Origin of the sequence: Terrabacter aeriphilus, from assembly GCF_039542985.1 — a bacterium.
GTDB lineage: Bacteria > Actinomycetota > Actinomycetes > Actinomycetales > Dermatophilaceae > Terrabacter > Terrabacter aeriphilus.
In genome coordinates, this window is record NZ_BAABIW010000020.1 from 56,322 (window position 1) to 112,922 (window position 56,601).

Sequence of the window (56,601 nt, forward strand, 5' to 3'; positions counted from 1 at the left end):
AGCGACTCCGAGACGAGCGACACCTCCGACCTCGGCGAGTCCGGGCAGGACAACGGCCTCAACGACTGACCGCGCCCCGACACCCGACCTCGCCGACGGCATACGGCCGCGGCGGGGTCGCGCGTGTCGTCAGGCCCCCGCGCGCACACGGACGGTTGCGCGGCACCGGCTCAGGTTTGTGCGCTCACGGCGAACACGGCGCGATTCGGGAAATCCGGCCGAGGGGTCGGGCGTTAGGGTCAGTGACGAGCCAGCCGGCGCCACATCCCGTGGCGGGAGGCTGGACCACTTCGACGATGGAGACATGGTGATTTCGGAGACCTCCGCCAACGGCAACGGCATGCCGGGTGGTCTGGACGACCACATCTACAACCGCCTGCTCAAGGAGCGGATCATCTTCCTCGGGTCGGACGTGCGCGACGACAACGCGAACGCCATCGCCGCGCAGCTGCTGCTGCTCTCGGCCGAGGACCCCGAGAAGGACATCTGGCTCTACATCAACAGCCCCGGCGGGTCGATCTCGGCCGGCATGGCCATCTTCGACACGATGAACTGGATCCCCAACGACGTCGCCACCGTCGCGATGGGCATGGCCGCCTCGATGGGGCAGTTCCTCCTCTCGGCCGGCACGAAGGGCAAGCGCTACGCGACGCCCCACGCCCGCGTCATGATGCACCAGCCCTCGGGCGGCATCGGCGGCACCGCGACCGACATCAAGATCCAGGCCGAGCAGATGCTCTACGTCAAGAAGCAGATGGCGCGGCTCATCGCCGAGCACACCGGCCAGACCGTCGAGCAGATCGAGAAGGACTCCGACCGCGACCGCTGGTTCAGCGCGGAGGAGGCCAAGGAGTACGGCTTCGTCGACCACGTCTTCAGCCGGGCCGACCAGGCGGTCGAGGGCAAGGGCGTCGGCCAGGCCGACGCCAAGGACGAGAACTGACCGCGGCGGCCTGAACCAGGACTTGGAGACACACATGAACATCGAACCCACCAACCGCCTCGCGGTGCCCGGCCCCTCGAGCCGCTACATCCTGCCGCAGTTCGAGGAGCGCACCTCCTACGGCATGAAGCGGTCCGACCCCTACAACAAGCTCTTCGAGGACCGCATCATCTTCCTCGGCGTGCAGGTCGACGACGCGTCGGCCGACGACATCATCGCCCAGCTGCTCGTGCTGGAGTCGCTCGACCCCGACCGCGACATCCTCATGTACATCAACAGCCCGGGTGGCTCGTTCACCGCCATGACGGCGATCTACGACACGATGCAGTTCGTCCGGCCCGACATCCAGACGTTCGTCATCGGCCAGGCCGCCTCGGCCGCCGCGGTGCTGCTCGGCGCCGGTGCGCCGGGCAAGCGCTTCGCCCTGCCGAACGCGCGCATCCTCATCCACCAGCCGGCGCTCTCGGGCGGCGACTACGGGCAGGCCTCGGACATCGAGATCCAGGCCAACGAGGTCCTGCGCATGCGCACCTGGCTCGAGGACACCCTCGCGCACCACACGGGTCGCACCTCGGAGCAGGTCCGCAGCGACATCGAGCGCGACAAGATCCTCTCGTCCGAGGACGCCAAGGCCTACGGCCTCATCGACGAGGTGCTCGCCTCGCGCAAGGCCTCGCTCGAGAACTGAGCCGCCGCTCGTCGTCACGAGCAGGTATGCCGCAGGGCCGGGTTCCGCTGGGACCCGGCCCTGCGGCATACCTGCTCGCCCGCCGCCCCACCTGCTTGGATGGGGTGACGGCAGCAGTCGATCGGTGGAGGTGCGGCATGGCGAGCGCGGAGTTCGAGCAGGCGGTCGAGGCGGTCAAGGGGCTGACCCGCGACCCGGGCAACGACGTGAAGCTGAGGCTCTACGGCCTCTTCAAGCAGGCGACCTCCGGCGACGTGACGGGCTCGCGGCCCGGCTTCACCAACCCGGTCGGTCGGGCCAAGCACGACGCCTGGGCGAAGCTGGCCGGCACCTCGCCCGAGGCCGCGCAGGAGCAGTACGTCGCCGTGGTGCGCGACCTCACCGCCGGCTGACGCGGCCGGCCGCACGTCCAGCCGTGGCCGGAATGTGGTGGCGTCCGGGCCGCGCCGACCACAACGATCCAGCCACGGCCGGCCGGGGGAGGCGGGTGCCGCGAGGCGCGGCCCGTACTCTCGGCCCATGAGGGCGTATGCCGTTCGCGTCGTCGCCGTCGCCGGGCTGGTGGCGGTCGGCCTCGGGGTCACGGCCCCGGGCGCCTCCGCGTCGTGCGCCGGGCGCAGCGCCGCCGAGGTGGTGGCCGACTCCGACGTCGTGCTCGCGGGCCGGCTCGCCGACGTCGACGACCCCGGGGGCGCCCAGAGCCCCCACGACGTCGTGTGGAGCGTCGAGGTCGCGGCGGTCCACCGGGGCACGGCGCCGCGCACCGCCCACGTCCTCGCCACGCAGTACTCGCACGAGGACGTGACCGCGGGCAGGTCGTACGTCTTCGCGCTCGACGTCGTCGACGGCGGGCTCCGCGCCGGCGGCTGCCAGGACGTGGCTCCGGCCGGCACGGCCGACGCCGCGGCCATGACGTCCTCCGCCGGGCCCGGTGCGGCGCCCGTCGACGACCGGTCGGCGCCTGGCGCCGCGGTGCCGGGCGCCGCGGTGCCGGAGGTGGCGCAGCGGTGGTCGTGGTGGGCGAGCCCGCTCGGCATGCTCACCATCGCCCTCCTCGGGCTCGTCGGGGTCACCGTGGGCGGTCTCGCCCTCGCCGTCGTGCTCGGCCTCGTCGTGGGACGCCGCCACGCCGCGGAGCCCCGCCCGCCCCGCGCGCGCCGCCCCGGGGACGGTGCGGGAGAGGACAATTCGACTGGAATGTCGTTCAAGTGACACGGTCGTCGTTTGTCCGCCATCAGCGGACAAACGGCGTTGCGCGAGCGGTGGCGGCCTGCGCCGTCGTCTAATGGAGTCGGCCCCACGTCCGGGGCCGGCCGAGTGCACCTCGCGTTCGGCGCGAACGGACCAGGAGCGAATCGGTGGCACGCATCGGAGAAGGCGGGGACCTGCTCAAGTGCTCTTTCTGCGGGAAGAGCCAGAAGCAGGTCAAGAAGCTCATCGCCGGGCCGGGTGTCTACATCTGCGACGAGTGCATCGACCTCTGCAACGAGATCATCGAGGAGGAGCTCGCCGAGAGCAGCGAGCTGGGCCTTGACCACCTGCCGAAGCCGCGTGAGATCTTCGACTTCCTCGAGAACTACGTCATCGGCCAGGACGTCGCCAAGAAGTCGCTGGCCGTGGCCGTCTACAACCACTACAAGCGCATCCAGGCCGGAGAGGCCGCCAAGCGCGACGACGACCACGTCGACATCGCCAAGTCGAACATCCTGCTCATCGGCCCCACCGGCTCGGGCAAGACCTACCTCGCGCAGACCCTCGCGAAGATGCTCAACGTCCCCTTCGCCATCGCCGACGCGACGGCCCTGACCGAGGCCGGCTACGTCGGCGAGGACGTCGAGAACATCCTCCTCAAACTCATCCAGGCCGCCGACTACGACGTCAAGAAGGCCGAGACGGGCATCATCTACATCGACGAGGTCGACAAGATCGCCCGCAAGAGCGAGAACCCGTCGATCACCCGCGACGTCTCCGGCGAGGGCGTGCAGCAGGCACTGCTCAAGATCCTCGAGGGCACGACCGCCTCGGTGCCCCCGCAGGGCGGGCGCAAGCACCCGCACCAGGAGTTCATCCAGATCGACACGACGAACGTGCTCTTCATCGTCGGCGGCGCGTTCGCCGGCCTCGAGAAGATCATCGAGTCGCGTTCGGGCCGCAAGGGCCTCGGCTTCGGCCAGCCCCTGCACAACCCGAAGGACCTGGGGGACAGCTTCCAGGACGTCATGCCGGAGGACCTGCTGAAGTTCGGACTCATCCCCGAGTTCATCGGCCGCCTCCCCGTGCTGACGACCCTCGCGCCACTCGACCAGCAGGCGCTCGTCAACATCCTCACCGTGCCGCGCAACGCGCTCGTCAAGCAGTACCAGCGGATGTTCGAGATCGACGGCGTCGACCTCGAGTTCACCGACGAGGCCATCGAGGCCGTGGCCGACCAGGCCCTGCTGCGCGGCACCGGTGCCCGCGGCCTGCGCGCCATCATGGAGGAGGTCCTCCTCCCCGTGATGTTCGACGTGCCGAGTGACGACGGCATCGCCCGGGTCGTCGTGACCCGCGAGGTCGTGCTCGACAACGTCAACCCGACGATCGTGCGCCGCGAGTCCGAGCCCCGCGCCAAGCGGCCGCGCAAGGAATCCGCCTGAGCCGCAGGCGCACTCGCCGCTCGGGGTGAGGGGAATCTGACCCGTGGCCGCAGCCTTCCACCTCGCCGCCGGCGACAGCGCGCCCGTGCAGCAGACGAGCACGACGTGCGGCTCCGCGTCGCTCGCGGTCGCCCGGATGCTGCGCGACCCCGCGCTCGCGCGCTGGGTGCGTGACGGCATCCGTCCGCTCGGCGTCGTCGCCGACGCCCGTGACCCCGGGACGCCGACCGGGCGCTTCGCGGCGTACGAGCAGGTCGTTGCGGGGCGCACGAACGCCGCCCTCGGCCCCGGCGCCCGGCCCCAGCTGCCGTGGCCCCGCGCGCTCGGCACGCCGCCGTGGGGCGCCCGCCGCGAGCTCGAGCACGGCGCCGCCGACCCCGGCACGCCCTACGGCGTGGGCTGGCTGCGCACCCGCGGCCCGGCGGGGCTGGCGCAGGCGCATGCCGCCCTGCGCACCCGGGTGCGCCCCGGCGCGCCCGCGCTGCTCTACGTCGGCAACGCCTGGGCGCCGCGCCACGTCGTGCTCGTGCTGCCGTCGGCCGGGGGCGGGGGCCCGGAGCTCGCGGTCTACGAGCCCTCGATCGGGCGCGTCGTCGACCTCGACGAGGCGGCGTTCGCCAGCCGGACGCTGCGTCTCGGTGGCTGGGACGTCCCCTGGCTCACCGTCCAGCCCGACCCCCACTGACCGTCGAGAGGCCAGTTTCTGCGGGTCCGCCCCCGTCGAGAGGCCACCATTGGTGGGTGCGGGCCGGTCGAGAGGCCAGAGCCATCGACGAGAAGTGGCCACTCGACGCGACCGAAGTCGCAAAGAGTGGCCACTCGACGGTTGAAGCGGGGGGTCAGCCCATGTGGGCGGGGGCTGCCCCGTCGGACGCCAGCTCGCCGTGGCGCACCGTGAGGAAGAGCAGCGTCACGACGCCGCCGACGGCGATCATGATCGCCGCGACGAGGTAGGCCCGGCTCGCGCCGTAGGTGAAGGCCTCGTGGGCGATCGCCTGCTGCGCGGCCGCCACGGCCTCCTTGCTCGGCGCGGGACCGCCCTGCGGCAGGCGGGCCGTGAGCTCGGCGACCTTGTCGCCCATGTTGTTGACGAAGATCGTGCTCAGCGTCGCGAGGCCGAGCGTGCCGCCGACCTGCTGCATCGTGTTGAGCACGGCCGAGGCCACCGAGGAGTCCTCGTGCTCGACGGCGTGCACGGCCGTCAGCGTGAGCGGCACGAAGATGAGGCCCAGCCCGAAGGCGAGGACGACGATCCACGGCAGGAGGTTGGCGGCATACGTGCTCTGCGGCGTCAGGTGCGTGAAGCCCCACATGCCGACCGCGGCGAAGCCGGCGCCCGCGCCGGAGATCCAGCGCGGGTCGACGCGCGAGATGAGGAAGGAGGCGACCTGCGCGGCCACGACGATGCCGACCGAGAACGGCAGGAACGCGAGGCCGGTCTTGAGGGCGGAGTAGCCGAGGATCGTCTGGATGTAGATGCCGAGGAAGTAGAACATCGCGAACATGCCGGCGCCCACGATGAGCATGACGAAGTACGACGTGCCGCGTGTGCGGTCGCCGGGGATGCGCATCGGCAGCAGCGGGTGCGCGACGCGCGTCTCGATGACGACGAAGGCGACGAGCAGGACGACGCCGACGGCGAGGTAGGCGACGGTGGTCGCGTCGCCCCACGAGGTGCTGGCCGCGTGGGTCAGGCCGTAGACGAGCGCCGAGAGGCCGACGATCGAGGTGATCGCACCGGGCACGTCGAGAGAGCCGCGGCCGTCCTCGGACTCGGTGAGGATGCGCTGGGCGAAGAACGCGACGACGATGCCGATCGGCAGGTTGATGAAGAAGTTCCAGCGCCAGTCGATCTCGGTCAGCGCGCCACCGAGGATGAGGCCGATCGCGGCGCCGGCGCCGGACATGGCGGCGAACACGCCCATGGCCTTGTTGCGCTCCTTGCCGGCCGGGAAGGTGGTCGTGATGAGCGCGAGCGCGTTCGGCGCGGCGAGCGCACCGCCGAGGCCCTGCACGGCACGGGCGCCGAGCATCATCGCCTCGTTCTGGGCGACGCCCGCGACGAGCGAGGAGAGCGTGAACAGCGCGACGCCCCAGACGAACATGCGCCGGCGGCCGTAGAGGTCGCCGAGACGGCCACCCAGCAGCAGCACGCCGCCGAAGGCGAGCGTGTAGATGGTGATGACCCACTGCAGGTTCGCCTGGCTGAAGCCGAGGTCGCGCTCGATGTGGGGCAGGGCGATGTTCACGATCGTGCCGTCGAGCACGATCATCAGCTGCGCGGCGCAGATGACGAAGAGTGCGAGGCCGAGCCGCTTCGGAGGGGTGTCGTGGGAGGTGAAGGAGCCGGACGGCTCCTCGACCTCGTCGACGGTGGTCGAAGACATGGGTGTTCCTCTTTCAGGGCGAGGTGGTGACGTGGAGGTGGGGTGGGGCGGCCGGCGCCGGGGCGCAGGCCGCGCGTGGTGCCGGCCGGCTCAGCGGCGCTCAGGTCGCGGCACGAGGCTGGCCGCGCAGGCCGGGAGGACGACGGTGTCCACGAACTCGGCGATGCGCTCCGGCCCGGGTCGACGCCCCGAGAGCAGCGCCTCGTGGATCGACAGGGCCGGCAGGACCATCAGGAGGGTGTCGACGTCGGCGTCGGCACCCAGCTCGCCCCGCTGGCGGGCGTGGTCGAAGATGACGCGGGCGGCCTCGATCTTCGGGGCCACGAACCGCTCGTGGATGCCGCGGGCCAGCTCGGGCTCGCGGTGGATGACGGGGAGCAGCGCGCTCCACGTGTCGACGACGTCGTCGTCGTCGAGTCCGCCCCGGGCGCAGGCCTGGGCGAGCAGGTCGCCGCGCAGGGTGCCCGTGTCGGGGTCCTGCTCGGCGGGGCAGTCCATGAAGAGGCCGACCGCGTCGATGACGAGGTCGCGCTTGTGCGGCCAGCGCCGGTAGAGCGTCGCCTTGGACGCGTGGGCCGCAGCGGCCACGGCGTCGAAGGTGAGCCGGTCGTAGCCGACCTCGCGGAGCACCTCGATCGCGCTCTCGAGCAGCTCGACCTCGCGGTCACCGGCCACCCGGGGGCGGCTGGTGGGGAGGGGCTCGGGTGCGGCGGTGCCGTCGGTGCCGGTGCGCTCACCCATGCTGGCCTCCTCTCGATGAAACGAAACTGTTTCGTTTCATCGAAGGGTAGGTCGTCGCGCCGTCCGGGGCAAGCGGCGTGCCAGCGGTGGAGTCAGCCGGGGGTGGTGGGCGGGCTCGTGCGCAGCAGCCACAGGCCGACGGCGACGCCGCCGAGCCCGAGGACGTATGCCGCGGGCACGAGTCCCAGCGGCCGCGCCGACAGCGCTCCGGCGAGCAGGGCGACGGGGACGGCGGCTGCGGCAGCGACGGCCGCGTGGCGCACCCACCGCCGCACGGTGCGCCGTGTGAAGGAGCCGGCCGGCGGGGAGGACGCCGCCAGCGCGGCCGCGGCGTGCGCGCCGACCGCGCCGAGCGCGGCCGGCAGCGACCACCACGAGAAGCTGCCCGCGGGGGTCAGCACGAACCACCCGAGCAGGAGCAGCGCCCACAGGGCGAGCGGCGCGGCGGAGCCGGCCCACGACAGGGTGAGCAGCGGCACGAGCACGAGGGCCCACCAGATCGCGTCGAAACCGCCCGCCGCGACCGACAGGCCGGCGAGGTAGAGCGCCACCCCGCCCATGCCCGCGGCGGCCGCGCCGAGCTGGCTGAGCGACCACTCCGGTCCGGCGCCGAACCGGAGCGTGCGCCGCACGGGATGGGTGGTCGGCAGGGTGGGGTCGACGGGGGCGCCGGCGTCGGAGGGGCCGCGGGGTTCGCGGGGGTCAGGGGCGGCGGGCACGGTCACCGGGTCACCGCCTCGCCATCCGGGGGGCGGCCGCGCGCCGGGCGACGTCACGCAGCACCTGGTCGAGCGAACCGGGGCCGCGCCACGGCACGACGGGCACGCCCCGCAGGCGCAGCCCGTGCACCTCGGCGTCGCGCGAGAGCAGGCGCATCCGCCAGGCCAGGGCCTCGTAGGGGTTGTCCGGGTTGCGGGCGAGGTGTTCCGGGAACGTGTCGATGACCACGACCGTGCGCCCACGTGCGGCGAGCGTGTGCGCGAGCGTCACCATGGTGGGCTCGACGAGCGGCGAGAGCACGAGGCAGAGGGCGTTCGCGTCGACGGCCCGGACGGCGCGCTCGCCGGTGTCGCGGCGCTCGGTGGCGGGGGAGATCGCGGCCAGGGTGTCGAGCACCCGGCGCAGGTGGTTGGTGCCCGAGCCGGTGCCGAGCGTCGGCACCTCGGCCGAGCCGACCGTCCGCAGGGTCAACCGGTCGTTGCTGCGCAGGAAGTGCTCGCTGAGGGCCCCGGCCGCCCGCACCGTGACGTCGAGGCTCGTCGGACGGCCGTCGATGCCCTCGCGGGGCCCGAGGTCGCTGAAGCAGTCGACGAGCAGGAAGACGTGGGCGTCCTCGTCGGTGAAGGTCGACGTGACGTGCAGCCGCCCGGTGCGCATCGAGACCGGCCAGTGGATGCGGCGCAGCCGGTCGCCCGGGTGGAACTCCCGGATCGTGCTGAACTCCGAGCCCGAGCCGGGCCGGTTCGAGCGGTTGAGCCCGACGATGCCGCGGGGGTGCGGCGTCGGGGCGCTCGCGTCGAAGGCGGCCGGCACGGGCAGCGTCGCCGCGTCGAGGTCGGGCAGGTCGACCGGCCCCACGCGGAAGGCGCCCCACGTGCTGACGAGGGCGACGCTCACCGTGCCGATGCGCCGGCGCCCCCACCGGGTCGAGCGCAGGCCGAGCACGGCGACGCCGTCCTCGAGCTCCGCGATGCCGCTCGAGGGCTTGCGCTCCATCCAGGCCGACCGGGCGAGCGTCACGACACCGTGCACGTCGGCGTCGGCCGGCTCGGTGCGCACGACGAGACCGGTCACGGCGCCCTCGCGCAGGGTGGTCTCGCCGAGCCGCGCCGTGGCGGTCACGTCGCTGCGCGGCCGGGCGAGGTGCCCCCAGGCCGCCGCGACGGCGAGCGGGGCCACGATGACGAGCAGGTCGGCGCGGCGGCCGAGGACGGCCGCGATGGCACCCACGGCGGCGAGCACGATGGCGCGCTGGTGCGCCGCCGTCGACTCCCAGGCGCCGAGACGTCGCTCGGCCGTCCGGCGCGGGTGCCAGGTCTGCACGGGTCAGCCCGCTGCCGGGTCGGAGCCGAGGTGCTCGCGGGCCGAGGGCGCCGTCACCGTGCGCAGCAGGCTCTCGACGACGCCCGACCCGGACGCGTTGCCCATCCACAGCTCCGGCTTGACGGTGATCCGGTGGGCGAGCACGGGCACGGCGACGGCCTTGACGTCCTCGGGGGTCACGTAGTCGCGACCGTCGATGACGGCATACGCCCGCGAGCACAGCAGCAGGCCGAGCGCGCCACGCGGTGAGGCGCCCATGAGCACGTCGCCGTGGGTGCGCGTCGCCGCGGCGAGCGCCACGCAGTAGCGGCCGACGGACTCGTCGACGACGGTCGCCTCGACGGCGGCCTGCATCGCGAGCAGCTGCTCGGCGTCGACGACCGGGTCGAGCTCCTGCTCCTCGCGCTGGCGCGTCATGCGGTTGGCGAGGATCTGCCACTCCTGGTCGAGCGTGGGGTAGCCGAAGGAGATGCGCATGAGGAAGCGGTCGAGCTGCGCCTCCGGCAGCGGGTAGGTGCCCTCGTACTCCACGGGGTTCGCGGTCGCGAGCACGTGGAAGGGGCGGGGGAGCGGGAAGGTGCGGCCCTCCACGGTGACCTGCTTCTCCTGCATGGCCTCGAGCAGGGCCGACTGCGTCTTGGGCGGCGTGCGGTTGATCTCGTCGGCGAGCAGCAGCCCGGCGAAGAGCGGCCCGGGCCGGAACTCGAAGTCCGCGGAGCGCTGGTCGTAGATGAACGACCCCGTGATGTCGCCGGGCAGCAGGTCGGGGGTGAACTGGGCGCGCTTGAAGTCGAGGCCGAGCGCCTGCGCGAAGCTGCGGGCCGCGAGCGTCTTGCCGAGCCCGGGGAAGTCCTCCAAGAGCACGTGCCCGCCCGCGAGGATGCCGGACAGGACGAGGCGCAGCGCCTCCCGCTTGCCGACGACGGCGCGGTCGACCTCGTCGAGGACGGCGCCGGCGAGCTCGCCCACGCGGGTCAGGTTCATCTCGGTCATGCGCTACCACTGCTCGATTCGTCGGAGGATGGGGTCGAGGCGCCGGGGCGTGTAGAGGTCGGGTGGGGGCAGCCCGACGAGGAGGTCCCACAGCTCGGGCGGGGTGACGCCCTGCGCCCACCGGGGCTCCTCCTCCGCCACGATGCCGTGCCGCGCGTAGAGGCGCTCGCGGACGAGCACCTGCAGCTGCACGTGCAGGTCGTGCACGAGGGCCTCGCGGCCCTCGCCGCGGGTGTTCGCGGCCTCGAGGCGGCCGGCGAGGTTGGTCACGCGGAAGTCGCTGCCACGGGCGCGCCCGGCCGGGTCGCCGTCGACGAGGGGCCACGTCGTCAGGTGCTGCGGCGCCGTGTGGTCGACGAGGTGCCAGACGAGGCCGGCGACCGAGACGAGGATCGCGAGGAGCACCGGCACGTCGGGGCGCAGGCCCAGCGCGGCGGTGAGGAGCGAGAGCGCCACCCACGTGAGCACCAGCCAGACGAGCCGGCGGCGCCAGGGCCGCAGCAGGGCGACGGTCGCCGCGACGCGGCTCGGCGGGCGCTGGCGGGCACCGCGGGGCAGGGGGCGCACGCGCGGGGGGAGGTCGTCAGGCACGCCGGTCACGACCGCGTCCCCCCGTCGCTCGGCCCGCTCGGCCCGCTCGGCCCGCTCGAGCCGGTCGGCTCCTGCTCCGCCCGCCGAGCGGCCTGCTGCGCGGCCACGCGCTCGAGGTCGTCGATGAGGACCCGCAGGTCGCCGACGGCCCGGCGCCGCTCGGGCTCGCCGAGGGGGTGCACCGAGAAGCGGGCCTCGCGGAAGAGCGCGCCGAGGTCGGCGAGCCGCTCGGCGTCGACGGGCCAGACGCCGAGCACCCGCGCGGTGTACTCGCTCGAGGTCTCGGCGGGCAGCCGTGGCAGGCCGGTGGCGGACGCCGACGACTCGAGGCCGAGCCACGCGGCGACGATGGCGTTGCGCGGCTCGCCGGTCTCGAGGTCGAGCAGCCGTGACCGGGCGGTCTCGAGCAGCTCGGTCGGCACGATCGGGATCGTGAAGTCGGGCTCCTCGTGCACCGTGACGTGCGGCTTGCGCAGCAGGGAGCGGAGCAGCTGCACGACCACGACGAGCAGGACGATGACCGTGAAGGCGAGCACGAGCTGCACGAGCACGATGAGGAAGGGCGACGGCTCCAGCGGTGTCGCGGCCGCCGACGTCGGTGGCCGCGACGGTGTCGCGTCCACCGTGCTCGTCGTGATGGTCGGCAGCCGGGTCACGGTCTCGCTCTGCACCGGCCGGGAGAGCAGCGGCAGGGGCTTGCCGAGCGCGGCCACGACGAGGGCGGCCATGACGACGACACCCCCGAGGACCGCGGCCAGCACCCCCCGTCTCGACATGCGGGAACCCTATGCCAGCGGCGCTGCCCGCGGACCGTTCAGGCCGGTGGAGGTGTCTTCTCGGCGGGGACGAGCTCGGCGTCACGCACCTCGACGGCCTCGCCCTCGGCATACGCCAGCTCGCTGATGCGACCCGTGGCGCGCAGGTCGGCCTCGGCGGAGCGCACGTGCGCCACCGACGCGGCCGGCGCGACGAGCGTCATGGTGCGCACCTCGGCGCGCATGCCGACCTTCGCCTCGGACTTGACCTTGCGCACGCCGGCGAGCGCGGCGCCCACCGAGGCGAGCAGCGCGGCGTCACCGCCGGTCGGCAGCTCGCCCCGGGTCGGCCACGGCTGGCGGTGCACCGAGCCCTCGCCGAACCACGACCACACCTCGGCGGTCGCGTAGGGCAGGAACGGCGCGAGGAGGCGCAGCAGCGTCTCGAGCGCGAGGCGCAGCGCGGCACGGGCGCTCGCGGCCGCCTCGTCGCCCTGGCCGCCGTAGGCGCGGTCCTTGACGAGCTCGAGGTAGTCGTCGCAGAAGGTCCAGAAGAAGGTCTCGGTCACCTCGAGCGAGCGCGTGTAGTCCCAGCCCTCGAAGCCCTGCGTGGCCTTGTCGACGACGTCGGCGAGCGCCGAGAGCATCGACAGGTCAAGGGGATTCGTGACGGAGGCCCGCAGGTCGCCGGAGACGTCACCGAAGCCGAGCGCGAACTTGCTCGCGTTGAGCACCTTGATCGCGAGGCGCCGGCCGACCTTCATCTGGCCGGTGTCGTAGGCGGCGTCGGTGCCGAGGCGACCCGACGCGGCCCAGTAGCGCACGGCGTCGGCGCCGTTGGCCTTGACGACGTCCTCGGGCGTCTCGGCGTTGCCCTTGCTCTTGCTCATCTTCTTGCGGTCGGGGTCGAGGATCCAGCCGCTGATCGCGGCGTGGCGCCACGGCGCGACGCCGTGCTCGAGGAAGGAGCGCGTCACCGTGGCGAAGAGCCAGGTCCGGATGATGTCGTGCCCCTGCGGCCGCAGATCGTAGGGGAAGATCGAGGAGAAGAGCGCCTCGTCGGAGCCGAGCCGGCCCGTGCCCTCGGCCGCGCCCTCGCGCACCGGCCAGCCGGCCGCGATCTGCGGGGTGAGCGACGACGTCGCCCACGTGTCCATGATGTCGGGGTCGGCGACGAAGCCGCCGGGCACGCCGCGCTGGCCCTCCTCGTAGCCCTCGGGCACGTCGATCTGCGGGTCGACCGGCAGCGCCGACTCCGGGGCGACGATCGGGTGGGCGTGGTCGGTCTCGCCCTCGGCGGTCACGGGGTACCAGACCGGGAAGGGCACGCCGAAGAAGCGCTGGCGCGAGATGAGCCAGTCGCCGTTGAGGCCCTCGACCCAGTTCTTGTAGCGCGAGCGCATGAAGGCGGGGTGGAAGTCGACCTCGTCACCCATCCCGACGAGCTTGCCGCGCAGGGCCTCCTCGCGGCCGCCGTTGCGGATGTACCACTGCCGCGACGTGACGATCTCGAGGGGCTTGTCGCCCTTCTCGTAGAAGTTCGCCTTGCGCTGGGTCTTCTGCGGCTCGCCGTCGAGGTCGCCCGACTCGCGCAGCGCCGCGACGACGGCCTCGCGCGCGCTGAACGTCGTCTTGGTGGCGAGCGAGCCGGCATACAGCTCCTCGCCGGGGCCGCCGACGAGCCACTCGGGCGTCTCGGCCTGCAGGCGCCCGTTGCGGGTGATGAGCGAGCGGATCGGCAGCTGCAGCTCGCGCCACCAGATGACGTCGGTGAGGTCGCCGAACGTGCAGCACATGGCGATGCCGGCGCCCTTGTCCATCTCGGCCGCGCGGTGCGCGAGCACCGGCACCTCGACGCCGAACAGGGGCGAGGTGACGGTCGTGCCGAAGAGGCCCTGGTAGCGCTCGTCGTCGGGGTGCGCGATGAGCGCGACGACCGACGGGATGAGCTCGGGGCGGGTCGTCTCGATGAAGACCGGCTCGCCGTCGGGACGGTGGAAGGCGACCCGGTGGTAGGCGCCCGGGTAGTCGCGGGCCTCGAGCTCGGCCTGCGCGACGGCCGTCTGGAACGTCACGTCCCAGAGGCCCGGGGCCTCGCTCTGGTAGGCCTCGCCGCGGGCGAGGTTGCGCAGGAAGGCCTGCTGGGCGACGGCGCGCGAGCGCTCGTCGATGGTGCGGTAGCTGATGTCCCAGTCGAGGCTGAAGCCGAGCCGGCGGAAGAGCGACTCGAAGGTCACCTCGTCCTTGACCGTCAGCACGTCGCACAGCTCGATGAAGTTCTTGCGGCTGATCGGGCGCTGGTCGGCGGCCTTGATGGCCTTGCCCTTGGCGTCGACGCCCTCCTCGAACGGCGGCGTGAAGCCCTCCTCGTAGGGCAGGCTCGCGTCGCCGCGCACGCCGTAGTAGTTCTGCACGCGGCGCTCGGTCGGCAGGCCGTTGTCGTCCCAGCCGATGGGGTAGAAGACCTCGAGGCCCTGCATGCGCTTGTAGCGCGCCATGCAGTCGGTGTGCGTGTAGCTGAAGACGTGGCCCACGTGCAGGCTGCCGCTCGCGGTCGGCGGCGGCGTGTCGATGGCGAAGACCTGGTCGCGGGGCAGCGTCAGGGCCCGCTCGCGGTCGAAGGCGTAGGTGCCCTCGTCGGCCCATACCTGCATCCACTTCTCCTCGAGGCCGTCGAGCGAGGGCCGCTCGGGGATCCGCGAGGTCGTGGCGTCAGGTGCGTCAGTCATGCGAGCAATCCTTCCATGGTCGTCGGGGTGCCCTCGACCACCTTTCCCGGACGCCCGGGGAGGGGTCGTATGCCGTCGCTCTCGGCCGGGCGCCCCCGGCTCAGAGGTCGCAGCCCGGCAGGTCGCAGCCGTCGCAGCCGTCGCCGCAGCCGGGCAGCCCGTCCCACGAGAAGAGCGAGTCGGTGGCGTCGGTGAAGCCGTCGACGCCGTCGAGGAGGTCGCCGGCGTCCGCCATCCACGTGAGCTCGCCGAGGTCGCCGAGCGCGTCGCCGAGCGAGAGGTCCGCGCCGTCGGGGCCCGACCCGCCGAAGTCGTACCAGTCGAGGCCGTCGACGTAGTCGCCCCAGTGGCTCTCCTTCGCGAGGTCGCGCAGCAGGTCGGCGAAGTGGGCCGTGAGACCGAACGCGACGGCGTACGGCAGGTAGCCGGTGAGCAGGGCGCGCTTCTCCTCGAACCTCAGCCGGTCGGCCTCGGCCGTCGCGAGGTACTCGCGGAAGCCCAGCGCCTGGATGCGCAGGGCGGTGCCCTCGGCGGTGCGCGGCGTGCGCGCGCCGCCGAAGCGGGCCAGCACGACGAGGGCGACGAGGAGGCCGACGAGGACCGGTGTCAGCGACCAGTCGTGCGCGTCGAGGAACGCGGTCACCACGACGACGGCGGCGGCGAGCGTGAGCGGCACGAGGACCGCGAGCCCCGCCGCGCGGGTGCGCCCGTTGCGTGCCCGGGGGTGGCGGGCGTACCAGCCGCGGTCGACGACCTCGCGGTAGAGCCCGATCTGGGCCTCCCGCATGGTGAGGGCGAAGGAGCCCCGCAGCTCCGAGAGCCGCACGTGGTCGCGGCCCTCGAAGAGCCGGTCGAGGAGCAGCTGCTCGAAGGCCGACGGGGTCTCCTCGGGCTGGCTGGGGCTGCGGCGCAGCTCCCAGTCGCGCGGCCGCTCGTCCTCGCGCTCGCGCACGTCGACGATGCGGAACCAGCCGCGCACGGCGAGGTCGAGCAGGGTCGCGCTGACGTCGTGCGGGTCGGCGACGCCGTCGACGACCGTGCCCACGACCCCTGGCCGCACGACGCCCGCGCGCGCCTCACCCGGTCGGGTTGCCCCCGGCGGTGCGAAGGCCGGGGCCACGGTGCCCGACCACTGGCCGCCGCGCACGCGGCGCCGCGGTGCGCGGGCGGGGTCGGCCGGCAGCAGGCCGGGCGTCACGTCGACGAAGACCTCGTCGCGCCCGCGCCACCACTTGACGAGCACCACGAGAGCGGCCAGCGCGACGGGCACGAGGCCGAGCGCCGACGCCCCCACGAGGGTGTCGCGGTCGACGAGGGCCGGCACGTGGGCCGGCACGTGGGCCAGCACGGCGGCCGTGGCGTCGGTCACTGCGGCGATGGTGCTCACGGTCGTCCCCCGTCCGTCGGCGCGCCCGTTCGGCGCATCGGCGTGCCGAAGCGTAGCGACGCAGGGCAGAGTGTCCCCATGGAGCCCGTCTACTCGTCCGTCATCGGTTTCGCCCGCGGGGTGTTCGCGATGCAGGGGCTGAAGTTCACCATCCTCGGCGAGGACAACGTGCCCCGCAGCGGCGGAGCCGTCATGGCGGTCAACCACACCGGCTACTTCGACTTCGCCTACGCGGGCCTCGCCGCGCAGGGCTCGGGCCGCCTCGTGCGCTTCATGGCCAAGGACGGCGTCTTCTCGCACCCCGTCAGCGGGCCGCTCATGCGCGGCATGCACCACATCCCCGTCGACCGCACCGCCGGCGCGAGCTCGTATGCCGCCGCCCTCGACGCGCTGCGCGGTGGCGAGATCGTCGGGGTGTTCCCCGAGGCGACGATCTCGCGCTCGTTCGAGCTCAAGGAGTTCAAGACCGGCGCCGCGCGGATGGCGGCCGAGGCGGGCGTGCCGATCCTGCCCGTCGTCATCTGGGGGAGCCAGCGGGTCTGGTCCAAGGGGCTGCCGCGCCGCCTCGGCCGCACGAACGTGCCGATCCTCATCACCGTGGGTGAGCCCGTGCCCGCGCCGGCCGACGCCGACCCGGAGGAGGTGACGACCCGCTACAAGGCCGTCATGGCCGAGCTGCTCGACACGGCCCAGGCCGCCTACGAGCCGCTCACCGGACCCGACCTCAAGTACCTGCCGGCCCGGCTCGGCGGCACCGCCCCGACCCTCGCCGAGGCCACCCGTCTCGACGAGGAGGACGCTCGGGAACGGCAGCGTCGTGCGGACGCCGAGCGGGGCTTCTCCGCCGACCTCTGAGGGCGCCGGTAGCCTTCGGGCATGGCTCGTCAGGCACGTCAGCGCGTCCCCGAGGGTCCGGCACCGGACCCCGCGGTCCAGAAGCTCCGGATCCGCTACACGAAGCGGGGGCGGCTCCGCTTCACCTCGAGCCGTGACTTCCAGCGGGCGCTCGAGCGGGCCCTGCGGCGCGCCGACGTGCCGATGGCGTTCTCCGCCGGCTTCCACCCGCACCCGAAGATCAGCTACGCCAACGCGGCCGCCACCGGCACCGGCAGCGAGGCCGAGTACGTCGAGATCTCCGTGACCCAGCGTGTCGACCCCGAGTCGGTGCGGGTGGCGCTCGACGAGGCGCTGCCCCGGGGCATCGACGTCGTCGAGGTCGTCGAGGCCGCCCCCGGGGCGCTCGCCGACCGGCTCGAGGCGAGCGACTGGGTGCTCGAGTTCGCCGGGGTGCCGCTCGAGGTGCTGCGCGCGGCTGTCGAGGGCCTGCTGGCGCTCGAGCGCGCCGAGGTGACGCGGATGACGAAGTCGGGCCCGCGCACCTTCGACGTGCGCGGTGCGATCGTCACGGCGCGGGTGCTGGGGCCGGCCGACGCGCTCACCGACACGGTCACGTCTCACGTGATCGAGGGTGACTGTGCGATACTGCGCATGGTCGTACGGCACACCACACCTGCTGTACGCCCCGACGACATTCTGACCGCGCTGCGTGAGACCGCCGACCTGCAGCCTCCGCGTCCGCCACTGGTGACGCGTCTGGCGCAGGGACCGCTCGACACCGCATCCGCGAGGGTGACCGACCCGCTGGAATGACCCACCAGGTCATGACGGCGAACCGGTTGCCGACCAGAGGTCGCCGGCAGCCGGTCACGGGGCCGCGCCCAGCGCGAACCGTTTCCGGGTGTAGCGAGACGACTTCCGTCCGTCGCACACGCGGCGCGACGACTGCAACCGCACTCGTGCGGTGCCGACGGCCCCGGCCGCGTGTGGGTCGCACCGCACCTGACGGGAGACTGCCTGATGGCACCCAACGACACCCCCTCCACCGGCGACGAGACCCTGTTCGCGCAGGCCGCCGAGGCGCCCGCGGCGCCGGCGCCCCGCAGGCGCGCCTCGCGGCGGGTCACGACCGCTGCCGCGACGCCTGAGCCAAGCGCCCCGGCGGAGCCCAGCGCCCCCGCGGAGCCCAGCGTGCCCAGCGTGCCCACCGAGGCCGCCGCCTCCACCGAGCCCACGGCTTCCGCCGGGCCGGACGCACCCGCCGCCCCGGACGCCGGGAGCGCGCCCGCCAAGAAGGCCGTCCGCAAGCGCGCCACCCGCAAGAAGGCGACCCCGGCACCGGCCGAGGCGCCCGCGGCCGACGCCCCGACGGTCGAGGCACCCGCTGACCCGGCCGCCGACACCACCTCCGGCACCGCCGAGGCGACCGCCGCCGAGACGACCGCCGCCGAGACGACCGCCGCCGAGACGACCGCCGCCGAGACTACCGCCGACGGCGAGCCCGTGACCGCCGCCGAGACGACCGCCGACGGCGAGCCCGTGACGGCCGCCAGGACGGCCGCCAAGGCCGCCCGGGCACCGCGTGCGACGAAGGCCGCGAAGGCCCCGCGTGCGGCTGGAACGACCAAGCGCGCCTCGCGCTCGAAGACGGCCGCGCGCGCGGCCGAGGCGCTCGAGGAGCTCGTCGCCGAGGTGCAGGCCACCGGCGACGGCGCCGACGAGGCCACGCCCGCCGGCACCGACCCGGACCTGATCGACCACACGGCCCTCGCCCTCGACGAGGCCGTCGCCGGCTCCGGCACCCCCGAGGCGGCGCGTCCTGACGCCACCGACGCCCAGGGCGTCGTGCCCGACGCCGAGGACTCGGAGGACGAGGAGGGCGACGAGACCGACGAGGCCGCGGCCGAGGTCGTGCCGAGCTTCAGCGTCCTCTTCCAGGCACCCGACGCCAGCAAGGCCACCCCGACGCGCCGTCGGCGCGCCGCCTCGGCCGAGGGCCCGCCTCCGCCCGCTGCGGTGCCTGCCGACGACGAGGACGAGCGCGACGACCTCGGCGTCGACGAGGACGTCGAGGACGCCGACACGGGCCGCGAGGCGCGCACCGGCGGCGACGAGGAGACGACCCCGCGCCGCTCGCGCCGTCGCCGTGGCGGCAAGGGCCGTCGGGGACGCGGCGACGACGACACCCAGGACGACGCCGCCGAGGCGGCCGAGACCGCAGAGGCGACCGAGACCGGCGGACGGCGCCGCTCCCGCCGTGGCTCCGGCAGCTCCGGCGCCTCGGGTGGCTCGAGCGCCGCGGGCGGCGACGAGCAGGGCGGGTCCCCGGACACCGGCAGGGACGCCCGTGGCGCGGGTGACGCCCGTGACGGCAAGGACGTGTCCGACGCGAACGAGCGCGACGACCACGACGAGCCGGCCGACTCGGACGACGAGGGTGGCTCGAGCCGCCGCCGCCGCCGGCGCCGTCGCGCCGGGTCGAGCAGCGACTCGGGCGAGGAGAGCCCCAACGTCTCGACGCGCGTGCGCCAGCCCCGCGCGCAGAGCGACGAGCCGGTGGCGGTGCGCGGCTCCACCCGTCTGGAGGCCAAGAAGCAGCGCCGCCGTGAGGGCCGCGAGGCCGGCCGGCGCCGCACCATCATCACCGAGGCCGAGTTCCTCGCCCGCCGCGAGGCGGTCGACCGCGTCATGGTCGTGCGCAACAAGGACGGGCGCACCCAGATGGGCGTGCTCGAGGACGGCGTGCTCGTCGAGCACTACATCGACCAGGCCACCAACGTCTCGATGGCCGGCAACATCTACCTCGGGCGCGTGCAGAACGTCCTGCCGTCGATGGAGGCCGCCTTCGTCGACATCGGCAAGGGCCGCAACGCCGTGCTCTACGCCGGCGAGGTCAACTGGGACGCCGCCGGGCTCGAGTCGAACCAGCCCAAGCGCATCGAGAACGCGCTGAGCTCGGGCCAGACCGTGCTCGTGCAGGTGACGAAGGACCCGATCGGCCACAAGGGTGCGCGCCTCACCTCACAGATCTCGCTGCCCGGCCGCTACCTCGTCTACGTGCCGAACAGCTCGATGACCGGCATCAGCCGCAAGCTGCCCGACACCGAGCGCGCGCGCCTCAAGAAGATCCTGCGCGATGTCGTGCCGGACTCTGCGGGCGTCATCGTGCGCACCGCCGCCGAGGGGGCGAGCGAGGAGGAGCTGCGCGCCGACGTCGAGCGCCTCACTCGGACGTGGGAGGAGATCCAGTCCCAGGCCGAGGCCTCGTCGACGCCCCGTGCCGGCAAGAGCAAGGGCAAGAAGAAGAACGGCGGCACCGGCTCCGTCACGGGCGGGCAGGCCCCGATGCTGCTGCACGGCGAGCCCGACCTCACGGTCCGCGTCATCCGCGACGTGTTCAACGAGGACTTCAAGCAGCTCGTCGTCGCCGGCGAGCAGGCCTGGGACGAGATCCACCCCTACATCTCGTCGGTGGCCCCCGACCTCGCCGACCGCGTCACGAAGTGGACCTCGGAGGAGGACCTCTTCGTGCACCACCGCGTCGACGAGCAGCTGGCCAAGGCGATGGACCGCAAGGTCTGGCTGCCGAGCGGCGGCTCGCTCGTCATCGACCGCACCGAGGCGATGACGGTCGTCGACGTCAACACCGGCAAGTTCGTCGGCTCGGGCGGCAACCTCGAGGAGACGGTCACCAAGAACAACATCGAGGCGGCCGAGGAGATCGTGCGCCAGCTGCGGCTGCGCGACATCGGCGGCATCATCGTCATCGACTTCATCGACATGGTGCTCGAGAGCAACCGCGAGCTCGTCGTGCGCCGCCTGCTCGAGTGCCTCGGTCGCGACCGCACGAAGCACCAGGTCGCCGAGGTCACCTCGCTCGGCCTCGTGCAGATGACCCGCAAGCGCGTCGGTTCTGGCCTCATCGAGGTCTTCTCCGAGACGTGCGAGCACTGCAACGGGCGCGGCTTCATCATCCACACCGCACCGGTCGACAAGGGCGCCCACGCCCACGAGCAGAGCCAGCCCGAGGGCAACGCCCGGCGCCGGGGTCGGGGCCAGTCCGGCCCCGCCACCGGCAACGGCGGCAACGGCTCGGGCAACGGCGGCGGCAACGCCGGGGGAGCGGCGTCCTCGTCCACGCAGCAGGAGACCCGCCCCTCCGGTCCGACCGCAGCCCAGATCGCGGCGGCCGCGCACGCCGCCGCGCTCAAGAGCGCGTCGGGCCAGCCCGTCGGCGAGGCCGCCGCGGAGGCCGTCGCCGAGGTGCAGGCCCAGCACGACGCCCAGCAGGCCAGCCAGCACGACACCCCCGGCGACGGTCACCCGCACGCGTTCCCCGACGACGACGGCCCGTGGTCGGGCGCCGAGGCCCCGGCCCCGGCGGACGACGCCGGGACGCACGCCCAGGCGACCGAGGGCGGCAGCCACGTCGAGCTCGAGTCCGACGTCGTCGACGCGGCACCGACCGAGCAGCACGAGCAGCACGAGCAGCACGAGCAGCAGCCGGTGGAGGCACCCGCCGCAGCCGAGGCGCCCGTCACCCCGGCCGCGACGCCTGAGCCGGTCGAGACGGCGGCCCCCGCCACGCGCGGACGCCGCCGGCGGGGTCGGGTCGTCGCCCCGGCCGGGCCCCCGCGCGGCAACGCCGAGGGCGGTGCCGGCGACGGCGCCTGACCTCGGTTTGGAGCTGGGAGCCCCCAGCCGGTAATCTTGACCCTTGGTGCGCCCACCGGGCCCGTGTTGACGGGCCGGTGCCGAAAGCGGCGACACCGAACCCTGATGAGAGAGTGAGTTTCACTGTGTACGCGATTGTTCGCGCTGGCGGTCGCCAGGAGAAGGTGTCGGTGGGCGATGTCCTGCTCGTCGACAAGGTGACGGGTCAGCCCGGCGATGCCATCGAGCTCACGCCGCTGCTCCTCGTGGACGGCACCACCGTCACGTCCGACGCCGACAAGCTGTCCAAGGTGTCGGTCAAGGCCGAGGTCGTCAAGGCCGCGAAGGGCCCCAAGATCGTCATCATGAAGTACAAGAACAAGACCGGCTACCGCAAGCGTCAGGGCCACCGTCAGCCGCTGACCCAGGTCAAGATCACTGACATCACCGCGTGATCGACGCCTGACCGGCTCGGCACAGAACTCTCAAGGAGACAACTGACATGGCACACAAGAAGGGTGCATCCTCGACCCGCAACGGTCGCGACTCGAACGCACAGTTCCTCGGCGTCAAGCGCTTCGGTGGCCAGAAGGTCAACGCGGGCGAGATCCTCGTCCGCCAGCGCGGGACGCACTTCCACCCGGGTGAGGGCGTCGGTCGCGGTGGCGACGACACGCTGTTCGCCCTCGTCGCGGGCGCCGTCAAGTTCGGCACCAAGCGCGGCCGCAAGACCGTCAACATCGAGCAGCCGGAGCCGGCTGCCGCTGAGTGATCGCCTCGATCACGCACTGAGTGTGTTCCGGAAGGGCGGGCCCGCGCGGCCCGCCCTTCCGGCTTTCCCGGTGAGGGCTCCGTCCGCTGACGGATGCCGTCCGCCCCCTTTGATCTGGAAGAGTGACCCCCATGGCAGTGACCTTCGTCGACCGCGTGGTGCTGCATCTCAGCGCCGGTGCGGGTGGCCACGGAGTGGCCTCCGTCAAGCGTGAGAAGTTCAAGCCGCTCGGCGGCCCCGACGGGGGCAACGGCGGCCGGGGCGGCTCGGTCATCCTCCGGGTCGACCCGCAGTCGACGACGCTGCTCGAGTACCACCGCCACCCGCACCGCAAGGCCGGCAACGGCGCCCCGGGCGCCGGCGACGAGCGCAACGGCGCCGACGGCGACGACCTCGTGCTGGCGGTGCCGGAGGGCACGGTCGTCAAGGACGGCAGCGGCGCCATCATCGTCGACCTCGTCGGCATGGGCACCGAGCACGTCATCGCGGCGGGTGGCCGCGGCGGCCTGGGCAACAAGGCGCTGGCGAGCTCGCGCCGCAAGGCACCGGGCTTCGCCCTGCTCGGCGAGCCCGGCGAGGACATCGAGGTCGTGCTGGAGCTCAAGTCGCTGGCCGACGTCGCGCTCATCGGCTTCCCGAGCGCCGGCAAGTCCTCGCTCGTCTCGGTGCTCTCGGCCGCCAAGCCGAAGATCGCCGACTACCCGTTCACCACGCTCGTGCCCAACCTCGGGGTCGTCACGGCCGGCTCGAGCCGCTTCACCGTCGCCGACGTGCCGGGGCTCATCCCCGGCGCCCACGAGGGCAAGGGCCTCGGCCTCGAGTTCCTGCGCCACGTCGAGCGCTGCTCGGTGCTCGTGCACGTCATCGACTGCGCCACGCTCGAGCCGGGCCGCGACCCGATGACCGACCTCGACGTCATCGAGAACGAGCTCTCCCTCTACGTGCCGGACGCCTCGCTCGGCGGGCGACCGCTCGCGGAGCGCACCCGCATCGTCGTGCTCAACAAGGCCGACGTGCCCGAGGCGCGCGAGCTCGCCGAGATGGTCAAGCCCGACCTCGAGGCGCGTGGCATCGAGGTCTTCATCGTCTCCGCCGTCGCGCACCAGGGGCTGCGCGAGCTGAGCTTCGCGATGGCCCGCCACGTCGACGCCGCCCGCGCCGAGATCGAGGCCGCGGCGGCCACGCCGAAGCGGGTCGTGCTGCGGCCGCGGTCGGTCGACGACAAGGGCTTCTCGGTCACCCGCGAGGAGGGCCCCGAGGGCGTCTTCTTCCGCGTCACCGGCGACCGCCCGGTGCGCTGGGTGCGCCAGACCGACTTCAGCAACGACGAGGCCGTCGGCTACCTCGCCGACCGGCTCGGCCGGCTCGGCGTCGAGGAGCAGCTCTACAAGGTCGGCGCCGTGGCGGGCGACACCGTCGTCATCGGTGCCACCGACGACGCCGTCGTCTTCGACTGGGAGCCGACCCTGCAGGCCGGCGCCGAGCTGCTCGGCTCGCGCGGCACCGACCTGCGCCTCTCGGAGTCCTCGCGCCCGACGCGTGACGAGAAGCGCGAGGCCCAGCGCGACCGCTACGCCGCCCGCGCGGCCACGCAGGACGAGCTCGAGGCCGAGCGCCGCGCCGGCCTCTGGCACGTGCCCGCCGACGACGACGACGCCTGATCGGAGACCCCCTGGCGGGCCTTCGACGGGGACTGCGCGACGGGACCTCCTGACGGGGGCACCCGGCGCGGCGGACCGCATACAGTGTCGCCATGAGCTCGTGGGGCGCGATGCTGCGCCGGGGACAGCTGGGCACGCAGGCCGACCGGGCCACCTACCGCACCCTCCACACGGCCCTGCTCGCCTCGCCCCCGTTGCGCATGGGGCTGACGCCGACGGCGGCCGAGCGCTCGCTCAAGCACCTGCGCGCGCTCCTCGGGGCGCCGGCGGTCGCGATGACCGACACGGGCGGGCTGCTCGCGTGGGACGGTGGACGGTCGCACCACGCGGGCCAGCCGGCCGTCATCTCGGCCGGCACCCTCGCGCACGGCCGCACGACGGTCGTCGACGGGCCTGACGTCGCGTGCGACGAGGCGGCGTGCGTCGTGCGGCAGGCCATCGTCGCGCCGCTCGACGTCGACGAGAAGGTCGTCGGCACCCTGCAGGTCTTCACCGGGCAGGCCTCGGCCGGCCTCGTCCGCGCGACGAACGAGGTGGCCCGGTGGGTCTCGGGGCAGCTCGAGCTCGCCGAGCTCGACGCCTCGCGCACCCGGCTCATGGTGGCGGAGGTGCGCGCCCTGCGCGCGCAGATCAGCCCGCACTTCATCTACAACTCGCTGACCGCGATCGCCTCGTTCACCCGCACCGACCCGGAGCGGGCGCGCGAGCTGCTCCTCGACCTCGCGGAGTTCACCCGCTACTCCTTCCGCCGGCACGGCGAGTTCACGACGCTCGCCGAGGAGCTGCGCTCCATCGAGGCCTACCTCGTCATCGAGAAGGCGCGCTTCGGCGACCGGCTGACGGTGACCCTGCGGGTGGCCCCGGAGGTGCTGCCCGTCGTCGTGCCGTTCCTCTGCCTGCAGCCCCTCGTCGAGAACGCGGTGCGCCACGGCCTCGAGGGGCGCGCGGGCGACGGCGAGATCAGCATCCTCGCCCAGGACGCCGACCACGAGTGCGTCGTCACCATCGAGGACAACGGCGTGGGGGAGGACCCCGAGCGGGTGCGCCGCGTGCTCGCCGGCGACCCCGGCAGCGACTCCGTGGGCCTCGCGAACGTCGACGAACGGCTGCGCGCGGCCTTCGGCGACGACCACGGCCTCGTGGTCGAGACCGCGCCCGGCGCCGGCACGAAGGTCGTCGTGCGGCTGCCCAAGTTCCGGCCGGGGGTGCACGTGTGAGCGGGCAGCCCCACGGCGCCGAGGTGGGGGAGGCGGCGGCCGCGGCACCGGCCCTGCGCGTGCTCGCCGTCGACGACGAGGCTCCCGCGCTCGACGAGCTCGTGTGGATGCTCGGGCGCCACGAGTGCGTCGGGCAGGTGGTGCCGGCCGGCTCGGGCGAGGCCGCGCTGCGGGTGCTGCACGAGGAGGCCGTCGACGCGATCTTCATGGACGTGCAGATGCCGGGCCTCAGCGGGCTCGACCTCGCGCGGGTGCTCTCGCGCTTCAGCACCCAGCCGCCCGTCGTCTTCGTCACGGCGCACGAGGAGCACGCCGTCGACGCCTTCGAGCTCAACGTCGTCGACTACGTGCTGAAGCCGGTGCGCGACGAGCGCCTCGACCAGGCCGTGCGTCGGGTCGTGCGCCAGATCCACGGCCGGGAGACCGCGGGCGAGGCCAGCGGGCCGGCCGACGAGAGCATCGTCGTCGAGCTCGCCGGGGTGAGCCGGCTCGTGGCCCGCTCGGACGTGCTCTTCGTCGAGGCCCAGGGTGACTACGCGCGGCTGCACACCGCCACCGAGAGCCACCTCGTGCGGGTGCCGCTCACGACCCTCGCCGACCAGTGGCGGGAGGCCGGCTTCGTGCGCATCCACCGGTCCTCCCTCGTGGCGCTCGGCCACATCACCGAGTGGCGCACGGAGGGTGCCCGCACGACCGTCGTCGTCGGCGGGCACGAGCTCGTCGTCAGCCGGCGCCACACCCGCGCCCTGCGCGACCTGCTCGTGCGCCGCGCCCAGCCGCTCGGACGGGCCGGGTCGTGAGCGAGGGCACCCACGACGGCACGCACGACGGCACGCACGACGGCACGCGCGACGGCACGCGCGTGCGGGTGCGGGTGACGAGCCCACGCGCGTCGGCCGCGAGCACCCGGTCGGTCTCGATCGCCTCCGAGATCGACGAGCAGACCCGCCTCGGCGAGGTCTACATCTCCTCGCTCATGCGCAGCCAGCTGCGCCTCGCCCTCGTCGTGCTCGTCGTGCTCGCCCTCACCCTGGGCCTGCTGCCGCTGCTCTTCCACCTCGTGCCCGAGATCGGCCGGCTCGACGTCGTCGGCATCCCGCTGCCGTGGCTGCTGCTCACGGTCGTGGCCTTCGCGGAGATCATCGGTCTCGGCTGGTACTACGTGCGCCACGCGGAGCGCAACGAGGACGCGTTCAGCGACCTGCTCGACGGGCGCTGACCGGTGGTCGACAACGCTGCGAGCATCGTCGCCGTCGTGCTCGTCTCCGTCGCGTCGCTCGCGGTGGGCGCCTTCGGGCTGCGGTTGTCACGGACGATGAGCGACTTCTACGTCGCCTCGCGGGGCGTGAGCCCGGTGCTCAACGCGTCTGCCATCAGCGGCGAGTACCTCTCTGCCGCTTCGTTCCTCGGCGTCGCGGGTCTCGTGCTCGCGCGTGGCGTCGACATGCTGTGGCTGCCCGTCGGGTGGACGGCGGGCTACCTGCTGCTCCTCGCCTTCGTCGCGGCGCCGCTGCGCCGGTCGGGCGCCTACACGCTGCCGGACTTCGCGCAGCTGCGCCTCGAGTCGGTGCTGGCGCGACGCCTGTCCAGCCTGCTCGTCGTCGCCATCGGGCTGCTCTACCTCATCCCGCAGTTCCAGGGCGCCGGGCTCACGCTGCGCACGCTGACGGGTGCGCCGTCGTGGGTCGGGCAGTTCGCGGTGGCGATCGTCGTCTGCCTCAACGTCCTGCCCGGCGGCATGCGCAGCGTGACGCTCGTGCAGGCGTTCCACTACTGGCTCAAGCTGCTCGCCCTGCTGACGCCGCTCTTCTTCGTCCTCGGCGCCGCCGGCTCGCGCAGCCGCAACCCCGACGTCGGGGCCGTCGACGTCTCCGCGTGGGTCGAGCCGCTGCAGGGCGAGCACGCGCTCTACCTCACGTACTCGCTCGTGCTGGCCACCTTCCTCGGCACGATGGGGCTGCCCCACGTCGTCGTGCGCTTCTACACCAACCGCGACGGCCGGGCCTCGCGCCGCACGACCCTCGCCGTGCTCGTGCTGCTCTCGGGCTTCTACCTGCTGCCCGTCCTCTACGGGGTGCTCGGTCGCCTCTATGCGCCCGACCTCGTCGCGGCCGGACGTGCCGACTCGGTCGTGCTGGAGCTGCCGAGCCGGCTCTTCGACGGGCCGCTCGCGGAGGGCCTGACGGCGCTGCTCGCGGCCGGCGCGTTCGCCGCCTTCCTCTCGACGTCGACCGGCCTCGTCGTCTCGGTGGCCGGGGTGCTGAGCCAGGACCTCGTGCGCACCGGCACGGGCCACCGGCAGGGCATCCGTGCCTTCCGGCTCTCGACCGTCATCGCCGTCGCCGTCTCGGTCGCGCTCACGGTGGCCTCCGCCGGCGTGCCGGTCGCGCACGCGGTCGAGCTGACCTTCGCCGTGGCGGCATCGACGTTCTGCCCGATGCTCGTGCTCGGCATCTGGTGGCGCGGGCTCACGGCGCCGGGAGCCATCGCCGGCCTCGTCGTCGGTGGCGGGCTCTCCATGGGCGCCGTCGTGTCGACGACGTTCGGCATCGCCACGCACGGCTGGGTCGGGGTCGTGCTGACGCAGCCGGCGGCCGTCAGCGTGCCGCTGGCGTTCGTCACGATGGTGCTCGCCTCGCTCGCGACCCGCTCGCGCACGCCCGAGCACGTCGCGCAGACGATGGTGCGGCTGCACGCCCCGGAGCACCTCAGCCTCAACCGTGGGTCGTTCCACCCGGAGCGGGCGCCCCGGTCGACCGCTCGTCGCGCTCGGTCGACCGCTCGTCGCAGCTGAGGCCGCGCACGGCGAGCCGTCGGCGCCACTCGGCGACGTCGGGTCGCGTCGGCCTGCCGCCCGCGCGACCGGGCTCCTACCTTTGCAGTCACCGCAGTCACCGGAGACCAGCACGACCAACCGCCCCGGAGGTGGCCCAGTGAGCAAAGAAGCTCCAGAGCGCGTGGAGGACGACCTCAACGTCGCCATGCAGAACTCCGACGAGTTCGCCCAGCTGAGAAGCAAGTTCAGGCGATTCGTCTTCCCCCTCACCGCGCTGTTCCTCGCGTGGTACTTCCTCTACGTCCTGCTGTCCGTGTTCGCCAAGGACTTCATGGGCACCCGCGTCCTCGGCAACGTCACGTGGGGCCTGATCCTCGGGCTGCTCCAGTTCGTGTCGACGTTCACCATCACGATGGTCTACGCCCGGTGGGCCGACCGCGTCTTCGACCCCGAGGCCGAGGCCCTGGCCCGCAAGATGGGAGCCGGCTCGTGAGCGCCGCCGCCCTGCTCGCCGCCCCCGCGTTCGCGCCCGCGGCGACGACGGTCGGCAACCCGGCCATCAACATCGGCATCTTCGCCCTCTTCGTGGTCGTCACGCTGGCGATCGTCATCCGGGCCTCGCGCAACAACCGCAGTGCGGCCGAGTACTACGCCGGCGGGCGCGCCTTCACCGGCCGCCAGAACGGCATCGCCATCGCCGGCGACTACCTCTCGGCCGCCTCGTTCCTCGGCATCGCCGGGGCCATCGCCATCAACGGCTACGACGGGTTCCTCTACTCCATCGGCTTCCTCGTCGCCTGGCTCGTCGCCCTGCTCCTCGTCGCCGAGCTGCTCCGCAACGTCGGCAAGTACACGATGGCCGACGTCCTCAGCTTCCGGCTGCGGCAGCGGCCCGTGCGCATCGCCGCGGCCACCTCGACGCTCGTCGTCTCGTTCTTCTACCTGCTGGCCCAGATGGCCGGCGCCGGTGGCCTCGTCGCGCTGCTCCTCGGCATCGACGGGGCGCTCGGGCAGCGCCTGGTCATCGTCGTCGTCGGCGTCATCATGATCTTCTACGTCATCTACGGCGGCATGAAGGGCACGACGTGGGTGCAGATCATCAAGGCCGTGCTGCTCATCATCGGTGCCGGCGTCATGACGCTCTGGGTGCTCGGCAAGTTCGGGCTCAACCTCTCGACGCTCCTCGGTGACGCCACGACCGCGTCGCAGTCCGCGGGCGGCAAGGACCTCATGCAGCCGGGGCTGCAGTACAAGAACCCCATCGACTTCATCTCGCTGTCGATGGCGCTCGTGCTCGGCACGGCGGGCCTGCCGCACGTGCTCATGCGCTTCTACACGGTGCCCACCTCGCGCGAGGCCCGGCGCTCGGTCGTCTGGGCCATCTGGCTCATCGGCATCTTCTACCTCTTCACCCTCGTGCTCGGCTTCGGTGCCGCCGACCTCGTCGGCTCGGCCGCCATCAAGGCCGCGCCGGGCGGCGTCAACTCGGCCGCACCGCTGCTCGCGTTCGAGCTCGGCGGCGAGATCCTCCTCGGCATCATCTCGGCGGTCGCCTTCGCGACGATCCTCGCGGTCGTCGCTGGGCTGACGATCACGGCGAGCGCCTCGCTCTCGCACGACATCTACAACACCGTCGTCAAGAAGGGCACGGCCACGCCGGAGGAGGAGGTCAAGGTCGCGCGGATCTCGGCCCTCGTCCTCGGCGCGGTCGCCATCGTCGGCGGCATCTTCGCCCTCGGCCAGAACATCGCCTTCCTCGTGGCCCTCGCGTTCGCCGTCGCGGCGAGCGCGAACCTGCCGACGATCCTCTACTCGCTCTTCTGGAAGCGGTTCAACACCCGCGGGGCGCTGTGGAGCATCTACGGCGGCCTGGTCAGCGCCATCACGCTCATCGTCTTCAGCCCCGTGGTGTCGGGCAAGGCCGTCGACCCGGTGACGAAGAAGAGCCCGTCGATGCTGCAGGGGGTCGACTTCCACTGGTTCCCGCTCGACAACCCGGGCATCATCTCGATCCCGCTCGGCTTCCTGCTCGGCTGGCTCGGCACGGTCACGAGCAAGGAGTACAACGCGGCGAAGTACGCGGAGATGGAGGTGCGCTCGCTCACCGGCCACGGAGCCGAGGGCGCCAGCACGCACTGACCTCGTCCCGCGCGGACCAGGGGTCCGGACGGCCACGCTCCCTCGGGGGCGTGGCCGTCCGGCCGTCTCAGAGCACGACGAGGTCGTCGCGGTGGATGACCTCGCGCTCGTACTCCGGCCCCAGGTCGCGGGCCAGCTCCTTCGTCGAGCGGCCGAGCAGGGCCGGCAGCTCGGTCGAGCTGTAGTTGACGAGGCCGCGGGCGACCGGCGTGCCGTCCGGCCCGCAGACGTCGACGGGGTCGCCGTCGTGGAAGCTGCCCTCGACGGCAATGATGCCGGCGGGCAGCAGCGACTTCTTGCGCACGACGAGCGCCGTGACCGCGCCCTCGTCGACGACGAGCCGGCCGCGCGCCGTCGTGGCGTGCTCGAGCCACAGCCGGCGCGACCGGCCGCGCACGCCGATCGGCAGGAAGACGGTGCCGACGTCCTCACCGGCCAGCACCTGCACGACGAGGTCGGCGGCCGTCACGGTCGTCACCACGCCGGCGGCCGTGGCGATGCGCGCCGCCTCGATCTTCGTCGTCATGCCGCCGGTGCCGACCTTCGAGCCGCTGCCGCCGATCTCGACGCCGACGAGGTCGTGGGGGCCGCGCACGATCGGGATCCGCCTCGCGCCGGGCCGGCTCGGCGGTCCGTCGTAGAGGGCGTCGACGTCGGAGAGCAGCACGAGCGCGTCGGCGTCGATGAGGTGCGCGACGAGGGCGGCGAGTCGGTCGTTGTCGCCGAAACGGATCTCGCTCGTCGCGACCGTGTCGTTCTCGTTGACGACCGGCAGCACCCCGAGGTCGAGGAGGCGCTCGAGCGTGCGCCGGGCGTTCGCGTAGTGGGTGCGCCGGGTCACGTCGTCGGCGGTGAGGAGCACCTGGCCGACGGTGATGTCGTGGGCGTCGAAGGCCCGGGTGTAGGCGGCGAGCAGCGCGCCCTGCCCGACGGAGGCGGCGGCCTGCTGGGTCGCGAGGTCGCGGGGGCGCGTGGTGAGCCCGAGCGGATGGATGCCGGCCGCGATGGCACCGGAGCTGACGAGGACGATCTGCGCGCCGCCGAGCTGCCGGCCGGCGAGGGCCTCGACGAGGGCCGTGAGCCGGGCCGGGTCGAGGCCGCCGTCCGGGCCCGTCAGCGAGCTGGAGCCGACCTTGACGACGAGCCGACGGGCGTTGCGCAGAACCGAGTGGGGCGACACACCCCGAACCCTAGTGACGCGCGCGGCCCCTCGCAGACCCGTCCAGCCCGTCCAGCAGCCGGGAACGCGTGCGGCTCGGGCGGCCCGACGACCTACGCTGGAGCCATGTCACAGACGATCGACCCCGCCGTCGTCGAGCACGTCACCGCCCTCGCCGAGCGGGCTCGCGTGGCCTCGCGCCGCCTCGCCCTCCTCTCGCGCGCCGAGAAGGACGCGGCGCTGCTCCAGCTGGCCGACGCCGTCGAGGCGGCCACGGCCACCGTCGTCCCCGCCAACGCCGAGGACCTCGAGCGCGGCCGGGCGACGGGCATGAGCGAGAGCCTGCAGGACCGGCTGCGCCTCGACGAGGCGCGCGTCGCCGCGGTCGCCCAGGCCCTGCGCGACGTGGCCGCGCTGCCCGACCCGGTGGGGGAGATCGTGCGTGGCGGGACCCTCGCGAACGGCCTGCAGATCCGCCAGGTGCGCGTGCCGATGGGGGTCATCGGGATGATCTACGAGGCCCGCCCCAACGTCACCGTCGACGCGGCCGGCCTCGCCCTCAAGTCGGGCAACGCCGTGCTCCTGCGCGGCGGTTCGGCGGCGGCCAGCAGCAACCACGCGCTCGTCGAGGCGATGCGCGGTTCGCTTGCAGCGCAAGGACTCCCGGCCGATGCGATCACGCTGCTCGAGGAGGGCGGGCGCGACGCGGCGCGTGCGCTGATGACGGCGCGCGGCTACGTCGACCTGGTGATCCCGCGCGGGGGAGCCGACCTCATCGAGACGGTCGTGCGCGAGTCGACCGTGCCCGTCATCGAGACCGGTGTCGGGGTCTGCCACGTCTACGTCGACCGGGCCGCCGACCTCGACAAGGCCCGCGCCATCACGCTCAACGCGAAGACGCACCGGCCGAGCGTGTGCAACGCGGCGGAGTCGCTCCTCGTGCACCGCGACGTCGCGTCCGACTTCCTGCCCAAGACGCTCACCGACCTCGCGGGCGCGGGGGTGCGACTGCACGTGGCACCCGAGGTGACCGAGCACGCCGACGCGGCCGGGGCGGCATACGCCCTCGCGAGCGAGGCCGACTTCGGCACGGAGTGGCACGGGCTGGAGATGAGCGTCGCCGTGGTCGACGGCATCGACGAGGCCATGGAGCGCATCCGGCGCTTCGGCACCGGGCACACCGAGGCGATCGTGACGGAGGACCGCGCGGCGGCCAGACGCTTCACGGCGGAGGTCGACGCGGCCGCCGTCATGGTCAACGCGAGCACCCGCTTCACCGACGGAGGGGAGTTCGGCTTCGGCGCCGAGATCGGCATCTCGACGCAGAAGCTGCACGCGCGCGGGCCGATGGCGCTGCCCGAGCTGACGACGACGAAGTGGATCGTCGAGGGCGACGGCCACACGCGCTGACCAGCCTCCCGCACCTGCGCGGGGGCGATGGCATGATGTGCCTCCATGGAAGGCACCGAGGTCCGCAAGCTCGCTGAGCTCGAGGACGACCACTGGTGGTACCGCGAGCGGCGCCACCTCCTGGCCAAGGCGATCACGGGCCTCGTGCCGGGGCGCGCCATCGACATCGGTGCGGCAGGCGGCGGCAACACCCGCGTGCTGCGTGACCACGGCTGGCAGGCGGTGGCGCTCGAGTACGGCGCCGACGGCGCCGAGGTGGCGCACGGGCGCGGCCTCGCCACCCTGCGCGGCGACGCGACCCGCCTCCCGCTCGCCGACGCGAGCCTCGACCTCGTCGTCGCCTTCGACCTGCTCGAGCACCTGCACGACGACGACGCCGCCGTCGCGGAGGTGCGGCGCGTGCTCAAGCCGACGGGCACCTACCTCGTCGCGGTGCCGGCCGACCCGAAGCTGTGGTCGAGCCACGACGAGGCGGTCGACCACGTGCGCCGCTACACCCGCGAGGGGCTGCTCGACCTGCTCGACCGGGGCGGCTTCGAGGTGCGCGACGTGCGGTCGTGGAACGTGCTGCTCCGGCCGGTCGTCGCGATGCGCCGACGCACGAGCTCGGGCTCGGACCTCGAGGACCTGCACCCCGTCGTCAACCTCGGCCTGCGCACCATCATCACCGCCGAGCGCTACCTGCCGGTCGGGTCGCTGCCCGGCGTCAGCCTGCTCGTGCGCGCTCAGCCGCGCAGCTGAGAGGGCTGCGGCTCGGGGGCGTGCCCCGGCTCGGCGACCGGCTCGGTCGCACCCGGCGCCGTGCGGATCGCGGCGCCGTTCGGCTGCGCCGGGAGCGGCGTGTCGGTCGGGCCGTGCGCGCCGCTGTCGGCCGTCATCGAGTCGTACGCGATGAAGTAGGTCGGCCGGCCCTGCATGTGGCCGTACATCCGCCCGATGTACTCACCGAGGATGCCGACGCAGACGAGCTGCACGGCGCCGACGCCCGCGACGATGGCCACGGTCGAGGTCCAGCCGGCGACGGTGTGGCCCTGCGAGCGGGAGATGAGCGTGTAGAGCACGAGCAGCACGGCGAGCACCGCGCCACCGAAGCCGGCGAACGTCGCGAGCCGCAGGGGCGCCGTGGAGAAGCCGGTCAGCGAGTCGAGCGAGAGCTTGACCATCTTCAGGAGCGGGTACTTCGAGTCGCCCGCAGCGCGCTCCTCGCGCTTGTACTCGACCGTGTCGGACGGGAAGTTGAGGGCGGGGACGATGAAGCGCAGCACGCGGTTGTGCTCGGGGAGGCTGTTGATCGCGTCGACGGTGGCCCGTGACATGAGGCGGTAGTCGCCGGCGTCGGCGTGCGCGGGGGTCTGGGACATCAGGCCGATGAGCTTGTAGAACGCCTGCGCGGAGACCCGCTTGAACCACGTGTCGGTCGAGCGGTCGTTGCGCACGCCGTAGACGACGTCGACCCCGTCGTCGCGGGCGGCGGCCAGCATCCGGGGGATGATCTCGGGCGGGTCCTGCAGGTCGGCGTCGATGGTGACGACGTAGTCGCCGAGGGCGCTGACGAGGCCGGCGGAGATCGCGGCCTGGTGCCCGGCGTTCGCGCGCAGGCGCACGACGCGCAGGGCGGGCCACTCGCGGTGGTAGCGCTGCAGGAGCGCGGCGGTGAGGTCGCGGCTGCCGTCGTCGACGGCGACGACCTCGTAGCTGGTGCCCATCCCGTCGAGGAGGGGCCGCAGGCGCTCGACGAGGAGGGGGAGCACCTCCTCCTCGTTGTACATCGGGATGACCACGGACAGCTCGGGAACCATGCGTTCTAGGGTACGGCCGTCGATGGGCTGCGCCTGTCGCCTCGCTGTGCGGGCCCTGTACCGCCCGCGCCGCGGGTAGCGTGCCGGTGGTGACCCGTGTGCCCGCAGAGCCGCCCCTCCGATCCGGTATGCCGCCGGGTGGGTTCGAGCCCGGCACCCCGGTCGCGGGGCGCTTCACGAAGTGGGGCGGGGGCCGCCACTGGGAGTGGGACGGCCACTACCTCGGGTCCGACGAGCACGGCCACTGGTGGTTCGCGCCGGCCGGCACCCGCTGCGCACGCCCCGGCGTGGAGTTCGTCGAGCCGAGCGGCTGGGTCTCGCTCGCGCCGCACGAGGGGGCGTACGTCGCGGGCTTCTACCCGGGCCACCGCGAGATCAGCGTCTACGTCGACATGACGACCGAGCCGGTCTGGCGGCGGCGCGAGGCCACCGGCGGCCCCGAGTGGGAGGTCACCATGGTCGACCTCGACCTCGACGTCGTGCTGACCCGCGACGGGCACCTCTTCGTCGACGACGAGGACGAGTTCGACCAGCACCGGGTGGAGCTGGGCTACCCGGCGGAGGTGGTCGAGCTCGCCGAGCGGTGGCGTGACGTCGTCCTGGCGGCCGTGGCCGCCGGCGACGAGCCGTTCGGCACCGTGGGTCACGCCTGGCTGCGACGCGCTGCGTCGGGAGGGCCGTGCGGGCGCTAGGCTGGCGCCATGTCTGATCGTGTCCTCGCACTCGTCACCGAGGGGGAGGAAGCCGCCCGCGAGCTTCCGATGCCGGTGATCGCCTACTTCCTCATCACCTTCGCGCTCTTCGTCGTGGCGCTCGGCGTCACGTGGAGCTTCCGCAACACCGCCTACAAGGTGCAGGCCCCGCGCCCCGGTGGCCAGGCCGCGCACGGCACGTCGAGCGGGACCGACGAGGCGCACCACTGAGCATGCGCCTCGGCGTCATGGGCGGGACGTTCGACCCGATCCACCACGGCCACCTCGTGGCCGCGAGCGAGGTCCAGTCCCGGTTCGACCTCGACGAGGTCGTCTTCGTGCCCACCGGCGAGCCCTGGCAGAAGGCCGACCGGCACGTCTCGCCCGCCGAGGACCGCTACCTCATGACCGTCATCGCGACGGCCAGCAACCCCCGCTTCACCGTCAGCCGGGTCGACATCGACCGCCCCGGGCCGACGTACACGATCGACACCCTGCGTGACATCCACGCCGAACGGCCCGACGACGAGCTCTTCTTCATCACCGGCGCCGACGCCCTCGCCGAGATCCTCTCGTGGAAGGACGCCGAGCTGCTCTTCGAGCTCGCGCACTTCGTCGGGGTGACCCGGCCCGGGCACGAGCTCTCCGACAAGGGCCTGCCCGAGCACCGTGTCACCCTGCAGGAGGTGCCGGCCATGGCGATCAGCTCGACCGACTGCCGCGCGCGCGTCGGGGGCGGCCAGCCGGTCTGGTACCTCGTGCCGGACGGTGTCGTGCAGTTCATCAACAAGTACCGGCTCTACGCCGATCCCCGGGGGGAACTCCCCCCGGTGCACCCGAGACCCCACGCGGCCGAGCCCGTGGGCGCAACCGGGGCGTTCGCGCCCCAAGGAGACCTGTGACCGCAGCACACCATTCCCTCCAGCTCGCCAAGGCCGCCGGCCTCGCCGCGGAGGAGAAGCTCGCCGAGAAGGTGCTGGCCATCGACGTCAGCGACCAGATGCCGCTGACCGACGTCTTCGTCATCGCGTCGGCGCCGTCCGAGCGCCAGGTCGGCGCCATCGTCGACGAGGTGGAGGACCGCCTCCGTGAGCTCGGCAGCAAGCCGATCCGCCGCGAGGGCGAGCGCGAGGGACGCTGGGTCCTCATCGACTTCGGCGACATCATCGTGCACGTCCAGCACGAGGAGGAGCGCGAGTACTACGCCCTCGAGCGACTCTGGAAGGACTGCCCCGAGGTCGACCTCAGCGCGGTCAAGGCCCTGCCGCGACAGGGCGCCGAGGCCGACGAGGCCGACGAGGTCGTCGAGGCCGACGAGGCGTGAGCGCCGGACCGGGCCCGCGGCGCATCGTCCTCGTGCGCCACGCGGAGACCGTCGACAACGCGGCCCGCGTCTGGCAGGGGCACAAGGACACCGAGCTCTCCGAGCGCGGCCGGGAGCAGGTGCGCGCCGCGGCGCCGCACCTCGCGGCATACGCCCCCGCCCTCATCGCCTCGAGCGACCTGCAGCGGGCGGCGTCGACCGCGGACGCCATCGCGGAGCTGACCGGGGTCGAGGTGCGCCTCGACCCGCGGCTGCGCGAGGTGCACGTCGGCGAGTGGCAGGGCCTGCACGCGGACGAGGTGCGCGAGCGCTACCCGGACGTGGTCGCCGCCCTCGACCGGGGCGAGGACGCCCCGCGAGGCGTCACGGGGGAGACCCGGGCGCAGGTCGCCGACCGGGCCGGGACGGCCCTGCGCGAGCTCGCCCGCGAGCTGCTGCCCGGTGAGACCGCCGTCGTCGTGGCCCACGGCGTGTCGGCCCGCGTGGCCGCGAGTGCCCTCGTCGGGCTCGACCAGGACGTGTCGGACGCCGTCTTCCGCGGCCTCGGCAACTGCCACTGGATCGAGCTCGTCGAGTCGTCGAAGAGCTTCTCCGAGGTCACCCGCTGGCGCATCGCCGGCTGGAACCTCGGGCCCTGGAACGTCTGACCCGAAAGGCCGCCCCCGATTTTGGCTCCGGGGCGCACACCCGCTATGGTTACGCAGTCGCTTCACGGAGCGGCATCCCGTACGGGGCTGTGGCGCAGCTGGTAGCGCACCTGCATGGCATGCAGGGGGTCAGGGGTTCGAGTCCCCTCAGCTCCACCAGACGAAGGGCCGGACGACGCGTCCGGCCCTTCGCGCGTTCCGGCCGAGCCGGCGTCAGCGGGGCCGTGAGGTGACGACGAAGACGGAGTCGGTGCGCCAGTCGGCGACGGCCGCCCGGTTCGGCGTCGGGCCGAGGCGGCGCGTCGTCACACCGCCGAGCACGCGGTCGAGGCTCGTCCGCGCAGCGGTGCCGCCGCCTCCTGCACCCGCGCCGTCGGCAGCCACCGCACCGCGGGTGGGCCCGTCTGGGCGGCGGGGCGCCGGTGGTGCGCCGACGTCGAGCTCGTCCTGCTCGAGCGAGCGGGGGTCGAACTCGAGCGTGCTCGTGACGACCATGAGCTGGTCGCGCACCGACACGGTGCCGGCCGCCCACAGGGTGTCGTCGACCTGGCCGACGAGGTCGACCGCCGTCGACTCGCCGGGCCCGAGCGCGATGGACCCGGCGGGGAACGCGTCGGTCAAGATGCCGTAGGTCTCGGTGAGGTCGAGAAGGGCCGCCCAGAGCGGCGTGGCGGTCGTGTTCGCCAGGTGCACGGTGAAGCGCGGGGCGTCGCTGCCGGCATACGTCAGCGTGAGGGTGCCACCGGCCCCGACGGGAGCGGCACCCGCCTCGACCTCGACGTGGACCGCGTCGGCCGGGAGGTGGGTGCCGGGGTTGGTCAGGGCCGACAGGCGCAGCCACCGCGCGACCTGCTCGAGCGCGCGGATGGTGCGCTCCTCGCGCGCCGGACCCCCGACGACGGGCACGAGCGGTCGCGTGACGCCCGGACGGGTGATGACGAAACCGTCGGCGGTGGCCTCGACGACGAGGTCGGCGTCGTGGGCGCCACCCTCCTCGACGAGGCCCACGAGGCCCTCGTCGGCCTCGGACGCGGCCTCGCGCAGGGCTGCGGCCGACGCGTCCTCGCCCACGACGCCCACGAGGAGCGGGCGGAGCGGGATCGAGGTGACGACGGCCCGGTAGACGAAGGACTCGTCGAGCTCCGGGGTGAGGCGCACGAGGCTGCGGTCGGGCAGCACCTGCGTCACGGCCGCGGTCGCGAGGGGTGACCCCGACGTCTCGCCGGTCAGCGGGTAGACGGCGAGCTCGGTCGTCTCGTCGCCGACGGGGGCCGGCACCCCGTGCACCGCGCCCGAGTCGATGCACCAGCCGTCGGGCAGGTGGCTCAGGGTGAGCGGACGGGGCGTCGTGGGCAGGGCGCCGCCGAGGAAGGGCCGGTCGAGCTCGGTGGCGTCGGTCGTCTCGACCTGGGGGTGCTGCTCGGCCACGCGCGCGGCGACGTCGGCCGTGACCATGCGCAGCACGTCGCGGTAGGACGGGTGCCCCCCGGCGTCGGTGAGGGCCGCCTCGAGCGCGGCCGACAGGGCGCCCCGGCGGCGCCCGCCGACGGTGACCTCCTTGGCCGTCTCGGACGAGCGGCAGGCCGCGAGCAGCACGTGCCGGCCGGTCGGGGTCCACCGGCTGACGGCGCGGCTCGCCGTGCCGGGCGCCGTCCCGACGAAGCTCGAGGCGGGGCGCCGGCGCGGGTCGGGCGGTGCGAGGCGCACGGTGTCGTCGGCGTCGCGGGTGCCGTCGCCCGAGTGGCAGCAGTCGAGGACGACGACGGTGTGGCACCCCGAGGCGGAGACACCCGCGAGGAGGGTGGCGAGCTCCTTGTCGGCGAGGTCCCAGCTGCCGGGCGAGCGGCTGTCGACGCAGACGAGGGTCTCGTCGCGGTGGTCCGGCTCGAGGGTCCACAGCTCGGGTGGGGTGTCCTGCTGCGAGCCGTGCCCGCTCCAGTAGAAGAGCGCCACGTCGTCGGCGCCCGCCCGGCCGAGGTGGTCGGTGAGGGCGGCGGTGACCGCCTCGCGGGTGGCCGCGGCATCCGTGAGCACGACGAGCTCGAGCGCCTCCGCGCCGACGCGCTCGCGCAGCACCCCGGCGAAGGCCATGACGTCGTTGACGCAGCCGGAGAGGGCGGGGACGGGGGCCGGGTAGGCGTCGATGCCGACGAGGAGGGCGTGCAGGCGGGTGGTCACGCGGTCACCCTGCGTCGGTCAGGGCGGCCGTCTGCCAGCGCGCCGGTGCGTTCTGGTTGGCACCCGTGCGCTGCGGGTTGCTGCTCAGCATGGTGCGCAGCCGCCAGTCGGGTCCGGTGCCGGTCGCGTCGCTCACGTTGACGTTGAGGCCGAGCACCTCGCCGCGCTGCGGCGCCACGCTGCGCCCCAGCTCGGCCCAGGGCACCCGGGCCTCGAGCTCGTAGCCCGTGTCGCGGGCCCGGGCCACCACGGAGATGCCCGGGCGGGCGGAGCCCGTCGCGAAGACGAGGCGACCCGCGCTGTTGCGTCCCACGACGTTGACGTCGGCGGCGGCGCGCCGGTCGGAGTCGGCGCTCACGGCGAGGATGACGTGGAGGTCCCGCCCGGGGCGCAGCGCGGCCGTGCGGGACAGCGCCCGCGGGTCCGGTCCGATCTCGAAGGAGACGGCGTCGCCGTTCCACCACGAGGCGGGCGCGCCTTGCACGGGCGTGACGAGCGGGTCGTCGACGACGGCGTGCAGGTAGAACGCGTCGTGGTCCCACAGCGCCTGCCACGTCGCCGTCAGCCCCGCGCGGCGACTCGCGGCGCCGAAGACGGCGGCGTCGGCGTCGTGCTCGGGCACCGAGCGCCAGTCGTCGAAGGAGCCGTCGACGACGGGCGCGACGGGCGCGCAGCCGACCGTGAAGGTCGTCGCGCCCGGGTCGGTCGAGCTGCTGCCGCAGGCCGCGGCCACGAGCGGGTCCGCCTTCTGCAGGAGCGAGGGCAGCACCCGCCACGCGGCGTAGCCGCCGACGACGAGCACGACGAGCAGCCCGAGCCGCAACCAGCGCCCGAGGTGCACACCCCGCGGCTTCGGTCGCGGTCCCCTCCGGGGGGCCGGGGGAGTCAGGCGTTCCGGGGGACTCGGGGACACCGGCGGACTCGGGGATCCCGGGGGAGCGGGCGCGGGCTCCGCCGGCTCGGTCTCCGCCTCCGTGACCGGCTCGGTGGCCGGCTCGGTGACCACCTCGGGCCGGGTCGCCGTGGTGTCGGCCGGCGCGGGCGCGAGGGCCATCGGCCGGTCCGTCGTCGGTTCGACCGGCCGCACGCGGTCGAGCAGCGCGGTCACGTCCTGGTAGTCGGGGTGCTCCGCCGCGACCTGCTCGAGCAGCGGCAGCGCGGTCTCCGTGGCGTTCGCCTCGAGCGCCACCCGCGCCGCGGCATAGAGCGACTCGACGCGGGAGTCGGCCCCCTCGCGCGGGTCGCCCGTGGCGACCGGGGCGCCCGTGAAGCTGAACGGCTGCTCGGTGCCGGAGCGCAGCAGCACGGCCGTGCCCCACTCGGACGCCTCGTCGGAGACGGCCATCGCCTTGCGAACCTCGCACATCGCGGCGTCGATGCCGAGGCCGCGCGTCAGGAAGTAGTAGAACTCGTGGCTGAAGACGAGCGCCGCGCGGTCGGAGATCTCGGTCTGCATCGCGACGACGGCCGGCAGCCCCTGGCGCACCAGCGCCTGGGCGACCCCGGAGAAGGCGTCGCTGCCCGACGTGCGGGCCCCCTCGCAGGCGTTGAGCACGGCGAGCTGCAGGAGGCGGGCGTCGTGCAGCAGGGTCCCGAGGCGGGCGCCCGAGACCCGGTGGGCGGTGCCGTCCGCGCGCTCGAGCACGAGCACGCCCTCCTGGGCCTGCGCGTCGAAGCCGCCGTGGCCGATGAAGTGGAAGACGTGGAAGTCGTCGAGCAGCGCCCGCTGCAGGCCGCCCAGCGTCGCGTCCTCGAGCACGGTGAGCTCGACCTGGCCGCTCTGGACGAGGTCGCCGGTCGTCGCGCGGAGCAGCTGCTCCTCGCGGTCGACGGCGAGCGCCGGCATGTCGGAGGGGCTCGAGATCATGACGAGCACCCGCAGCGGCGCGTCGACGGCGACGACCGGCGGCCGCTCGAGGGCGTCGAGCAGGCGCACGACGGGCGTCTCCTGCGAGAGGGTGATGAAGCGTCCGAGCCCGGTGTCGTAGAGGTACTCCCACGGCACCGCGTCGAGGTCGGGCACCAGGTCGAGCCGCAGCCGCAGCCGCAGGTCGTGGTCGGATCCCGACGCCGCCGCCAGGCTGTCGCGGAAGGCGCGCCCCACGTCACCCGAGAGCAGCGCCTCGCCCAGCCGCCGGCCGTACTCCTTGACGTCGACGACGCGGGCCTCCGCCGGGGCCAGCCGCCTCGAGGAGACGCGCGGTGGACCCACGGCGACGAGGAAGGCCGCGAGGTCGGTCGCCGTGAACGGCAGCGTGAAGGGTGCCGACGCCTCGCCGGCCGGCGAGGCGAGGACGCGGGCGGCATACCCCTGCCCCTCGGGGGTGACGGCGACGTCGAAGTCGAGATAGTCACGGCTCATGGCGGTCCTCTGTCCGTGAAAGGAGCGAGCCTGCGAAAGACAGTACGCCGGCCGGGCCGGCCTGATACGACGTTTCGCCCCCGGGCGGGAGACCGGTATCCTCGGGGACGAGCGCGCCGAGCGCGTTCGCGGACGAGGGAGCCGTACCCGCCCAGCGACAAGACGGCCAGATCGGAATCGCCGTGCACTGGCTCGTCCTCATCGTCTCGGGCGCCCTGGAGGCCGTCTGGGCCACCGCCCTCGCCGCGTCGGACGGCTTCCGCCGCCCCCGGCCGACCGCCCTCTTCGCCGCCGCGCTCGTGCTGAGCATGGTCGGGCTCGCCTGGGCCATGACCGCGCTCCCGACCGGGACGGCGTATGCCGTGTGGGTCGGCATCGGGGCCGTCGGCACCGTGCTGCTGGCCGTCGCCCGCGGGCAGGAGCGGCTCGGCGCCGCCCGCGCCGTGCTGCTCGTCGTCCTCGTCGGCTGCGTGGCCGGCCTCAAGGCGGTGGCGTGATGCCGTGGCTCGTGCTGCTCGCCAGCGCCGTCCTCGAGGCGGTCTGGGCCTCGGCGCTCGCCGCGTCCGAGGGACTCTCGCGGCCGGGCCCGGCCGTCCTCTTCCTCGTGGCGGGCGCGCTCAGCATGGTCGGGCTCGCCCACGCCGTTCGGACGATCCCCATCGGCACCGCGTATGCCGTGTGGACCGGTCTCGGGGCCGCGCTGACGGTGACGTGGGCGATGACGACGGGCGGCGAGGCGTTCTCGGTCGTCAAGGTGGCCCTGCTCGCCGGGATCGTCGGCGCCGTCATCGGGCTCAAGGTCGTCGGGCACCCCACGGACGAAGCGGGAGATTCCCGCGCGTTCTGACGCGCGTCGGGCGCCGTGGGCACGCACAATGAGCGCGTCGCTCGGGGCACCGGGTCCCGGGCCGAACGCAAGGAGCTCTTCGTGCGTAGGACCGCCCCCTGGTCGATCGCCCTCGTCGCCTCGCTGGCCCTCTCCACCGCGGGTGCGGCCGCCGCCACCGCCGCCCCGTCCCCCTCCCCGGCGAGCGCGTCGGCCGCGGGCTCGGCCCTCACCGCGTCCGGCTACCGCTACGACCTCGCGACGGGCACGACGAACGACCCGCGTGCCGCGGCTCGCGTCGCCGCCCTGCGCGCGCACCTCCCTGCGGACTGGCGCGCCCGGGAGGCGGCCGCCCTCTCGCGCTTCGGCGTCGAGGCCTCGGCGCCCCGCGAGGCCCTCGGCCGGGCCATCGACGGTTCGCAGTACCAGTGCGCCCCGACGAAGCTCGACGCGTTCGTCGACTCGGCGCTCGCCGGCATCGACCCGTCGAGCCTCTTCATCCTGTCGCTCGTCGGCGGCCTCGACTTCCCGACGTACGACGCGCTGCTGTTCGGCACGTCCGGCGACCCCGCCTACGCCCTGACCAAGGCGTCGAGGAACGAGCTGACGAGCTCGTTCCGGGCCGCGCAGAAGTTCTGGGACACCGACGGGTCGAACATCCAGCTGATGGCCATGCACGGCGACCTGATGCTCGACCGGGCGCGGCTGACCCGCCTCGTCGCGGTGCTCTACGGCGTCTCGCAAGCCGACGCCGCAGAGGTCGCCGACCTCGTCGTGGACGTCGTCTCGTCCGACCCCGGTCTCGCCGGTGGCGGCAACCCGATCTTCACCCTCAACGCCTTCGCCTTCAGCGGTGTCGGCGAGACCGACCCGGTCATCTCCGCGCTGCCCGACAAGCTCGTCTTCGGCGACGGCATCCTCCAGGCGCTCGGCGCGATCGGGGTGGGCGACGTCGGCCCGCGCGCGGTCCTCGGCCACGAGTACGCGCACCACGTGCAGTACGACCGGTCGCTCTTCGACTCGCCGCTCACGGGCCCCGAGGCCACCCGACGCACCGAGCTCATGGCCGACGCGTTCGGCACCTACTTCGTGACGCACAAGCGGGGGCTCGCCCTCAACACCCGGCGCGTGCTCGAGGCGGAGCAGTCGTTCTACCAGGTCGGCGACTGCGCCTTCACCAACCCGGGCCACCACGGCACCCCGAACCAGCGCCTCCGCGCCTCGGCGTGGGGATCGGGCGTCGCCGCCGACGCCCAGAAGCAGGGCCACGTCCTGCCCTCGCTCACCCTCGACCGGCAGTTCGAGGCGGCCCTGCCCGGCTTCGTCGCCCCCGACGCCTGAGCCGCACGGCCCCGCCGGACGCTGTCCGGCGGGGCCCGTGCCCGGCTAGGGTCGCGTCATGGGTTCGTGGTGGCTCGAGGCGATCGGGTGGCTCGGATCGGCGGTGCTCGTGTGGTCGCTGCTCCAGACCCGCCTGCGCCGCCTGCGCGTCATCAACCTCGTCGGCTGCGTCGTGCTCATCGCCTACAACGCCCTCAACCACGTGTGGCCGATGGTGGGCCTCAACGTCGTGCTCGCCGGGATCAACCTCACCTACCTCGTGCGGATGTCGCGCGAGCAGCACGACGGCCACGTCTACGAGGTGCTCGAGGTGGCGGGCGACGACACGTACCTGCGCCACGTGCTGCGCGTCCACGAGGCCGACGTGCGCCGCTACAACCCGCACTTCGTGCACGACCCGTTCGCGGGCGACCCGTCCTACCTCGTGCTGCGCGGTGACGAGATGGTCGGCGTCGTGCTCGTGCGCGACGCCGGGCACGGCACGGCCCAGCTGCTGCTCGACTGGGTGACGCCGCGCCACCGCGACGTGACACCGGGGGAGTTCGTCTTCGGACCGGACGGGCCGTTCCGGCGTCGGGGCTTCCGGCGCGTGCTGCCGCCGCCCGACATGGTCGAGCCGTACTACGAGGCGCTGGGGTTCCGTCGCGACGGCGACGCCTTCGTCATCTGACGGCCGTCGCCGTCCCCGTCCCTGTCCCCGTCCGCTTCCGGCTCGGCCCGCCCGGCGAGCGCCACGCACCCGGCCAGGGTCACCGCGAAGGCGACGGCGGCCACGACGCCGCGTCCGGGCACGACGTGGTCGCCGAGCAGCGCGAGCCCGACGCCGGCCGGCACCACCGTCTCGGTGGCGAAGGTGAGCGCGGCGACCGTGGTCACCCGCCCGCGGCTGAGGGCGAGGGCGTAGGCGACGGTCGCGAGCGCGGCGTGCGCAACGAGGGCCCAGGCGAGGCCGTCGGTGACGAGCCCCCAGGCCGGGGCGGGCACCTCGAGCAGCCGGGCAGCCACCCCGACGCCACCGAAACCCAGGCCGGCGGCGACGCTGAGCAGCGCGGCGCTGCGCCACCGCACGGGGTCGCGCCAGCCGGCGACGAGCAGGGCGCCCACGACGGCCGCGGCGACGAGCAGCCACGGCGTCGCCCCGCCGCCCGGCTCGGTCGGTGACCCGTCCTGCGCGGCGAGGGCGAGCCCCGTCAGGCCCGTGGCGACGGCCACGAGGCCGACGACCTCGGCGGCGCCCAGCCGGAGCCCGAGCAGGAGCACGGACAGCACGGCGGTCACGGCGACCGACGACGCGACCGCGGACTCGACGAGGAAGAGCGGCAGGGTGCGCAGCGCCGCCACGGACGCGAGGAAGCCGAGCCCGTCGAGACCGAGCCCGACGGCATACGGCCACGCGGCCCGGGCCCGCACGCGGAGCGGGCTCCCGGCGGGGACGGCGGACGCGCGTCGCACGCCGACGGCCTGCGCGACGGTCGCGGCGCCGTAGGCGACGGCCGCGACGAGGGCACCGACCAGACCGGGCGTCACGGCCCCATCGTGCCGGGCGAGGCTGGGAGGCGGCTGCGCCTCAGACCAGGCGCTGGCACTTGCTCATGAAGCGGTCCGGGTCGACGACCGCACGGTGCACCTCGCCGCGCGCGATCTCGTCGCCCTCCGCGTCCTGCACCGCCACGTGGCAGACGAGGCGGCGCCCGTCGTTGATCGGCTCCGCGCAGAGCACCGTCACCTCGGCACCGACGGGGCTGCCCTTGACGTGCTCGAGCCGGATCATCGTGCCGACCGTGGTGTGCTCGGCGTCGACGCTGCCCCGGCAGACCTGGAACGCGGCGTTCTCGCACCACGTGATGAGGCGGGGTGTCGCGAGGACGTCGAGGTCGCCGCTGCCGACACGGGCTGCCGTGTCGTCGGGGGTGACCGTGTGCTGGAACTTGCGCATGGGCATTGGTCGAGTCTGACAGAGAACTGGGGAACCGCCGAAACCACCCCGAGACGTCTCGACTGGTGGGTGCCGCCTGCCGCGTGTCGGTGCCGGCAACCTGGGCCCCGGCTGGGAACGTGGGGCGGTGACCACCCATCTGTGGGTCCTCGCCGTCGCCCTCGCGGTGACGGCGATCTTCGACTGGCGCTCCGTGCTGCGCGGCGACGTCCTCGTCGAGCGCGTCACCAAGCCGCTCGTCGTGCTGCTGCTCATGGGGCTCGCGACGTCGCTCTACTGGGAGGGCCACGCGCTCGACTCGCCCCGCCTGCTGCCCGTGCTCGTCGCGCTCGGCTTCTCCCTCGTCGGTGACGTCGCGCTGCTGCACGCGACCGAGGCGCGCTTCCTCGTCGGGCTCGGTGCCTTCCTGCTGGCCCACGTCGCCTACGTCCTGGCGATCGTCGAGACCGGGGGGCCCGACGGGTTCCCGTGGTGGCTGCTCGCGGCCGTGCCGGCCCTGCTGCTCCTGCACGCGCGCGTGGGGCGCGCGATCGTGCGGGGCGCGAGCCCCGACCGCGGCCCGGTGCTCGCCTACCAGCTCGCGCTCAGCGCCCTCGTCCTCGTCGCCGCCTGGCACGGCGACTGGCTCGTCCTGCTCGGAGCCGTCGTCTTCGCCGCCTCCGACGCGGTGCTCGGGCACGACCGCTTCGTGCGCGAGCGGCGGTGGGCGCCGCTCACGGTCGTCGTCAGCTACCACGTCGCCCAGACGCTGATCGTCGTCGGCCTCTTCCGCTGACCCGACGTGAGCCGACCCGCGGCCGTGTGCCGTGGGGCGCCGGAGGGGGCTGCGCTAACCTTGGGCGCATGGCTGGCCTGCTGCTCCTTCCGCAGCCGCGTTGACGAAGGTCGGGACTCCCGACATCAACGCGGCTTCCCCTCCTGTGCGAGGGGTTTTCTTTTGCCCCGACCGAGCAGCGACGAGAGAGACGACATGAGCGAGCAGACGAACGAGACCCCGTTCCGCTACACCGCGGCGATGGCGCAGCAGATCGAGACCGCCTGGCAGGACCGCTGGGAGGAGGAGGGCACGTTCGAGGCGCCCAACCCCGCCGGCCCCTGGGCCGAGCCGCAGAAGGTCGCCGCACGCGGCGAGAAGCTCGTCGTCCTCGACATGTTCCCCTACCCCTCCGGGGTCGGGCTCCACGTCGGCCACCCGCTCGGCTACATCGCGACCGACGTCTACAGCCGGTTCCACCGGATGCTCGGCAAGAACGTCCTGCACGCCCTCGGCTACGACGCCTTCGGCCTGCCGGCGGAGCAGTACGCCGTGCAGACCGGGCAGCACCCTCGGAAGACCACCGAGGAGAACATGACGAACATGAAGCGCCAGCTGCGCCGCCTCGGGCTGGGCTTCGACAACCGCCGCACCTTCGCGACGATCGACGAGGACTACTACCGCTGGACCCAGTGGATCTTCCTGCAGATCTGGGACTCCTGGTACGACGCCGACGCGGTGCGCGAGGACGGCGGTCGCGGGCGGGCCCGTCCGATCAGCGAGCTCGTCGACGAGCTGGAGTCGGGGGAGCGCACGCTGCCCGACGGCCGGGCCTGGGCGCAGCTGACGCCGACGGAGCAGGCCAGGGCGCTCGAGGAGCACCGGCTCGCCTACACCTCCGAGGCGCCCGTCAACTGGTGCCCCGGTCTCGGCACCGTGCTCTCCAACGAGGAGGTCACGAACGACGGCCGCTCGGAGCGCGGCAACTACCCCGTCTTCCGGCGCAACCTCAGCCAGTGGAAGATGCGGATCACCGCGTATGCCGACCGGCTGGCCGACGACCTCGACGGGGTGGACTGGCCCGAGAAGGTCAAGCTCATGCAGCGCAACTGGATCGGCCGGTCCAAGGGTGCCCGCATCACCTTCCCCGTCGTGACGACCGACGGCGCGGACAGCGGCATCGACGTCTTCACGACGCGCCCCGACACGATCTTCGGCGCCACCTTCATGGTCATCGCCCCGGAGCACCCGCTCGTGGACTCGCTGGTGCCGCAAGGCAGCTGGCCCGACGGCACGAAGGACGCCTGGACGGGCGCGGACGCGACCGCCGCGGGCTCGCCGAAGGAGGCCGTGACGGCATACCAGCTCGCGGCCTCGCGCAAGGGCGACGTCGAGCGCCAGACCGAGGGCAAGGACAAGACCGGTGTCTTCACCGGGTCATGGGCCACGAATCCCGTGACGGGAGAGCGGGTTCCGGTCTTCGTCGCCGACTACGTGCTGATGGGCTACGGCACCGGCGCGATCATGGCCGTGCCCGGGCAGGACACGCGTGACTGGGAGTTCGCCGAGAAGTTCGACATCCCGATCGTGCGCACCGTGCAGCCCACCGAGGGCCACCCCGACGACGAGCCGTTCCTCGGCGACGGTGTCGCCGTCAACTCCGCCAACGGGCGCATCTCGCTCGACGGCCTGCACGTCGCCGAGGCCAAGGCGCGCGTCATCGCCTTCCTCGAGGAGGCGGGCCTGGGCGAGGGCACGATCAGCTACCGCATCCGCGACTGGCTCTTCAGCCGCCAGCGCTACTGGGGCGAGCCGTTCCCCATCATGTTCGACGAGGACGGCGTCGCCCACGCCGTGCCCGCCGACGAGCTGCCGCTGACGCTGCCCGACGTGCCCGACTACAGCCCGAAGACCTTCGACCCGGACGACGCGCAGAGCAGCCCGGAGCCGCCGCTGTCGCGCGTGCCCGAGTGGGTCGAGGTCGAGAAGGACCTCGGCGACGGCCGGGGGCTGCGCCGGTTCCGCCGCGAGACCAACACCATGCCCAACTGGGCGGGATCGTGCTGGTACTACCTGCGCTACCTCGACCCGGCCAACCACGAGTCGTTCGTCGACCCGGAGAACGAGGCCTACTGGCTGGGCCGGCACGACCGCTCCGTCGAGGGCGCCCCGGCCGGCACCCGCGACCCCGGCGGCGTCGACCTCTACGTCGGCGGCGTCGAGCACGCCGTGCTGCACCTGCTCTACGCGCGCTTCTGGCACAAGGTGCTCTTCGACCTCGGGCACGTGCACAGCGAGGAGCCCTTCCGGAAGTACTTCTCGCAGGGCTACATCCAGGCCTACGCCTACACCGACAGCCGCGGCCAGTACGTCACGGCGTCGGAGGTCGAGGAGCACCCGGGCGGCCACGGCGCCGAGCCGACCTTCACGTGGGAGGGGCAGCCGGTCAACCGCGAGTACGGCAAGATCGGCAAGTCGCTCAAGAACTCGGTCAGCCCTGACGAGATGTACGACGCCTACGGCGCCGACACCTTCCGGGTCTACGAGATGTCGATGGGTCCCCTCGAGCTGAGCAAGCCGTGGGAGATCCGCGCCGTCGTCGGCAGCCAGCGCTTCCTGCAGCGCCTGTGGCGCAACGTCGTCGACGAGACGACGGGTGAGCTGCGCGTCGCCGACGTCGTGGTCGACCAGGCCCTGACGACCCAGCTGCACCAGACGATCGCCGGCGTCCGCGAGGACTTCGAGGGACTGCGGTTCAACACGGCGATCGCCAAGCTGATCGAGCTGAACAACGCGGTGACCAAGCTCGAGACACCGCCGCGCGAGGTCGTCGAGGCCATGGTGCTGATGCTCGCTCCGGTCGCCCCGCACATCGCGGAGGAGATGTGGCAGCGGCTCGGCCACGCGGGTGGGGTGGCGTATGCGTCCTTCCCCGTCAGCGACCCCGCGAAGATCGTGCAGGAGCAGGTGACCTGCGTCATCCAGATCAAGGGCAAGGTGCGCGACCGCGTCGACGTGAGCCCTGACATCACCGAGGACGAGCTGCGCGAGCTGGCCCTCGGCCGTGACAAGGTGAAGGCGGCGACGGAGGGCGGGATCCGCACGGTCGTCGTGCGGGCGCCCAAGCTCGTCAACGTCGTCCCGCTGTGACCGCCTGACCACCTGACTGACCGTCCGAGCCACCGCGACGGAGAGGAGCGGGACGTGACCACGAGGATCGTCACCGACTCGACGGCCTACCTGCCCCAGGAGCTCGTCGAGCGGCACGGCATCGAGGTCGTCCCGCTCCACGTCGTCGTCGGGGGCCGCGACCACGTCGAGGGGCAGGACATCTCGGCCACGCAGGTCGCGGCGGCGCTGCGCGACTACACGATCGTCACGACGTCGCGCCCGACCCCGCAGGTCTTCGCCGACACCTACCGGCGGCTCGCCGACGACGGGGCCACGGCCGTCGTCTCGATCCACCTGTCCTCGCAGATGTCGGGCACGGTCGAGGCCGCGCGCCTGGCGGCCGGCGAGGCGCCCGTGCCCGTCGAGGTCGTCGACAGCGCGACGATCGGCATGGCCATGGGCTTCGCCGTCCTCGAGGCGGCCGAGGTGGCGGCCGGGGGAGCGGAGACCGGCGCCGTCGTCGAGGCCGCCCGCGCGCGGCTCGGCCCGTCGGGGGTGCTCTTCTACGTCGACACGCTCGAGCACCTGCGCCGCGGCGGTCGCATCGGCGCCGCGTCGGCCCTGCTGGGCTCGGCCCTCGCGATCAAGCCGATCCTCGCGGTGCGGGGTGGGCGCATCGTGCCGGTCGAGAAGGTGCGCACGTCCTCGCGGGCCGTGGCACGCATCGAGGCCATGGTCGTCGAGCAGGTGCAGCGGGGCGGGCGGATCGTCGACCTCGCCGTCCACCACCTCGACGCCCGGGCGCGGGCCGACCAGATCGCGGCGGAGCTGCGCACGATGGTGCCGGGTTCGCCGCACGTGACGGTCGTCGAGCTCGGGGCCGTGGTCGGGGCGCACGTCGGACCGGGAACCGTGGCCATCGCGGTGTCACCGCGCCCCGGCGAGCCGCTGCCGCAGTCGGATCCGGACGAGACCGCCGGCTCGTGAGCGTCGGCACGGTGCTCGCCTGGGCGGGTGGCGTCGTCGCCGCCTTCTTCGTCGGCGCCCTCAACCCCGCGACGACGATCGCCCGCCTCCTCGGCACGGACCTCGCGTCGTCCGGGTCGGGCAATCCCGGTGCGACGAACGCCGGGCGCGTGCTCGGCCGCAAGTGGGGCGTCGTCGTCGGCGTGCTCGACGTGCTCAAGGGGCTCGTCCCCGCCCTCGTCGCCGGCCACCTTGTCGGGCCGCACGCGGCGTATGCCGTCGGGATCGCGGCCGTGCTCGGGCACGTCTGGTCGCCCTTCCTCCGAGGGCGGGGCGGCAAGGGGGTCGCGACGACGCTCGGCGCCATCCTCGGCGTGCACCCGTGGGTCGCGCTCGTCGTCGTGGTCGTCTTCGCGGTGGCCGTCGCGCTGACGCGGTGGGTCGCGGCCGGCTCGATCTTCGGGGCGTTCGCCATGATCGTCGTGGCGGCGCTCATCTGGACCGGGCACGCGCCCGGTGATGCGTGGACCGCCCTGTGGCTCCTGGCGATCGCACTGCTCGTCCTCGCCCGGCACCGGAACAACGTGCTCGGCTGGTGGCGCCAGCGGCACCTCGACGAGAACGCCTGACGGACATCCCCGCGAGCGGTTCGGGGGGAGGGTCGGCGTCCACGGCCGACAGGACGTCCCGGGCCTGCGCGAGCGAGGCCCGCACGCTACCTACCGGTGCGCACCGACCGGGCCGGACGGCATACGGGAGCGGCGGCTCAGAAGACGATGGTGCGGTGACCCGAGAGGAAGACCCGCGACTCCGCGTGGTCGCGCACCGCGCGCGAGAGCACGCGGCGCTCGACGTCGCGGCCGATGGCGACGAGCCGGTCGGGCGACTCGGCGTGGGTGACGCGCACGACGTCCTGCTCGATGATCGGCCCCTCGTCGAGGTCGGCCGTCACGTAGTGCGCGGAGGCTCCGATGAGCTTGACCCCCCGGTCGTGGGCCTGGTGGTAGGGCTTGGCGCCCTTGAAGCCGGGCAGGAACGAGTGGTGGATGTTGATGGCGCGCCCCTCGAGCGCGCGGCACAGGCCGTCGCTGAGGATCTGCATGTAGCGCGCGAGCACGACGAGTCCGACGTCCTCGGCCTCGACGAGGCGCAGCAGCTCGGCCTCGGCCTCGTTCTTGGTGTCGCGGGTGACGGGGATGACGGTGAAGGGCAGGCCGAAGTACTCGACGAGCCCGCGGCAGTCCTCGTGGTTGCTGACGACCCCGACGATGTCGATGGGCAGGTCGCCGGACTTCCAGCGGTGGAGTAGGTCGAGCAGGCAGTGGTCGAACTTGCTGACGAGGATGACGGTGCGGCAGTGCTCGTCCTCGGGGCGCGCCGAGAGGTGGTGGTGGGCGATGGCCGGGCTCTCGCGCACCGCCTCGAGCACCTGCTCGACCTCGTCCGGCTCGGCGTCGAAGACCGTGCGCATGAAGAAGAGGTCGGTGTCCTCGTCGGAGTACTGCTGGTTCTCGACGATGTTCGCCTCCACGGCAAGCAGCGCCGCCGAGACGGCGGCGACGATCCCGGGACGGTCGTCGCAGGTGAGGGTCATGATGTGCCTGGCCATTGGAGCAGTCTGGACCAGTCGTGCGTGCCCGCCCGCATCGACGCGCGGGGCGTCTCAGGAGTCGGCCGTCCACACCCCCTTCCGACCGGACGGGGTTGTCCCCAGCCCGCGTCGGGGTGGGCGCGCCGGGCCGGTCGGCTTCCTACCGTGCAGGTATGCCGCCCCGTCCCTCCCGTCGACCTGCCGACCTCGAGCGCGTGGCGCGCGTGCTCGGCTCGGGGTCGGCCGGGTGGGTGCCCCAGGAGCCGGAGCTCCCACCTGAGGGGGTCGGCGGTCGCCCGCCCTCGCCGACGGGGCTGGTCCGGGCGGGGCCGAAGCGGGTGGGGCCGGTGCAGGCGGTCGCCGCGCGGCTCCGCGACGGGGTCGGGCTCGCGAGGGGGCGGCCCGGGGCGGATGAGCGGGACGAGGTGGCGCGCGTCGACGCCGACCTGCGCCGGGCCCGCCGTCCCGCCCTGCTGACGCTGCCCGACGAGCTGCGGGGCGGGCGACGGGGCGTCAGCAGCGCCGCCGTCGTCGCGCTGCTCGCGCTCGCGCTGGCCGTGGGCTGCCTCTTCGTGCTGCGCGTGCTGTGGGCAGAGCGCTCGGTCGAGGGCTCCGACGTCGCGCCCGGTCCGGGGCGCAGCGTCCGCGTCGTGCAGCCGTCGTCGGCGGCGGGAACGGCAGGGACGGCGGGCGCGGCAGGGACTGCCGGCGCGGCGGGCGCAGCAGGTGCGACGGGGACGGCCGGGTCGACCGGCCGTGCGGCGGGTGGCACGGCAGGTGCCGTGGTCGTGGTCCACGTCGTGGGCCAGGTGGTGCGCCCCGGCCTCGTCAGGCTGGCGGCGGGCGCCCGCGTCGCCGACGCGATCGCCCGGGCGGGCGGCGCGCGTCCGGGCGCGGACGTCTCGGCCGTCAACCTCGCCCGGCCGGTCGTCGACGGCGAGCAGGTGCGGGTGCCGCGCACCGGTGAGGTGCCCGCCCCGGTGCCGGGCCCGGTGCAGGGCCCGGCGCCTTCGTCAGGCGGTGGCTCCTCCGGGGCGCCGGTCAGCCTCAACGCGGCGGACGCCGCGGCGCTCGACGCGCTGCCGGGCGTCGGGCCGGTGCTCGCGCAGCGCATCCTCGACTGGCGCACCGAGCACGGCCGCTTCACCTCGGTCGACGAGCTGGGGGAGGTGAGCGGCATCGGCGACAAGCTCATGGCGCAGCTGCGCGACCGGGTCACGCTGTGAGCCGGCTGCCGCTCCACCGACTGCCTGGTCGACCGGGCGGCCCCTCACTCGTCGTGCTCACCGGTCGGTCGCCGGTGCGGCGGGTGCGTCCGAGGGAGCACCGTCGTCTCGACGTGCGGCTGCTCGTGCCGGCGCTCGTGGCCTGGCCCGTCGTGGCGTTCTGGGGCCTCCTCGCCGACCTGCGGTGGGTGGTGGTCGCGGCGGGTGCGTGCCTCGTCCTCGCCGCGGGCGCCGCGCGACGAAGGGCCCGCGGGCGCGAGGTCGCGGCGGTGCTCGCCGTGCTCGGGCTGGCGTTGGGCGCGGCCGCGGGCCATCGGGCGCTGCGCTCGGCGGGCCCGGTCGAGCGCCTGGCGGCCGAGCGGGCGGTCGTCGCCGTCGAGGGCGTCGTCGTGGCCGAGCCGCGCCCGGTGGCCGGTGACCGAGGCCGCGACCGCGGTGGTGGTGCCGGTGGTGCTGGTGGCGCGGGGGCCGCGCCGGGGCTCGTCCTCGTCCGCGTCGAGGTCTCGCGCGTCGTCGGCCGGGGGCACGCCGCGGACGTCGGCACTCCGGTGCTCGTGATCTCTCGTGAGCCGACGTGGTCCCGGGTGCGCTGGCGCGACGAGGTGACGGCCGTGCTGCGGCTCGGGCCGGCGGAGACCGGCGACGATGTCGTCGCCGTCGCCACGCCGCGCGGGCCCGTCCGGGTCGTGGCGCCGGCCGGCGGAGTGTTCGCCGCGGCCGAGGTGGCTCGCGGGCGACTGCGCGACGCGACCGACGGGCTCTGGCCCGATGCCCGTGGCCTCGTGCCGGCGCTCGTCGTGGGCGACGTGTCACGCACCCCGCCGGAGCTCACCACGGCCATGCTCGCGACGGGCCTCACGCACCTCAGCGCGGTGTCGGGCAGCAACGTGACGCTCGTGCTCGCGTCGGTGGGCTGGCTCAGCTCGCTCGTCGGCGTGCGCCGACGGTGGCGGCCACCGGTCGGCGGCCTGGCGCTCGCGGCGTTCGTGGTGGTCGCCCGCCCCGAGCCGAGCGTCGTCCGCGCCGCCGTCATGGGCCTCGTCGGACTGCTCGCCCTGTCGGCGTCACGGCGTCGGGCCGGTCCGCCGGCGCTCGCGGGCGCCGTCGTCGTGCTCCTCGTGTGGGACCCCTGGCTGTCCCGGTCGTTCGGCTTCGCCCTCTCCGCCGTCGCGACCCTCGGGCTGCTCGTCCTCGCCCGCCCGTGGGGCGAGCGGCTGGCGCGGTGGCTGCCCGGGCCCGTCAGACCGCTCGGACCGGTCCTGGTGGTGCCGGTCGTCGCGCAGGTCGTGTGCGCACCGCTCGTGGTGCCGCTGCAGGGGAGCGTGTCGGTGGTGGCGGTCCTCGCCAACCTCCTGGCCGCGCCGTTCGTGGGCCCGACCACGGTGATCGGGGTCGCCGTCGCCCTGCTCTCGGTGTGCTCCGTGCCGGTGGCGGCGGTGCTCGCATGGCTGGCGGCGCTGCCGGCCCAGGGCATCGGTGCGGTGGCTCGGTGGAGCGCGGGCCTGCCCGCCGGGAGCTTCGCCTGGGGTGACTCCGCCGGCGCCGCGGTCCTGCTCGCCGGGATCACCGTCGCCGGGCTCGCCGTCGCCCCCTGGGCCTGGCACCGGTCACGGCGCCGACCGACCGTCGCGCTGGCGGTCGTCGTGCTCGCGGCCGGGTCGGCGGTTCCGACGGCCGTGCTCGCCTGGCCGCCCCCGGGCTGGGTGCTCGTCGTCTGCGACGTGGGGCAGGGTGACGGTCTCGTCGTCGACACCGGCGACGGGCACGCCGTCGTCGTCGACACCGGTCCCGAGCCTGCCGCCACGCGCGGGTGCCTCGACCGCATCGGGGTGCGGGCCGTCGACCTGCTCGTGCTCACGCACTACCACTCCGACCACGTCGGTGGCGTGTCGGCCGTGCTCGAGCGGTCGGTCGCCGAGATCCGGGCCACCCCGGTGCGCGACCCTCCGGAAGAGGCCGCCCGCGTGGCCCGGCTCGCCCGCGGGGCGGGTGTGCCGATCGCTGAGCTGCACGCCGGCGAGCACGTCTCCGTCGGGGCGGTCGAGGCCGACGTGTGGTGGCCCGCGCGCCGGATCGACGCGGGCTCGGTGCCCAACAACGCATCGGTCGTGCTGACCGTCCACGTGCAGGGGCTCACGCTCCTGCTGGCCGGCGACGTCGAGCGCGAGGCGGCCGCGCAGGTGCTGCACGCCTCGCGCCTCGCCCCCGGCCGCTGGGGCCACGTCGACGTGCTCAAGGTGGCGCACCACGGGTCGGCCAACCGCGACGACCGCCTGCTCGACGAGGTCGACGGCCGGCTCGCGCTCGTGAGCGTCGGCGCCGGCAACGACTACGGCCACCCCGCAGCGGCCACCCTGAAAGCCCTGCAGGACAGGGGTTTCGAGGTGCACCGCACCGATCTGGAGGGCGATCTCGCCGTCGTCGCCGACGACGGCCTCGCGCGGGTCGTCCGGAGGTGAGGCGAGGGGTGCGGGGCGACCGGGTGCGCCCCGTCGTCAGGCCGGGTTGACCGGCGCGCTGGGGTCGACCGGGTCGTCGTCAGGGCCTGCGGGTGCCCGCGGCACGCCGTCGTCCGCTCCCTCGCGCGACGGGTCGTCGTCGTCCAGCTCGAAGTCGGCGAAGTCGAAGCCGGGCGAGACGAGGCAGCTGACCAGGGCGTCCGCGCTGCCGGGGACGGTGCGCTGCCAGTGCCCGGCGGGCACGACGAGCTGGGCCTGCTCGCCCGCGTCGAGCTCGAGCCCCAGGGTGGCCGACCGCGCGCCTGCTCTGCTGCCGGGGTGTGCGCCGGCACCACCGATCTCGAGCCGCACCGACCCCCGGTGCGCGAGCCACACCTCGTCGGAGCGGACCCGGTGCCACGCCGACGCCTCGCCCGCGGGCAGCAGGAAGTGGATCAGGGTGGCGGTCGGCCGCACCCGCCCGTCGGGCAGCGAGACGCTCTCGGGTGAGGCCCACGTCTGGCGGAACCAGCCGCCCTCCGGGTGGGGCTGCAGGTCGAGGAGGTCGGCGAGGGGCGGGCGCATGACGCCCATCATCCCCGATCCGTCCCCGACCGTCGGCCGAGGTCGTCAGTCGTGCTTCACCGAGGGGTCGGCGGGCTTCGGCGGCCACGGGAAGAAGCCGCTCGTGCGCCGCACGTAGTCGGCGTAGTCCGGGCGACGGTCGCCGATGTCCTTCTCCAGCAGCTTCTTTCCCGTGCCACCGTAGAGGTTCCACACCATGACGGCAGGGGAGAGGACGATCAGCACGCCCGGCCAGGCGCTGGCGGCCACGAGGAAGAGCCCGGTCCAGACGCTCGCGTCCCCGAAGTAGTTGGGGTGACGGGTGTAGC

At 73.7% G+C, this 56,601-nt stretch carries 54 protein-coding genes, 1 tRNA gene and 1 riboswitch (2 of these 56 running past the window's edge); of the genes, 37 read left to right on the forward strand and 18 right to left on the reverse strand.

From position 1 onward, the window contains the following. The 7 genes from ABD979_RS15710 to ABD979_RS15740 form a co-directional block, all read left to right on the forward strand. Positions 1-69: the end of a hypothetical protein gene (locus ABD979_RS15710; RefSeq protein WP_345508437.1), read on the forward strand. It extends 174 nt beyond the left edge of the window; the window shows 69 of its 243 coding nt (coding positions 175-243); its start codon lies off the left edge, out of view; it ends in the stop codon at positions 67-69. A 235-nt stretch (positions 70-304) separates the two neighbouring features. Then, the gene (locus ABD979_RS15715; protein ID WP_345508438.1) at positions 305-943 is read left to right on the forward strand and encodes an ATP-dependent Clp protease proteolytic subunit; all 639 of its coding nucleotides are present in this window, start codon (positions 305-307) and stop codon (positions 941-943) included. Positions 944-977: 34 nt separating this feature from the next. Then, the gene (locus ABD979_RS15720; protein ID WP_345508439.1) at positions 978-1,631 is read left to right on the forward strand and encodes an ATP-dependent Clp protease proteolytic subunit; all 654 of its coding nucleotides are present in this window, start codon (positions 978-980) and stop codon (positions 1,629-1,631) included. Between the two features lie 137 nt (positions 1,632-1,768). Continuing rightward, a complete protein-coding gene (locus tag ABD979_RS15725) occupies positions 1,769-2,023 on the forward strand; it encodes an acyl-CoA-binding protein (protein ID WP_345508440.1) in 255 nt (84 codons plus the stop codon). Positions 2,024-2,150: 127 nt separating this feature from the next. After that, positions 2,151-2,843 carry a hypothetical protein gene (locus tag ABD979_RS15730; protein WP_345508442.1) on the forward strand — a complete coding sequence of 231 codons (693 nt, stop codon included), beginning with the start codon at positions 2,151-2,153 and terminating at the stop codon, positions 2,841-2,843. A 146-nt stretch (positions 2,844-2,989) separates the two neighbouring features. After that, positions 2,990-4,267, forward strand: a complete 1,278-nt coding sequence (gene clpX / locus ABD979_RS15735) for an ATP-dependent Clp protease ATP-binding subunit ClpX (protein ID WP_345508444.1) — start codon at positions 2,990-2,992, stop codon at positions 4,265-4,267. A 43-nt stretch (positions 4,268-4,310) separates the two neighbouring features. Further along, positions 4,311-4,952: a hypothetical protein gene (locus ABD979_RS15740; RefSeq protein WP_345508446.1), complete on the forward strand. Its 642-nt coding sequence runs from the start codon at positions 4,311-4,313 to the stop codon at positions 4,950-4,952. Positions 4,953-5,106: 154 nt separating this feature from the next. On the opposite strand, the gene ABD979_RS15745 is transcribed toward ABD979_RS15740, so the two are convergent. The 9 genes from ABD979_RS15745 to ABD979_RS15785 form a co-directional block, all read right to left on the reverse strand. After that, complete coding sequence (locus tag ABD979_RS15745) at positions 5,107-6,654, reverse strand: DHA2 family efflux MFS transporter permease subunit (protein WP_345508448.1); 1,548 nt, start codon at positions 6,652-6,654, stop codon at positions 5,107-5,109. Positions 6,655-6,744: 90 nt separating this feature from the next. Next, on the reverse strand, positions 6,745-7,395 hold the full coding sequence (locus ABD979_RS15750; protein ID WP_345508450.1) for a TetR-like C-terminal domain-containing protein: 651 nt from the start codon (positions 7,393-7,395) through the stop codon (positions 6,745-6,747). Between the two features lie 92 nt (positions 7,396-7,487). Then, entirely contained in the window at positions 7,488-8,120 is a 633-nt protein-coding gene (locus ABD979_RS15755; protein ID WP_345508452.1) for a hypothetical protein, read from the reverse strand. A gap of 4 nt (positions 8,121-8,124) precedes the next feature. Beyond that, positions 8,125-9,438, reverse strand: coding sequence for a DUF58 domain-containing protein (locus tag ABD979_RS15760; RefSeq protein ID WP_345508454.1), 1,314 nt, complete (start codon positions 9,436-9,438; stop codon positions 8,125-8,127). A 3-nt stretch (positions 9,439-9,441) separates the two neighbouring features. Then, on the reverse strand, positions 9,442-10,431 hold the full coding sequence (locus tag ABD979_RS15765) for an AAA family ATPase (RefSeq protein ID WP_345508455.1): 990 nt from the start codon (positions 10,429-10,431) through the stop codon (positions 9,442-9,444). Between the two features lie 3 nt (positions 10,432-10,434). Continuing rightward, the gene (locus ABD979_RS15770; RefSeq protein ID WP_345508456.1) at positions 10,435-11,031 is read right to left on the reverse strand and encodes a hypothetical protein; all 597 of its coding nucleotides are present in this window, start codon (positions 11,029-11,031) and stop codon (positions 10,435-10,437) included. Then, positions 11,028-11,798, reverse strand: coding sequence for a DUF4129 domain-containing protein (locus ABD979_RS15775; protein WP_345508457.1), 771 nt, complete (start codon positions 11,796-11,798; stop codon positions 11,028-11,030). The genes ABD979_RS15770 and ABD979_RS15775 overlap by 4 nt, the downstream gene beginning before the upstream one ends. 38 nt (positions 11,799-11,836) lie before the next feature. Beyond that, positions 11,837-14,506 carry a valine--tRNA ligase gene (valS, locus tag ABD979_RS15780; RefSeq protein ID WP_345508458.1) on the reverse strand — a complete coding sequence of 890 codons (2,670 nt, stop codon included), beginning with the start codon at positions 14,504-14,506 and terminating at the stop codon, positions 11,837-11,839. 100 nt (positions 14,507-14,606) lie between these two features. Beyond that, positions 14,607-15,875, reverse strand: a complete 1,269-nt coding sequence (locus ABD979_RS15785; protein WP_345508459.1) for a DUF2207 family protein — start codon at positions 15,873-15,875, stop codon at positions 14,607-14,609. Between the two features lie 96 nt (positions 15,876-15,971). On the opposite strand from ABD979_RS15785, the gene ABD979_RS15790 reads away from it, so the two are divergent. The 12 genes from ABD979_RS15790 (at position 15,972) to ABD979_RS15845 (ending at position 29,948) form a co-directional block, all read left to right on the forward strand. Next, a complete protein-coding gene (locus tag ABD979_RS15790) occupies positions 15,972-16,748 on the forward strand; it encodes a lysophospholipid acyltransferase family protein (RefSeq protein WP_345508460.1) in 777 nt (258 codons plus the stop codon). Between the two features lie 21 nt (positions 16,749-16,769). Beyond that, positions 16,770-17,543, forward strand: coding sequence for a TIGR03936 family radical SAM-associated protein (locus tag ABD979_RS15795; protein ID WP_345508461.1), 774 nt, complete (start codon positions 16,770-16,772; stop codon positions 17,541-17,543). A 387-nt stretch (positions 17,544-17,930) separates the two neighbouring features. Next, positions 17,931-21,404, forward strand: a complete 3,474-nt coding sequence (locus tag ABD979_RS15800; RefSeq protein ID WP_425583993.1) for an Rne/Rng family ribonuclease — start codon at positions 17,931-17,933, stop codon at positions 21,402-21,404. A 125-nt stretch (positions 21,405-21,529) separates the two neighbouring features. Then, the gene (rplU, locus tag ABD979_RS15805; protein WP_045190103.1) at positions 21,530-21,838 is read left to right on the forward strand and encodes a 50S ribosomal protein L21; all 309 of its coding nucleotides are present in this window, start codon (positions 21,530-21,532) and stop codon (positions 21,836-21,838) included. Positions 21,839-21,885: 47 nt separating this feature from the next. Further along, positions 21,886-22,155, forward strand: coding sequence for a 50S ribosomal protein L27 (rpmA, locus tag ABD979_RS15810; protein WP_344254274.1), 270 nt, complete (start codon positions 21,886-21,888; stop codon positions 22,153-22,155). A 131-nt stretch (positions 22,156-22,286) separates the two neighbouring features. Further along, positions 22,287-23,816 (forward strand): GTPase ObgE, encoded by a 1,530-nt coding sequence (gene obgE, locus ABD979_RS15815; RefSeq protein ID WP_345508463.1) that lies wholly within the window; start codon positions 22,287-22,289, stop codon positions 23,814-23,816. Between the two features lie 92 nt (positions 23,817-23,908). Beyond that, the gene (locus ABD979_RS15820) at positions 23,909-25,033 is read left to right on the forward strand and encodes a sensor histidine kinase (RefSeq protein ID WP_345508464.1); all 1,125 of its coding nucleotides are present in this window, start codon (positions 23,909-23,911) and stop codon (positions 25,031-25,033) included. Further along, on the forward strand, positions 25,030-25,833 hold the full coding sequence (locus ABD979_RS15825; protein WP_345508465.1) for a LytR/AlgR family response regulator transcription factor: 804 nt from the start codon (positions 25,030-25,032) through the stop codon (positions 25,831-25,833). The genes ABD979_RS15820 and ABD979_RS15825 overlap by 4 nt, the downstream gene beginning before the upstream one ends. Further along, the gene (locus tag ABD979_RS15830) at positions 25,830-26,252 is read left to right on the forward strand and encodes a hypothetical protein (RefSeq protein ID WP_345508466.1); all 423 of its coding nucleotides are present in this window, start codon (positions 25,830-25,832) and stop codon (positions 26,250-26,252) included. The genes ABD979_RS15825 and ABD979_RS15830 overlap by 4 nt, the downstream gene beginning before the upstream one ends. Positions 26,253-26,255: 3 nt before the next feature. Then, positions 26,256-27,827 carry a sodium/solute symporter gene (locus ABD979_RS15835; RefSeq protein WP_345508467.1) on the forward strand — a complete coding sequence of 524 codons (1,572 nt, stop codon included), beginning with the start codon at positions 26,256-26,258 and terminating at the stop codon, positions 27,825-27,827. 187 nt (positions 27,828-28,014) lie between these two features. Then, positions 28,015-28,302 (forward strand): DUF485 domain-containing protein, encoded by a 288-nt coding sequence (locus tag ABD979_RS15840; RefSeq protein ID WP_425583998.1) that lies wholly within the window; start codon positions 28,015-28,017, stop codon positions 28,300-28,302. Continuing rightward, positions 28,299-29,948, forward strand: a complete 1,650-nt coding sequence (locus tag ABD979_RS15845) for a solute symporter family protein (RefSeq protein WP_345508469.1) — start codon at positions 28,299-28,301, stop codon at positions 29,946-29,948. The genes ABD979_RS15840 and ABD979_RS15845 overlap by 4 nt, the downstream gene beginning before the upstream one ends. Before the next feature lie 67 nt (positions 29,949-30,015). On the opposite strand, the gene proB is transcribed toward ABD979_RS15845, so the two are convergent. Then, a complete protein-coding gene (gene proB / locus ABD979_RS15850; RefSeq protein ID WP_345508470.1) occupies positions 30,016-31,128 on the reverse strand; it encodes a glutamate 5-kinase in 1,113 nt (370 codons plus the stop codon). 105 nt (positions 31,129-31,233) lie between these two features. Here proB and ABD979_RS15855 point away from each other — a divergent pair, with 105 nt between their 5' ends. Together ABD979_RS15855 and ABD979_RS15860 are read left to right on the forward strand one after the other, a co-directional pair. Next, positions 31,234-32,517 carry a glutamate-5-semialdehyde dehydrogenase gene (locus ABD979_RS15855; RefSeq protein WP_345508471.1) on the forward strand — a complete coding sequence of 428 codons (1,284 nt, stop codon included), beginning with the start codon at positions 31,234-31,236 and terminating at the stop codon, positions 32,515-32,517. 45 nt (positions 32,518-32,562) lie between these two features. Further along, entirely contained in the window at positions 32,563-33,258 is a 696-nt protein-coding gene (locus ABD979_RS15860; RefSeq protein ID WP_345508472.1) for a class I SAM-dependent methyltransferase, read from the forward strand. Here ABD979_RS15860 and ABD979_RS15865 read toward each other — a convergent pair. After that, complete coding sequence (locus ABD979_RS15865; protein WP_345508473.1) at positions 33,243-34,316, reverse strand: glycosyltransferase family 2 protein; 1,074 nt, start codon at positions 34,314-34,316, stop codon at positions 33,243-33,245. The genes ABD979_RS15860 and ABD979_RS15865 overlap by 16 nt on opposite strands. A gap of 89 nt (positions 34,317-34,405) precedes the next feature. On the opposite strand from ABD979_RS15865, the gene ABD979_RS15870 reads away from it, so the two are divergent. The 6 genes from ABD979_RS15870 (at position 34,406) to ABD979_RS15895 (ending at position 37,138) form a co-directional block, all read left to right on the forward strand. Beyond that, positions 34,406-35,008: a DUF402 domain-containing protein gene (locus ABD979_RS15870; protein WP_345508474.1), complete on the forward strand. Its 603-nt coding sequence runs from the start codon at positions 34,406-34,408 to the stop codon at positions 35,006-35,008. A gap of 9 nt (positions 35,009-35,017) precedes the next feature. Continuing rightward, positions 35,018-35,239 carry a hypothetical protein gene (locus ABD979_RS15875; RefSeq protein WP_345508475.1) on the forward strand — a complete coding sequence of 74 codons (222 nt, stop codon included), beginning with the start codon at positions 35,018-35,020 and terminating at the stop codon, positions 35,237-35,239. Positions 35,240-35,256: 17 nt separating this feature from the next. Next, complete coding sequence (gene nadD / locus ABD979_RS15880; RefSeq protein WP_425583999.1) at positions 35,257-35,910, forward strand: nicotinate-nucleotide adenylyltransferase; 654 nt, start codon at positions 35,257-35,259, stop codon at positions 35,908-35,910. Beyond that, positions 35,907-36,332: a ribosome silencing factor gene (rsfS, locus tag ABD979_RS15885; protein ID WP_345508477.1), complete on the forward strand. Its 426-nt coding sequence runs from the start codon at positions 35,907-35,909 to the stop codon at positions 36,330-36,332. The genes nadD and rsfS overlap by 4 nt, the downstream gene beginning before the upstream one ends. Beyond that, positions 36,329-36,979 carry a histidine phosphatase family protein gene (locus ABD979_RS15890; RefSeq protein WP_345508478.1) on the forward strand — a complete coding sequence of 217 codons (651 nt, stop codon included), beginning with the start codon at positions 36,329-36,331 and terminating at the stop codon, positions 36,977-36,979. Before rsfS ends, ABD979_RS15890 begins: the two co-directional genes overlap by 4 nt. An 83-nt stretch (positions 36,980-37,062) precedes the next feature. Next, positions 37,063-37,138: transfer RNA gene (locus ABD979_RS15895), tRNA-Ala, on the forward strand. Positions 37,139-37,192: 54 nt separating this feature from the next. On the opposite strand, the gene ABD979_RS15900 is transcribed toward ABD979_RS15895, so the two are convergent. Together ABD979_RS15900 and ABD979_RS15905 are read right to left on the reverse strand one after the other, a co-directional pair. Beyond that, positions 37,193-39,157: a caspase family protein gene (locus ABD979_RS15900; RefSeq protein ID WP_345508479.1), complete on the reverse strand. Its 1,965-nt coding sequence runs from the start codon at positions 39,155-39,157 to the stop codon at positions 37,193-37,195. A 4-nt stretch (positions 39,158-39,161) separates the two neighbouring features. Then, a complete protein-coding gene (locus ABD979_RS15905) occupies positions 39,162-41,519 on the reverse strand; it encodes a CHAT domain-containing protein (RefSeq protein WP_345508480.1) in 2,358 nt (785 codons plus the stop codon). Between the two features lie 106 nt (positions 41,520-41,625). Next, a riboswitch (guanidine-III (ykkC-III) riboswitch) is annotated at positions 41,626-41,691 on the forward strand. A 10-nt stretch (positions 41,692-41,701) separates the two neighbouring features. Between ABD979_RS15905 and ABD979_RS15910 the strand changes: the two genes are divergently transcribed. The 4 genes from ABD979_RS15910 to ABD979_RS15925 all read left to right on the forward strand — a co-directional run bounded on the left by ABD979_RS15910 (position 41,702) and on the right by ABD979_RS15925 (position 44,356). Then, positions 41,702-42,016: a DMT family transporter gene (locus tag ABD979_RS15910; protein ID WP_345508481.1), complete on the forward strand. Its 315-nt coding sequence runs from the start codon at positions 41,702-41,704 to the stop codon at positions 42,014-42,016. After that, positions 42,016-42,366, forward strand: coding sequence for a DMT family transporter (locus ABD979_RS15915; protein ID WP_345508615.1), 351 nt, complete (start codon positions 42,016-42,018; stop codon positions 42,364-42,366). Before ABD979_RS15910 ends, ABD979_RS15915 begins: the two co-directional genes overlap by 1 nt. Positions 42,367-42,447: 81 nt before the next feature. Next, positions 42,448-43,686 carry a hypothetical protein gene (locus ABD979_RS15920; RefSeq protein ID WP_345508482.1) on the forward strand — a complete coding sequence of 413 codons (1,239 nt, stop codon included), beginning with the start codon at positions 42,448-42,450 and terminating at the stop codon, positions 43,684-43,686. A gap of 58 nt (positions 43,687-43,744) precedes the next feature. Further along, positions 43,745-44,356, forward strand: a complete 612-nt coding sequence (locus ABD979_RS15925; protein WP_345508483.1) for a hypothetical protein — start codon at positions 43,745-43,747, stop codon at positions 44,354-44,356. On the opposite strand, the gene ABD979_RS15930 is transcribed toward ABD979_RS15925, so the two are convergent. Together ABD979_RS15930 and ABD979_RS15935 are read right to left on the reverse strand one after the other, a co-directional pair. Beyond that, positions 44,308-45,213 (reverse strand): hypothetical protein, encoded by a 906-nt coding sequence (locus ABD979_RS15930; RefSeq protein ID WP_345508484.1) that lies wholly within the window; start codon positions 45,211-45,213, stop codon positions 44,308-44,310. The genes ABD979_RS15925 and ABD979_RS15930 overlap by 49 nt on opposite strands. Before the next feature lie 40 nt (positions 45,214-45,253). Continuing rightward, the gene (locus tag ABD979_RS15935) at positions 45,254-45,628 is read right to left on the reverse strand and encodes a thioesterase family protein (RefSeq protein ID WP_345508485.1); all 375 of its coding nucleotides are present in this window, start codon (positions 45,626-45,628) and stop codon (positions 45,254-45,256) included. Between the two features lie 121 nt (positions 45,629-45,749). Between ABD979_RS15935 and ABD979_RS15940 the strand changes: the two genes are divergently transcribed. The 4 genes from ABD979_RS15940 (at position 45,750) to ABD979_RS15955 (ending at position 51,082) form a co-directional block, all read left to right on the forward strand. Continuing rightward, the gene (locus tag ABD979_RS15940; RefSeq protein ID WP_345508486.1) at positions 45,750-46,397 is read left to right on the forward strand and encodes a lysoplasmalogenase; all 648 of its coding nucleotides are present in this window, start codon (positions 45,750-45,752) and stop codon (positions 46,395-46,397) included. Positions 46,398-46,592: 195 nt separating this feature from the next. Further along, entirely contained in the window at positions 46,593-49,526 is a 2,934-nt protein-coding gene (leuS, locus tag ABD979_RS15945; protein ID WP_345508487.1) for a leucine--tRNA ligase, read from the forward strand. Between the two features lie 54 nt (positions 49,527-49,580). Continuing rightward, entirely contained in the window at positions 49,581-50,474 is an 894-nt protein-coding gene (locus ABD979_RS15950; protein ID WP_345508488.1) for a DegV family protein, read from the forward strand. Further along, positions 50,471-51,082, forward strand: coding sequence for a glycerol-3-phosphate acyltransferase (locus ABD979_RS15955; RefSeq protein WP_345508489.1), 612 nt, complete (start codon positions 50,471-50,473; stop codon positions 51,080-51,082). Before ABD979_RS15950 ends, ABD979_RS15955 begins: the two co-directional genes overlap by 4 nt. 137 nt (positions 51,083-51,219) lie before the next feature. Here the strand turns inward: ABD979_RS15955 and purU are convergent, their stop codons facing one another. After that, complete coding sequence (gene purU / locus ABD979_RS15960) at positions 51,220-52,062, reverse strand: formyltetrahydrofolate deformylase (protein WP_345508490.1); 843 nt, start codon at positions 52,060-52,062, stop codon at positions 51,220-51,222. 155 nt (positions 52,063-52,217) lie between these two features. Here purU and ABD979_RS15965 point away from each other — a divergent pair, with 155 nt between their 5' ends. Together ABD979_RS15965 and ABD979_RS15970 are read left to right on the forward strand one after the other, a co-directional pair. Then, on the forward strand, positions 52,218-53,270 hold the full coding sequence (locus ABD979_RS15965; protein ID WP_345508491.1) for a helix-hairpin-helix domain-containing protein: 1,053 nt from the start codon (positions 52,218-52,220) through the stop codon (positions 53,268-53,270). Between the two features lie 83 nt (positions 53,271-53,353). After that, on the forward strand, positions 53,354-55,729 hold the full coding sequence (locus ABD979_RS15970; protein WP_345508492.1) for a ComEC/Rec2 family competence protein: 2,376 nt from the start codon (positions 53,354-53,356) through the stop codon (positions 55,727-55,729). A 36-nt stretch (positions 55,730-55,765) separates the two neighbouring features. Here the strand turns inward: ABD979_RS15970 and ABD979_RS15975 are convergent, their stop codons facing one another. Next, the gene (locus tag ABD979_RS15975) at positions 55,766-56,293 is read right to left on the reverse strand and encodes a cupin domain-containing protein (protein ID WP_345508493.1); all 528 of its coding nucleotides are present in this window, start codon (positions 56,291-56,293) and stop codon (positions 55,766-55,768) included. A 45-nt stretch (positions 56,294-56,338) separates the two neighbouring features. After that, positions 56,339-56,601, reverse strand: the end of a protein-coding gene (locus tag ABD979_RS15980) for a DUF1295 domain-containing protein (RefSeq protein WP_345508494.1). 610 nt of this gene lie beyond the right edge of the window; 263 of the gene's 873 nt are visible here — the last part of the coding sequence; its start codon lies off the right edge, out of view; its stop codon occupies positions 56,339-56,341.

What these genes read in the sequence shown, in the direction of transcription:
- ABD979_RS15715 (WP_345508438.1), top strand. Translation starts at nt 305, where the DNA reads ATGGTGATTTCGGAGACCTCCGCCAACGGCAACGGCATGCCGGGTGGT.
- ABD979_RS15720 (WP_345508439.1), top strand. Translation starts at nt 978, where the DNA reads ATGAACATCGAACCCACCAACCGCCTCGCGGTGCCCGGCCCCTCGAGC.
- ABD979_RS15725 (WP_345508440.1), top strand. Translation starts at nt 1,769, where the DNA reads ATGGCGAGCGCGGAGTTCGAGCAGGCGGTCGAGGCGGTCAAGGGGCTG.
- ABD979_RS15730 (WP_345508442.1), top strand. Translation starts at nt 2,151, where the DNA reads ATGAGGGCGTATGCCGTTCGCGTCGTCGCCGTCGCCGGGCTGGTGGCG.
- ABD979_RS15745 (WP_345508448.1), bottom strand. Translation starts at nt 6,654, where the DNA reads ATGTCTTCGACCACCGTCGACGAGGTCGAGGAGCCGTCCGGCTCCTTC.
- ABD979_RS15750 (WP_345508450.1), bottom strand. Translation starts at nt 7,395, where the DNA reads ATGGGTGAGCGCACCGGCACCGACGGCACCGCCGCACCCGAGCCCCTC.
- ABD979_RS15765 (WP_345508455.1), bottom strand. Translation starts at nt 10,431, where the DNA reads ATGACCGAGATGAACCTGACCCGCGTGGGCGAGCTCGCCGGCGCCGTC.
- ABD979_RS15775 (WP_345508457.1), bottom strand. Translation starts at nt 11,798, where the DNA reads ATGTCGAGACGGGGGGTGCTGGCCGCGGTCCTCGGGGGTGTCGTCGTC.
- valS (WP_345508458.1), bottom strand. Translation starts at nt 14,506, where the DNA reads ATGACTGACGCACCTGACGCCACGACCTCGCGGATCCCCGAGCGGCCC.
- ABD979_RS15790 (WP_345508460.1), top strand. Translation starts at nt 15,972, where the DNA reads ATGGAGCCCGTCTACTCGTCCGTCATCGGTTTCGCCCGCGGGGTGTTC.
- ABD979_RS15795 (WP_345508461.1), top strand. Translation starts at nt 16,770, where the DNA reads ATGGCTCGTCAGGCACGTCAGCGCGTCCCCGAGGGTCCGGCACCGGAC.
- rpmA (WP_344254274.1), top strand. Translation starts at nt 21,886, where the DNA reads ATGGCACACAAGAAGGGTGCATCCTCGACCCGCAACGGTCGCGACTCG.
- obgE (WP_345508463.1), top strand. Translation starts at nt 22,287, where the DNA reads ATGGCAGTGACCTTCGTCGACCGCGTGGTGCTGCATCTCAGCGCCGGT.
- ABD979_RS15820 (WP_345508464.1), top strand. Translation starts at nt 23,909, where the DNA reads ATGAGCTCGTGGGGCGCGATGCTGCGCCGGGGACAGCTGGGCACGCAG.
- ABD979_RS15840 (WP_425583998.1), top strand. Translation starts at nt 28,015, where the DNA reads ATGCAGAACTCCGACGAGTTCGCCCAGCTGAGAAGCAAGTTCAGGCGA.
- ABD979_RS15855 (WP_345508471.1), top strand. Translation starts at nt 31,234, where the DNA reads ATGTCACAGACGATCGACCCCGCCGTCGTCGAGCACGTCACCGCCCTC.
- ABD979_RS15860 (WP_345508472.1), top strand. Translation starts at nt 32,563, where the DNA reads ATGGAAGGCACCGAGGTCCGCAAGCTCGCTGAGCTCGAGGACGACCAC.
- ABD979_RS15865 (WP_345508473.1), bottom strand. Translation starts at nt 34,316, where the DNA reads ATGGTTCCCGAGCTGTCCGTGGTCATCCCGATGTACAACGAGGAGGAG.
- ABD979_RS15875 (WP_345508475.1), top strand. Translation starts at nt 35,018, where the DNA reads ATGTCTGATCGTGTCCTCGCACTCGTCACCGAGGGGGAGGAAGCCGCC.
- nadD (WP_425583999.1), top strand. Translation starts at nt 35,257, where the DNA reads ATGGGCGGGACGTTCGACCCGATCCACCACGGCCACCTCGTGGCCGCG.
- ABD979_RS15905 (WP_345508480.1), bottom strand. Translation starts at nt 41,519, where the DNA reads ATGAGCCGTGACTATCTCGACTTCGACGTCGCCGTCACCCCCGAGGGG.
- ABD979_RS15915 (WP_345508615.1), top strand. Translation starts at nt 42,016, where the DNA reads ATGCCGTGGCTCGTGCTGCTCGCCAGCGCCGTCCTCGAGGCGGTCTGG.
- ABD979_RS15925 (WP_345508483.1), top strand. Translation starts at nt 43,745, where the DNA reads ATGGGTTCGTGGTGGCTCGAGGCGATCGGGTGGCTCGGATCGGCGGTG.
- ABD979_RS15935 (WP_345508485.1), bottom strand. Translation starts at nt 45,628, where the DNA reads ATGCCCATGCGCAAGTTCCAGCACACGGTCACCCCCGACGACACGGCA.
- leuS (WP_345508487.1), top strand. Translation starts at nt 46,593, where the DNA reads ATGAGCGAGCAGACGAACGAGACCCCGTTCCGCTACACCGCGGCGATG.
- purU (WP_345508490.1), bottom strand. Translation starts at nt 52,062, where the DNA reads ATGGCCAGGCACATCATGACCCTCACCTGCGACGACCGTCCCGGGATC.
- ABD979_RS15965 (WP_345508491.1), top strand. Translation starts at nt 52,218, where the DNA reads ATGCCGCCCCGTCCCTCCCGTCGACCTGCCGACCTCGAGCGCGTGGCG.
- ABD979_RS15975 (WP_345508493.1), bottom strand. Translation starts at nt 56,293, where the DNA reads ATGCGCCCGCCCCTCGCCGACCTCCTCGACCTGCAGCCCCACCCGGAG.